The sequence below is a fragment of the Microcoleus sp. Pol12B5 genome, from assembly GCF_036701335.1.
In the GTDB taxonomy this organism is placed as follows: domain Bacteria; phylum Cyanobacteriota; class Cyanobacteriia; order Cyanobacteriales; family Microcoleaceae; genus Microcoleus.
Genome location: NZ_JAUBQQ010000038.1, coordinates 5,478 through 52,048, shown reverse-complemented (window position 1 = coordinate 52,048; position 46,571 = coordinate 5,478). Strand labels below are relative to the sequence as shown.

Here is a 46,571-nt window from a genome sequence, read left to right as displayed (position 1 = left end):
ACGAAAAGTGTCATCGGAAGGGATGCCATAAGGTAATGCCAAAAACTCTTCTAACCACTTTACTTTTTTTTACTAATGCCATAATTCTCGATGTCTTCCCACCCTTGCGCTCCGGCGATGATAGCGAAAATTGCGATTGCTAGGATATCGGTGAGTTGATGTTTCTTAGTTCGCTCGACTCTGGGGTCTTTAATATCTGCAAAATGTGCTAATAAGCTCTGTTGAATATCTTGAATCTCTGCTACTTCCGGGAGCGGTGGTTGAGGAAGAGAGCTTTTTTTGCCAGAGGTAGATTTAATTTCAAAACCCTGAGACATAAAATGTATTCCTAAATATTTTATTGGGTAGCATTGTTGTCATCTCACTTATTTGACTCATTGTCAAGTACAATTTATACCAAATTAGATGAGCTTACCCTGCAATCCTTGTGCTGGTAAAGCCAATCCTTGCGCGGGTAAAAACAACACAACAACCTTTCATCCTCAATTCTACACCGAAAAAGGTGTGGCTCTTGATGGTCAGGATGTTGTATCCTATTTCACCCAAAGCAAATTAGTTATGGGAGTTAGCCAATTTAAACATAATTGGGGTGGAACAACTTGGATGTTTGCTAGTGCAGCAAACCGTGATATGTTTGCCAACAATCCTGAAAACTATGCTCCTCAATACGGTGGATATTGCGCCCAGGGTACCAGTGAAGGAAATCTTGTTGTCACCCAGCCTGACGCCTGGAAAATCGTTAATGGGAAGCTTTATCTCAACTACGATAAAACAGTACAAGCACAATGGATGGGGGATATTCGTGGTCACATTGCTTCAGGAAACAAAAATTGGCCGGCTATTCTGAATAACAAAGAACTGTTGCGCTAAGCTCAAAGTGATCCAGGCAATTAGTCGCCGCTAACTGCCACTTAGATTATCACCAGCAGTTTTAATTTCCCTGAGAACAAGGTAATTGTAATTGCGTAATTGCGTAATTGAGAAAGCTGTACCTCACCCAATTGACAATTGCTATATTTTCTGATTTATCAACATTTCCGGTGAGTTACCCTTCATAAAGCATATTTGTAGTCAGGACTTCAGTTATCTCTAGGCACATGAACAATTACTATGAGTCCTGACTACAAACTTACTTTGGTTAGATGGCCGGATATGATATTATGTATGGCAAAAACCGGGTTGATGAAGCCAACCCTCCTCAACAAAAAGGTTATTTATGGAATCTAAAGATTTTCTGGCTTTGCTGCATCCTATTTTAGCTGTAGCGATTGTTTTTCCTATGCTTGGTGTTGTTCTCAATATGGCGTGGCAAACTATGCAGCGTCGCAAGCAAATTGCGATCGACACCAAGAGCAAAATTCCACCTGTAGTCGGTCCAGAACACGTCAAAGCAGGTCGAATTCTGTCAGGTTCTGTGGTAGGAGTGACCTTGTTGGGTTTAGCCTACCCGATTTTTGAGCATATTTTGAGCAAGAATGTTTGGAGCAAAAACTCGTTTCAGGTCATTTTCATTGTGCTGATGTTTGTTGCAACGATCGCCTCTTTGGTGATGCTTTATCGAGCTACACCCGCTTTATGGCGTGGCATATTTGCAACCCTAACAGGTACTGGTTTGGTGATTCTTGGCACTCAAGATGGCGTTTATCGGCGAACCAATGAATGGTATTGGTCTCACTACTACATTGGCATCACCGCTGCGCTAATTATGGTTTTTTCCCTTGCCATCATTGAAGACATTTACAAAGACCGCTCAAATCGCTGGCGCACTATCCATGTCATATTGAACTTGATCGCTGTGCTGCTCTTTCTGGGACAGGGAATGACCGGAACCAGGGATTTATTAGAAATTCCTTTGAACTGGCAGAAACCCTATATTTATACCTGTGATTTCGCCAATAAGACCTGCCCAAAGCCGTGAGCGATGGCCTTATCGATATTCAAGTCTAAAATTAGTAGAAATTAGAGCCGGCGGGACACCCCACAAGGAATTTCATGTATTGTGGAACAGGCATCTTGCCTGTTCTTGAGATGAGAATGTTGCAATATCTGGATCACTACCAATCTCTCACCAATATTAATCATTGCGAGTCAAACCCTGAAGGCTAACTTGCAAAATCGACAAACCCAAAATCAGCAAAAATAAAACCAGCCCGATCGTACAAGCATAGCCAATTTCCAAATCCTTAAAAGCCCGTTCGTAAAGATAATAAACAACAGTCTTAGAACTATTTCGCGGCCCGCCTTGAGTCATAATATACACTTCTTCAAAAACCTTAGTAGCAGAAATCGCCGAAATCACGGCTACCAAAACTAAATAAGGCTTTATCAGCGGCACAGTAATATCCCAGTGCTTTGCCAAACCATCAGAACCATCAATAGCAGCCGCCTCATAAAGTTCTGCCGGAATAGCTTGCAGCCCTGCCAAATAAATCACCATGTAATAACCCAATCCTTTCCAGATAGTAACCGCCATGACGCTAAAGATTGCTAACTTCGGATTAGCCAGCCAAGAAACAGGAGGCAAACCCAACAATTCCCCCAACTGATTCAGCAATCCAGTCTCAGCAAACAGCCACTTCCAAGCAATCCCAGCGACAACCATTGAAATCACCGCCGGCGTATAGTATGCTGCACGAAACCAGTTCATCCCCTTAAGTTTTTGGTTGCACAAAATCGCCATTCCCAACGGTAGAACAACCAATACAGGCACAACGCAGGTGAGATACAGCAGCGTATTCGTCAAGGTTTGCCAGAATGTGCGATCGCCCCACAACCTGTTAAAATTCTTTAAACCCACCCACTGTGGCATTTGAGTTAAATCATATTCGTAATTAGTAAAACTCAAATAAAAAGCTTGCACCGCCGGCCACAAAACAGTCAAACTCAAAATAAATAAAGCCGGAAGTAAAAACAAATAAGGCGTCAAATAGCGTCGGGAAAAAGTCACAGACATAGTAATTGGTAATTGGTAACTTTACTCGTTAACAGGCTCTGCCTGGTAACGCATATCTGGAGGCTCGGCCTCCAATTTTCCTACTAACAAGCGAGGCAGAGCCTCTGGACATTGATTCCCAGGTATAGCCTGGGAACCAGTTAGAAAACTCGCATTTCTAGGGTACTATTCGGCGCACCAGCGCTGAGTCCTTGAAACGATTTCTTGTCCTCCCCTTACTAAGGGGGGTTAGGGGGTATCTAGACTTTAACCATACAAATAATAATTATTTAACTCCCGAAAACAAACCCTGCCAGTCTCCGGGAGAACTGCCATTTTCCCCCTCTTTCACCTCAAAAGTAACGTTGCAAGCTTGCGGTTGTTCCAAAGCCTGCACACACAATTCTGCAATATCTTCCCGACTAACTTTGCCCCTAATATTGTCTCCTTGCTCAAATATTAAAGCTTTGCCTCCCGGTTCTTCAGTCAAAGCGCAGGGTCTGACAATAGTATAAGGTATGCCGCTCGATCGCACACAATCTTCCCCTTTCAACTTCCAAGTCAAAATCCCCCCCAACATATCATTCATCCTGACAGCAGGCGGTTCTTCTTCCAACTTAATTCCAGGGCGGCCCGGGCGGGTAACTCCTGCCGAACTCACCATCACAAATCGCGGCAAAGTCTGTCCCCCATCAGCTTTAATAGATTCTAACTCCAGTTGAAAAATACCCGGTGTAAATTTCGGGTTGAGCGCGCCATCATATTCAAACTTGCTCAACATTAGCTGAAAAGAAAAAATAGTGCTGGCATCAAATTTAGAGCCATCTTTGACAGTTTTGGCGCGGAATACTGGAATTAACTCATCAAAAGAAACGGTGACAGTAATCCAGATATTGTAAACAGTATCAAACGAATAGCAATAGCCAATTCCATCCCATTTAGCTTCGCTGCGAACAATCAATTTGTAGCGCTTGCCGTCCCCTTTGACACGTAGTTGGATGCCGCTAAATCCTGTGAGATTAAGCGGAGGATCAAAGTTGCGGGTACGCACCGAAGCAAAGCCACCCGAGTTGGCGGTAGAAACATTGCCTGTGAATATAGCTGTATTGTCTGTAAGTACGATCGAACTTTCGCTGGTGCCACCCATCACGATATCGTCTAGCGCACCCCAAGTTTCTTTTAAATCTTGGCTGGGTTTTGTGAAGTCGAAAATTATTTTTTCGCCTGCTTGAATTAGCTGGCGGCGAACAGCTTGCACTAAATGATTGAGGCCTTTGTATTCGACTATTTCGGGAACATCCACAACTTCCGGCATATAAAATTTGATGCCTTGATAGTATTTTTCCCTGGTTGGGGTGTCTCCTTCTATCGGTTGAACTTTAGTACCCGTACAGCAGATAACTGCTTCCACGCCCTCGGTTACTAACGGTGTTAGCGTCTCTGGCAGAGTAATATCTCCTTCGACTAATTCGACATTATTGCCGAGAATTTCTGTTGCTCTTTTAGCATCTCTGACGAGGCAGCGTACTTTATATCCCCGCTGTTGCAGCCTCTTGACAACTCGCTTCCCGACGCCGCCGGTAGCACCGGCTACCAGTATCAATTTGGGTTGGTCTTTTTTAGTTTTGCTGCTGCTTCCAAAAAGTTGTTGCAGCCAGCTAATGCTGCCAATGAAGGGAATGACGCCGAAATAAGCCAAGGTTTTGAGAAACCGGCCGGCATCCCATTGGGCGGTTTTTTTTTCAGTCATACTAGCTTCCTCTGAATTGGCTCAAATCTACTTAGCTGCTTTTGTATTTTAATCGAATTTTCGGTTTTTGAATTGGGGCGATTTCCTAGCCTTGGGGATAGCTTCGCTAGCGCGGACTTTTTTTCACTTGACAATGGGTGTCGGATGAGTTTGGCTCAAGGGAATCTCAATAATCAACTCGGTTCCCTCTCCGGGGGCTGAAAAGCAAGTCAATTTGCCACCGTGTTGTTCTACCGCAATTTCGTGGCTAATCGCCAAACCTATCCCTGCACCTTTGCCCACCTGTTTTGTGGTAAAAAAAGGCTCAAAAATTTTCTGGCGAACTTTTTCTTCCATGCCCCAACCGTTGTCCTTGATCCGAACTGCTACGGCTTTTTCTCCCGGACAAAATTCAGTCACAATCCGAATTTGTCCGTACTTAACTGGCTGTTCTTCGCTGCCCCAGTGCGACGATAAATTATTGTTGACAAAGGCATCTTCGAGAGCATCAATTGCATTTGTCAGTACATTCATAAATACTTGGTTGATTTGAACTGCGTAACACTCAACCAAAGGTAGAGAGCCATATTCTTTGATGAGATGAATTGCAGGGCGATCGGGCTTCGGTTTGAGTCGGTTGCTCAAAATCAGCAAAGCGCTGTCCAATCCGTCGTGAATGTCAACGGGTTTAATCTCTGCTTCGTCAATTCTAGAAAAGTTTCGCAGCGACTGAACTATCTCGCGGATGCGGTTAGCTCCTACTTTCATTGAACCCAGCAACTTGGGTAAGTCTTCAACTATGAACTCTAATTCTACTGCTTCTATTTGTGCTTGAACTTCTGGCGAAGGCGACGGATAGTGCTGCTCGTAAAGCTGCAATAAATTGATCATTTTTTGACTGTATTCATTAGCATAGCTAAGATTGCCGTAGATGAAGTTAATCGGGTTAGTGACTTCATAAGCTACCGCCGCCACCAACTGTCCCAAACTTGACATTCTTTCACTTTGCACCAATTGAGTTTGCGCCCGCTTAAGCTCGGACATCGCTGTTTTTAAATTAGCAGTTTTTTCCCGTTCTCTGGCGACTGATGCTTCTAGTGCTGTATTTAATTTTTCGAGTTTATCGACTTGACACAGCACTATATTAATCATTGCTTTTTTCAGTTCCAATGCAGCGTCTATTTCGCATTGTTTCCAAGGCAACGATTTGTACCTCACATTTTCTTTCCACAGCTCGAAGGATTTCCGAGGAGACAGTCGAGGGTTGCCATCTTCATCGGTTTCAACTGGTTTGTTGGGGTTGCCCGCCCAATTTACGGTCTTAATTACTTCCGGGCGAAACCACAAAACGTATATTTTCTGAGTTGGCGATATTGCTATCGCCAAACACCCGCTGGCTGTGTCTTTAAATTCCTCAGCTTCTGGATAGCATTTGGTGAGCGAGTCTGTATAAAAAATTTCTTTATTTAAATGCTCTTGCACCCAATTAGTTAAGTATTTGAGCGCTTCTCCTTGAGGTGTTTGCCCTACTTGATAGCAATTGTCTCCAAATACTATTGCGGCTCCCTGGGCGTTGACTGCTTCTAGCAAATTATGCTGACATTTAACTAACACTTCTGACAGGTTTTCGGACGTGGATATGTCTTCAAAAATCTTGGTTTGAATGGATTTTAAGTGTAGTTTATAGTCGTAGTCTTCGTTTCCTTCTTTTGATTGCAGTTCTAAGGACATTACTTGCCCGATAAATTCGCAGGCTGCGCGCAATTCATAGTTGAGGTGTTTTGGGGTATAGTTGTGGCAAGCAACCAATCCCCACAGTTTTTTGTCTTTGATTAATGAGATTGACATCGAAGCTGCAACGCCCATATTTTGCAGGTATTCTATGTGAATGGGAGAAACGCTTCTCAATACGCTGAAACTGAGGTTGAGGGGCTGGGTCGTGACAGCATTATTTCCTGAAACAAGGGGGACTGGTTGATAATTAATATCTGGAATTAACCTCAGCCAATTTAACGCATACAGTTGTCTGGCTTGTTTGGGAATATCTGAACTTGGGTAGTTTAATCCTAAGAAAGGGCTCAGCATTTCTGCTTTGTCTTCAGCGATTACAGCGCCGTTGCCTTCATGGTCAAATTGATAGACCATGACTCTATCAAAACCGGATATTTTTCTAACTTCTTCTACGGTTATTTGAGATAATTCCTTGAGATTTTGGGCGCTTTGAATTTTGCTGATAGTGGCTCTCACTGAATGATAAAAGCTAAAAACAGAAAGATTTTCTGGGTTGGTGGCTAATTCCAACTCGACCATCAATACTTCTTCTACTCGGTGGAGGATGCAGTCAAATTCTAAATATTTACCTTTGTTTGTGACAGAAAGTTTAATGGGATTAACGGTTTTTAAGTTTTCATTACACAAACAAAGCTTGAGTTTTTTTAGTTGAACTCGATTGAAGAATAAGCTCAAATTTCTACCGATCGCACTTTCCGGCTCTACTCCTAACAAATCTTGCGTATTTTCGCTGACTTGCAGTATTTCTAGTTCAGGTTCTCGTACAACAAGTAGCACTCCGTGTGGCTGAATGAGCCCCGATATGTGAATCGGTTCTCTGTCGCAGTTTGTCAAGTCAACTTCTTCGAGGGCGGGGATTGTGATTTGTAGATCCATTTTCTTTGTCTTCCGCTGTAAAATTTCGAGAGGGTTCTAATGATTTGAGATTTGAGAGCAAATTGGCTTTTACATAATAATCTCATATTGTTCGATCGCATAACGGCTCGATTCCTAGACGGACACTGAGAATCAATCATCCGAGAGTCAGCGCATCAAAATGATTGAGTCGAAAATCAGCCTACCCTATGTGTTGCTGTTCAAGCCGCCTCAGCCTTCTATAAATTTTACCCACTTGGCTCTTCTATATTATCGCTTCCCGATATTAATTATCATAGCAATTGTTGCCATTCTTCAAGTGTGTTTAATAATTCCCCCAAAACTTTAATATTTGTGGTAAAATTTTGCCTGCCGGAACAGGGGGAGAGAAATGCGTCTCCAGAGCGGCCTACTTACTGAAATCTTAAGTTAAGGTAAGGGTGACAAGATCTGAAAGTCAAGTCACGCTAAGCTCTTTAAGTATACCCAACAGGCCGGACAATTAGACTGATGCTCGACTTCAATACAATTACTGAATTTTCTCATACCTACTGCATAGCTATCTGTGCCTTTTTAGTTCCGGCAAACTTGCTGACTACTTTACAGACAGTGATTTTGACAGCACTAAACCGACCTCGAATACAAATTTGGGCGTCTGTGGTTGTCGCCAGCCTTTGGGCTACAGCAATGATATTTCACGTTTTTACCTGGTTCGCGATCGGGGTAGTAATGCCTCCGACATACATCTTGCTAGTTATGGCAATCACTTGTCTGACAATCAATGTCTGGGCGATCGCTCATCCTGCAAGCATGATGCAATTAATTCGAGTTGCCGTATCAATTCTTAGGGGAGGTTTCAGAAGGAAGAAGGATTTAGTTGTCTAAGAGAGAAAGATCTAGTTATCTAGGAACTTAAAAAGAATTTGGCAGAGGGTAATGTGAAAAAAATTAGGGAAAATATTGGTTTCAGAAGAGTTTTTCGGGTGGCAAATCGTGCTTGCGAGGGCTGAGTTCTCAGCGGTTATTCCGGTTCGCGATCGCGACAATCTTCTGCTTCCGGGCCGCGGGGATGGATCGTGCAGTTGAGCAGGTAGCCGCCGTCGCTTCTGCCGTAATAGTAGCGGCATCCGATGCAAATTGCGGGAGGTTCGATCGCACTTTGGTAAACCGGATAATCCGCAGTCGCCAGCAGCGAAAAGTCTCGCTGCGTCTGAACATTCCCGATAATAGCGCCGGATACTTCGACAGCTTGGCGGATGTTTTCGATCCTGGTGTAAGGCGGCAGGTAAATGTCAATACAAAGGCGTAGGCCCTGGCTATCCTGATCGTGGCGCGTAATAGTGCCTCCGAGCAAACCGACGCGCGAAGCAATAGCCGAGGAAAATTCGCTCAGGGAGGTGCAGTAACCGGAGAAAACGTGAATATGTTCGTCCGTAGTAGCTCTCACAGTCAGGCGAGTGGGAATTCGCAATCTCAGGTAAGCGTCGAGTTCGTCAAAAACCGGTTCGGCGAGGGAGAGCATTTGGCTTGCGTCTTCGTGGTTGAGCCCAAAACCCTTAGAAACCTTGGACACAAGGGCTGCTAAAATATCAAAAACTTCGGTTAAGAGGGATTGTAGCCTGCTATCAATAGCGATCGGACATTCTCTGAGCAGCTTTAAATAATCCTCCAACCGATGAGCAATGCGTTGAATGCTGCTAAATCCGAGCATAGCTGCTCCCCCTTTAATCGAGTGCGAAGCTCGGATGAGCTGGTGTATTCTTTGGGGAGCTGGCACGGTGTTTTGCAGATCTTGCAAGCCTTGTTCGATAATTTGGATCTGTTCTGTGGCTTCTTCGATAAAGTAGCCGATGATCCGCTGTAGTTGTTCTGGCAGCATAATTTTATTCTCCTAAAGGCAGCCGAGTATTATTAGTCATTAGTCATTAGTCATTAGTCATTAGTCATTAGTCAGACATTTGAGAGTTTGGAACCAATATTTAAGCGACGAGTTATTTTTGTTTTTAAGCCCTAATTTGTTTTATTCTGACTCACGGCAAGTGTAGTGGCAATGTCGAAAACAGTTAATTCTTAACTGTTGACAGTAATTTTTTTTGCTCCGACGGTAGCGGTTGCTACCCCGAACAGCAGCACCGCAGCACCTGCGAGTACCGCCGGCGCGGGCACTTCCCCAAACAGCAAATAACCCAACCAACTCGCCCCAACCGGTTCAAACAAGATGGCAAGAGTTACCAGAGTTGGGGAAATCTGCATTACGGCCCAGTTCAAAATGGTGTGGCCGACTAACTGAGGCAAAGCGGCCGTTAGCAAAATATAAAAATATACAATGTGGGGGTAATTGGTATAAGTAGTGCCGAAGGCGAAGGGGAGAGGCAGCAGGACGATCGCAGCAACAGTATAGGCGATCGCGATATAGCCACCAATTCCCAATCCCCGCCGCTGAGCTTCCCGGCCCAGCAGCAAATACAAGCTGACAGCCCAGGAACCAGCCAGAGCAAGGAAATCGCCCAGCAGTTGGCTGCTGCCAGCATCGGCTGCGCCCGCACTTCCGAGAGCGATCGCCATTCCGCCAGCCAGGGCTATAGTAATGCCAGCGATCGACATTTTGCTGAGTTTTTCGCCGAACCAGAAGCGCGACAACAGCGCTACCCAGACAGGATTAGTGGTGACTAAGGCAGTCGAGGCGGCGATCGAAGTATAAGAAAGTGAGGTAATCCAGAGCGCAAAGTGCAGGGCGAGACACAAACCCGCAGCAGCAGCATAGCGCCGAGCTCCCGGTTGCAGGGCGTTCCACTGAATTTTCCGCCAAGCCGGAAGCAGAATTAAAGCAGATAAAGTCAGACGAGAGGCCGCGAGTACCAGACTGAAACCCAAACCGCTGGCCCCTGCTGAAAAGTTAGCGAGACGAATTAAAATGGAGGAAGTTGAGACGGCTAAAACGCCAATAATTAACACTAGGGCGATCGACCAATTAGGTGCTTGTTTCGGAAGATTCATTTTTTAGGCATTGGGCATGGGGCATTGGGCATTGGGCATTGGGCATCGGGCATTGGGCATTGGGAAAATTTATATAGCAATTTTCACATAATGCTGAACACTTTCTGAAGACTTTCTCTTCCCTTCTCTTCTCCTCTCTTCCTTCGCGTCTTCGTTGTTCGTAAAAAAAAACGATCGCCATTCTTAAAAAATTCCCATATCCAAGAAATATTAATGTATAGTAGGGGCAGGGCGGGTTTATGAAATTGTATATTACGGGCAATTATTGTTTCCGAACCCGCCTACAAAATTCAACATCAAACAAGTCCGAATCATCTCGTTTCCGGTTGCATCGGTATTATTCAAACAGTTAACAGTCAACAGTCAACAGTTAACAGTCAACAGTCAACAGTCAACAGTCAACACTAATTCCGGTTCAGCCGGAATTGATATTACAATTTATAACTATCTATGGCTCCTACAGTTTTGATTACAGGCGCTTCTCAAGGAAGCGGCAAAGCAACAGCAATTTTATTTGCCAGTAAAGGTTACGATGTAGTTATGGTAGCTCGCCAGCCAGAGAGATTGGCAGCAGCAGCGGCTCAAGTGCAGCGAGAAGGCACTTCCGCTGTAGCTATTCCGGGGGATGTTGGCGACATTCACCAAGTGCGGGCGATCGTCCAAAAAGCCCTAGATGCCTGCGGCCAAATCGATGTTTTAGTTAACAATGCTGGCATTTGTCTCACGGGGGCGATCGAGCACACTACCTCCGAAGACTGGCAGCAATTAATGAATACCAATTTTTGGGGATGCGTTAACACAATTCAAGAAATTGTGCCACATTTTTTGCAACGAAAAACAGGGACAATAGTCAATGTGGGTTCCATTGGTGGCAAAATGCCTTTGCCTCAAATGACTGCTTATTGTGCCAGCAAATATGCAGTAACCGGTTTAACAGAAACTTTGCGATTGGAATTAGCGCCTCAAGGTATTCACGTTTGCGCCGTGCATCCGGGCTTGATTAACAGCGATTTTTTAGAAAGAGCTCAATTTCGCGATCGAGACGAACCCGCAGTCGAATTGCGCCGCCAGCAAATGAGCAAAATGCTGAAATCTGAGTGGGCAACTCAGCCAGAAGATATTGCTAAAGCTATCTGGGATGCTGTGAAAAATCAGCGTGCAGAAGTTACCGTCGGCCCTGCTTTTTTGGCATCGGAAGCTTATCGGTTGTTCCCCGGTTTGATGCAGTGGGCAATGGAAAAGGGCAACTGAAGAATAGGCAAGATGACTGTTCCACAAAAACTCAGTTTTTTTTGTGGAACGGGCATCTTGCCCGTTCTTGAGATATAATTAATCAATTAGCTGCTTCAAAGCAAAGAATTAGCATTAATAAAACGGCCGTTTAAATCGGCTGGGGTCACATTCAACACAGTACCCAACAAAGCATTAGTAACACCGAATCTAATATTAGTAGCTTCCACACGGCCGTTGCCATCGGGATCGAGACTTTGCTGCGAGATGCCACCCTTGGTTAACAAACTCGTTCCCCCCGCTATAGTTGCAGGATTGATCAGCAGCAGTCTCGGATCGTTCAAGCTATAAGTTACCTGTTCCAAAGAGATATTGCTGCTGGTAAATGCCACACTAATTCCAATCGAATCGCTAGACTTATCAAAATCCACAATTACCGCGTCAGGAACTTCAATTCCAACTACTCGGATTCCCGCTTGATCGACTCTCAAAACAAATACATCATTCCCTGCACCACCTTGGTAAATATCCACCTCTCTGTCGCCAATTAAAGTATCATTACCGTCACCGCCCACTAACAAATCAACACCTTGTCCTCCGCGCAGGAAATCATTTCCCGCACCCCCATCAAGGAAATCGCTATTTCTATCTCCTGTCAAGAAATCGTCGCCAGTTTCTCCCAAAACATCGTCATCATCTTTGCCGGCGTAAATAGAATCATTGCCGACACCGCCTAACAGACTGTCTTTACCATCGTTGCCGAAAATCCGTTCTGCATCTGACGAGCCCCTGACAGTATCATTGCCGCCCACCATCCAAAGTCCCCCAGGAAAACTAGCAAGTTGTCCTGGTGCAAGTGTAATATTTTCAGGAGAATTGTCTCCTACCAAACGAGAGATGCCTGAATTATCTGGGGTGAGTACCATAGTTGTAAACTTGATGCGATGTGAGCATGGATATTGTGCAATATTCTACAGTTTAGTAGGGCGTGCCAGAACACAGTTACTTTCTCACTCGCGATCGAGCAATCGTTGGCGCACCCTACTAGACAGGTCGATCGCTCCATCTTGGCACAAGCCTGATGGAAATACCCTAGATTAAAATAAAAGTTAAAATTTGAGCCGATGCCAATTATCTTAGTTGAAGACTTGAGCAAAGTTTATCCGGTAGCGATTAAAGAACCGGGGCTTAAAGGAACAGTGCGACACTTTTTTAGTCGCAGTTACCGCAATATCAAAGCAGTTGAGGGCGTTTCTTTCAGTATTGAACCGGGGGAAGTCGTGGGGTTTCTCGGTGCTAACGGTGCGGGCAAAACTACTACGCTGAAAATGCTGACTGGTTTGATTTATCCGTCTGCGGGTACGGTGAGTGTGTGCGATCGTACTCCTTTCCGTCGGGAAGCAGATTTTCTGCAAAAAATCACTTTAGTGATGGGGCAGAAACAGCAATTAATTTGGGATTTACCCGTGCTTGACTCTCTGCGAATCAATGCCGCAGTCTACGGCATTCCCGATACAGATTATCGACGGCGAGTCGGAGAATTAACAGAGATGCTATCACTAGAAGGCAAGTTGAATCAGCCGGTACGAAAGCTTTCTTTAGGCGAACGGATGAAATCTGAATTGATGGCGGCTCTGCTGCACCAGCCGGAGGTATTATTTTTAGATGAACCGACTTTAGGTTTGGATATAAACGCACAGTTTAGCGTCAGGCAATTTCTGCGAGAATATAACGAGCGCTATCAAGCAACGGTGCTGTTGACCAGTCATTACATGGCTGACATTACTGCTTTATGCAAGCGCGTTTTATTGATTCATGAAGGGCAATTAGTTTATGATGGCAGTTTAGACGGATTACTCGATAGGTTTGCGCCTTATCGGGAAGTTCAGGTAAAATTAGCTAAACCGCTGGCAAAAGATAGTGCTTTTGCTTACGGGGAGGTAGAATCTATTGAGGGACAATCGGTGCGGTTTTTGGTAAAAAGGGAAGAGCTGACGGTGAGCGTGGCGAAAATTTTAGCGGACTTGGACGTGATAGATTTGACTGTTACCGATCCGCCAATTGAAGAGGTAATTGGTCGAGTTTTTCGCACGGGAAAAGTGTAATGTTTATGGCTGTGTTCATTCTCCATAACAGGCAAGATATCTGTTCCACTAGAGTTTCAGTGTTTTGTGCAACGGGCAAGATGCCCGTTGCCAACCCAAAAAATGAAATCTACAATTGATATGACAAAATTCATCAAAATTGCTAAAACTTTGCTAGTTACCTATTACGCTTATATGCTCGAATACCGGGCGGAATTGTTTTTGTGGGCGCTGTCGGGAGCTTTGCCGTTTATCTTGATGGGTGTCTGGATGCAGGCGGCAGAAACTGGTCAATTTGGGCTGAATGCGATCGACTTTTCCCGTTATTTTTTAGCGGCTTTCATTGTCAGGCAAACAAATGTAGTTTGGGTGATTTGGGAGTTTGAAAAGGAAGTAGTGCAAGGCAGGCTATCTAATAGATTGTTGCAGCCTCTCGATCCCGTATGGCACCACTTCGCATCTCACGTTTCCGAAAGGTTTGCGAGGCTGCCCTTTGTATGCGGATTAGTGCTGCTGTTTTTTGCACTTTACCCGCAGGCTTTTTGGCTGCCGAGTTTGGGCAGGTTTTTGCTGTTTTTGTTGGTTATCGTCTTGGCTTTTTGCTTGCGGTTCTTGATACAGTATACCTTTGCGCTGTTTGCTTTTTGGCTGGAGAGGGCAAGTGCGATCGAACAATTCTGGTTTTTAATTTACCTGTTTTTATCGGGACTTATCGCGCCGCTGGAAGTTTTCCCCGCACCCGTGCGCGAAGTAGTTTTGTGGACGCCTTTTCCTTATTTGATTCATTTTCCCGCTTCAATCTTGATAGGATTGCCCGTAGATTTAGGCCGCGGTTTGTTGGTAATGTTGGTTTGGAGTGCGGTGTTTTTTGTGTGGAATCGCTGGCTTTGGCGACAGGGCTTGAAGCAGTATTCGGGTATGGGAGCTTAAATAATAATTAAAAATTATAAAACAGTAAGCTGCGTCACAGTAAAATGTTAATCCTTTTGTCAAAAAGACTTACTTGACGCATCCTACTTAACTGTGGAGTAAATCTAAAATCTAAAATCTAAAATCGACTGACCCACCCGAATTAACTGTAGAGTAAATCTAAAATCTAAAATCTAAAATCTAAAATCGCACACATCATGCAAAAATGCAATCGGGAGTATTCGACAATTGCATAAACATCCATTTTTTGTATATATAAGTACAAAAATTTACAATAAAGTCTTATATTAATAAACCCAACGACTGATAAACGGGATAAAAGAGATTCTAATGACAGCCAAAAAAAACCTCATTGTAATCGGCAATGGCATGGTAGGTCACAAGTTCCTAGAGTTAATGGTCAGCTCGGATGCTGCCAAACACTGGAATTTAATTACTTTTTGTGAAGAACCGCGGGTTGCTTACGATCGCGTAAACCTCAGCGGATTTTTCTCTGGCAAAACAGCGGGAGATTTATCTTTAGTTGCACCTGGATTTTATCAAACAAATGACATAAAGCTTTACATCGGCGACAAAGCAGTCGGCATTAATCGGGAACAAAAAATAGTCTCTTCAGCCAACGGTTTAGAAGTTCCCTACGACAAAATTGTTCTGGCCACCGGTTCCTATCCATTTGTGCCATCAATTAAAGGCAAAGACGCTACAGGAACTTTTGTTTACCGGACAATTGACGACCTAGAAGCGATGTCCGATTACGCTAAAAACTGCAAAACTGGTGTAGTAATTGGCGGTGGTTTGTTAGGTCTAGAGTGTGCTAATGCTCTGCAAAATATGGGTCTAAAAACTCACGTTGTTGAGTTTGCATCGCGGCTGATGCCCGTGCAAGTTGACGAGATGGGCGGGGCAATTCTCCGCAGTAAAATAGAAGATTTGGGGGTTTCGGTTCATACCAGCAAATCTACCACAGAAATTGTCAGTGAAGATGGCAAAGTTACTAAAATGCTGTTTGCTGACGGTTCGGAATTGGCAACAGATATGATTGTGTTTTCTGCTGGCATTCGCCCCCGCGACGAAATTGCCAGAAGTTGCGGTATAGAAGTAGGAGAACGCGGTGGCATTTTGATTAATGATGGCTGCCAAACCTCCGATCCTGACATTTATGCGATCGGAGAATGCGCCCTGTATCAAAACCGCATCTACGGCTTAGTTGCGCCTGGGTATACAATGGCAAGCGTAGCAGCAGATATTTTGAGCCGTGTAGCGGATGACGGGCAAGATGCCCGTCCCACAAGCACTTTTACAGGTGCGGATATGTCCACTAAACTCAAATTATTGGGGGTGGATGTCGCTAGTTTTGGAGATCCTTTTCCCAAGTCTGCCGATACTAAAGAAATTGTTGTTGCTGACACCTTCCAAGGCATTTACAAAAAATTAGTTTTAAATCAAGACGGCAGCAGAATTTTAGGCGGAATTCTCGTGGGAGATGCTTCGGCTTACGGCACTTTGCTGCAATTCATGCAAAATGAAATTGCTTTGCCGCCGCATCCCGAAGATTTGTTAATGCCACCGCGAGAAGGCGGATCATTGGCAGGTTTTGGAGTAGACAGTTTACCGGATTCTGCTCAAATTTGTTCTTGCAATAATGTTACCAAAGGGCAGATTTGTGAAGCGATTCGCGATCGCAATTTAACCGATGTTGCCAGCGTCAAGAAATGCACTCAAGCTGGGACGGGCTGCGGCGGCTGCGTGCCTTTGGTGACGGATATCTTCAAGTCGGAGATGAAGAAAGCTGGGTTTGCAGTCAAAAATAATCTCTGCGAACACTTTGAATATTCTCGTCAAGAATTGTACCATTTAGTCCGTTCTCAAGAGATTAAAACCTTTGAGGAGTTGATTGAAAGACACGGCAAAGGTAAGGGTTGCGAAATTTGCAAGCCTGCTGTTAGTTCGATGCTGGCTTCTACTTGGAATGACCATATTTTAGAGAAGTCTCACGTCGGTTTGCAAGATACCAACGATTACTTTTTGGCAAACATTCAGCGCGACGGTACTTATTCGGTGGTGCCGCGAATACCGGGGGGAGAAATCACGCCGGATAAGTTGATTGTTTTGGGTGAAGTTGCCAGGGATTTTGGGCTTTATACTAAGATTACTGGCGGGCAACGGATTGATTTGTTTGGAGCTCGTGTGGATCAATTGCCACATATTTGGCGTCGGTTGATTGATGCGGGATTTGAGTCGGGACACGCTTACGGTAAGGCTCTGCGTACTGTAAAATCTTGTGTGGGTAGCACTTGGTGCCGCTTTGGGGTGCAGGATTCAACGAGTTTGGCGATCGAAGTTGAATTGCGGTATCGTGGTTTGCGATCGCCCCACAAGCTCAAATCTGCTGTCTCTGGCTGCACTCGCGAATGCGCGGAAGCTCAAAGCAAGGATTTTGGGATCATTGCTACGGAAAACGGCTGGAATTTGTACGTGTGCGGCAATGGCGGAATTAAGCCGCAGCACGCGGTTTTGCTGGCGACGGATATCGATAAGGAAACCCTGATTAAGTATATCGATCGATTCTTGGTTTTCTACATCCGCACGGCCGACAGATTGGAACGAACTGCTACTTGGTTGAACAAACTTGAGGGCGGGATTGAATACTTGAAACAGGTAATAATTGAGGATTCTCTGGGCATTTGTGCTGAATTAGAAGCGCAGATGGAACATTTAGTTAATACTTATCAATGTGAGTGGAAAACCACGATTGAAAACCCACAAAAGGTGCAGCGGTTCCAGCATTTTGTGAATTCAGATCTGCCTGATCCGAGTATTGTTCGTGTTGCGGAACGGGGACAAACGCGGCCGGCTAACGAACATGAAAAGGCTCTGGCTGGAGTTTCGGAATAACCCCTCCCCAGCCCTCCCCTTGAATCAGGGGAGGGAGCAAGAATCTCGTTCCCAGGCTCTGCCTGGGAATGAATTCCGGGAGGCTATGCCTCCTTCCGCGAGGCGAGGCAGAGCCTCGAAACCTAAGTTCCCAGCCGGAGACTGGGAATGAGATTGAAGTAAAATAACAGGAAAAGAAGATGGTTCAATCATTACAAGTTTCGGATACAGTAACAACTTGGGTTGATGTGTGTTCTCTGGATGCGATCGCCCCTTATACTGGAGTTTGTGCTTTAGTTAAAGGCGAACAAGTGGCGATTTTCCGAGTGGGAAACGGGGATGAAGTTTATGCGCTTAGCAATTACGACCCGTTTAGCAAAGCTTTTGTTTTGTCGCGGGGAATTGTGGGCGATCGCAACGGCACTCTCAAAGTTGCTTCTCCCATTTACAAGCAAAACTTTAGTCTCACTACCGGGCAATGTCTGGATGATGAAACGGTAAAGATTCCTACTTTTGCGGTTCGGGTTGTAGCCGATCGCGTCCAAGTAGCTGTTAGTTAAATTCAGCGGCTTAATTGTTCGATCGCCATCCGCCACCACCTAACATTCCTGTGGGTGCTGGCGGATTTTACATTGGGGCCCTGCCGACTCAGTATTTTTCGTCTAAAATAGAGTCGATTGGCTCCATACTCCAGGCTCGCTCAAAAAAATCTCAACTAATATCCGAGCTGATGGGAGGATTGTCAATGCAAACAAACTTCAGCGAGCAGGGTATCGGTATGTTGTTAAAAAAACTTGTTTCCGAAAATAATCCCCAGACGGTAGCAGAGTTAATCCATGCCCAACTCAAAATCGGTCAACTGACTTGGGGCGAACTCAACATACAAGTTTTCGGCCAGCACTGGCGGGACGAATCTTTGCACGAAGTCCTCAGAGAAATTGCAGCTAAGCTCGACAAAGAAACAGCGAGCCAAATTATAGAATATCTCACGGATCAAAACGGTCAACAAGCAAAATTTATTAATTTGTTTTTAGCAGCGCAATGCCTGTTAAAAGTTAAAAATGATGTTAATAAAAAAACCGCCAAAAAACTGTTAAGCGCTTTAAAAAAGTTATCGCAATACGGTACAGGTTTCCTGATTCTTTATCAAAGCGCTCAAGAGTTGCAGGAAACTTATCAAATTCGCAATCGATCGATCGCGGCGATCGCCCAAACTTGGAAAAACGACCCGCAAACCCTTCCCTGGCTGAAAATACTCGCTCACTCCACAGACTGTGGCGAAGTCCGGGCCACAGCAGTCGAAGCAATAGCCCGTGGTTGGCCAGACCAGCCAGAAATTTATCTGATGCTCAAAAATCTCGCCAAATCCGATGGAAGCTGGGCAGTGCGATCGACCTGTGTGCGAGAAATGGCTTTTGGTTGGCCAGACACGAGCGATACCTTGCCACTGTTGACTGCCTTGGCTCAGTTTGATCAAAGTCCCGCAGTTCGCACCGCAGCACTCGAACAGTTGGCCTCTAATTGGCCCGATCGCACAGATACCTTGCTGCTGCTGAGAACCGTCGCCGAATCCGACGAAAATTTGGGAGTACGAGTCTGTGCGTGGCAAGAAATAGCCAGAGGTTGGCACAGCCTTTTAGGCACCGCCTCCCTGCTAAAAAACCTTGCTCAGACAGGAAGTTCTATCCTGCGAACCGTAGCGGTGCGGGAGTTGGCAGCAGGCTGGCCCGCCACAGCCGACGTTTACCTGCTGCTGAAAACCCTAGCCGAATCTGACAGCAGTAAAGAAGTGCGGACAGCAGCCTTAGAAGAATTGGCCTCGCACTGGCCCAATGAACCAGACATTTACCCACTGCTGAAGAATAAAGCCGAGTCCGACGCGAGTTCGAGCGTCCGGCGCTCAGCAGTGCAAGCAATTGCCTCTGGCTGGCCTGGGAACCCCCAAACTCTGACTTTTTTGAAAAATATAGCATTGGGCGATCGCGACGCCGACCTGCGAGAAATAGCCCTACAACAGATAGCAGCAGGTTGGCCCGACCACCCAGAAACCCTGCCCCTGCTGCAAAAAATAGCTGATTCCGAGGATTACTGGACTGTGCGGCAAGTAGTAGTGGAGGCTGTCGCCGCAGTGGCGTCAGGCAGTCTCGAAGTCTTTGGCTGGTTGCAAAATCTCGCCGGATCAGACAGACACCTCAACGTCCGAGAAACTGCGGTGGAAGAAATCGCAAAACGCTGGTCTCACCGGGGCGAGACGCTGCCTTTCCTCAAAAGCCTGGTCGATTCAGAGCAAGATTCTCACCTGCTGAGCGTGCTAGTGCGATCGATCGTGCGGGGGTGGCCTGACGCCCCGGAAACCTTGTCTTGGCTGAAAATTCAGCTCGATTCTGGGGAAGCGCTAGTGCGGGAAGCGGCGGTGCTTGAACTTGCTTACAACTGGCCAGACAATCCTGAAATTTGGATGCTGCTGGAGGCTAAAGCAGAGGGCGATGAGAGTCCCGCTGTCAGGCAAATCGCTTTGCAAAACTTAGCGCGCGGGTGGACCAATCAATCTCAAACTTTCGAGTGGCTCAAAAGTAGAGCTCAAAAAGATGAAGATTCGCAGGTGCGGGCGATCGCCCTGGTAGAGTTAATGCGGGGATGGAAAGACGAGCCGGGAATGTTTGAGTTTTTGCGCGATCGAACTTTGAGCGATCCTGAAAATCAAAACGGTTCTTTTCCTTACAATCCTAGATTTACAGCACTCGAAGCGATTATCGAACATTATCCCGAAAATCCGGGAGTTGTGCCTTTGTTGCGATCGCTTGCAGTTTCCGACGCAGAAGAGCAAGTGCGGGCCTTAGCGAGTCGCCGGCTACGCAGCCAAGACTGGTAAGTAGAAACAATCCTTTAGACACCTCGGAAAATTAATCATGCCTGCTCTTATTTCTGGAGTTTGAGGAAGCTCCAACTTTAGATGTTTAGGCATAACTTGTCTTCATTGCACTCTTAACATTCTTTCAGTATCTCATTCCGGCGCAGCCGGAAGTGATATTAACAGTTAACACTGGGACTAACTCAAACGAGTGACACTCAAATGAGTGACACTCGAAAAAGTTACTGTGCATCCACAAATTCCACCAGTTATACCTGAAATATCAAAGACCAAAACTTAAATCTTGAGAGGAACCACATTATGTACACCGAAGAAAGAAGCTTGAACAATGAAACTATGGCTCTCGTCGCTGAAACTACTTCTCAATCAACTCTGGGATTTGCTGAAACAACGGGAGTAAACAAACCCACTTTACAAAGGGGTTCAACAGGTCAAGCTGTCAAGGAACTACAACAGCTTCTATATCATTGGGGTTATTATTCCGGGGCGATTGACGGTATTTTCGGCATCCAAGTTCACAACGCCGTCAAAGGCTATCAACACCGTGTCTTTTTACAAGAAGATGGGATTGTCGGCCCTATCACTTGGCAAGCACTATACTCTGGTGCACCTGTGAATATGCCGGTAGTCATGAAGGGCAGTTCTGGTAATGCTGTTAAAATTGTTCAGAATGTCTTGAAAATCAATGGATACTATTTCGGTTCCATTGACGGATTCTTCGGGGCGATGACAGATGTAGCAGTGCGACAATTGCAACTCAGCAAGGCTTTACCGCAAGATGGAATTGTCGGCTACAAAACTTGGCACGCTCTCAGCAAGTTACGGCACTAATAACGGGTGGGATTCATATAAATTCCGGTTGCACGAGCGAAATAATTGTTGAGTGTTGACTGTTAACTCTGGGTCGAAAAACAGAATGGTTGACTGTTAACTGTTGACTCGATTTGATTATTCCGATGCAACCGGAAACCATATGATGAGCTTGGCTGTTGGTATTTTGATGCTGTAGGAGTTTGTTTCATTTCTGTTGATAATTTAAGCAATATCTAAAGGAGTACGTGTTATGGGTACTAAATTCAAGAGAAGAATTCTCTCAATTGATGGTGGTGGTATTCGGGGTATTATTCCTGCGATCGTTCTCAACTACATTGAAGAGCGCACAGGAAAACGCATAGCAACAATGTTTGATTTTATTGCAGGCACTTCAACCGGAGGAATTTTAGCACTGGGTTTAACTAGAAAAAACTCAGATTCTAGCATCAATAGTGAGCCAGAGTATACCGCTGCCGAACTTGTAAATTTCTATCGCAAATATGGACAAAAGATTTTTAATGAGTATATTATAGGGGATATTGATGATTTGTTACAACCCAAGCACAACCCAAAAGGTAGGCAACAAGTTTTAAAGGATCTTTTAGGTGAAGCTAAGGTTGAAGAGGCATTACGAGAAATTTTCATCCCCAGCTATGATATCGAACTCAGAGCACCAATTTTTTTTACAAGCAATCGGGACGCAGAGGAAATCAAGAGTTTTGATAGCCGGAAAGTATGTACGGGATTCAAAATGTGGGAAGCAGCAATGGCAACTTCTGCTGCACCGACATTCTTTCCACCCTACCAACTCGAAACGGGACATCATACCGATGAAGGATATTACGCTTTGGTAGACGGCGGAATTTTTGCAAATAATCCTTCCTCACTTGCAATGATGGAGGCGATGATTTCTTACAAGAAAAAAACGGGTGAAGAACTACAACGTACTGAGACCCTTGTTGTTTCTTTGGGTACGGGTTCACTAACTAAGAAATATAAGTATAAAGAAGCCAAAAATTGGGGTCAAATAAAATGGGCTATTCCCTTACTTAACGTTGTTCTAGATGGTCAAAGTGAATCGGTTGCCTATGAACTTGCTCAGCTAATGGTGACTAAAAGAGATCAAGAAAATAACCGAAACTACTATCGTTTTCAACTTCAATTGAGTAGCGATAATGGTCACGATCAAATCGACAACGCAAGTCCCACTAATATTGAGTACCTAGAGAACAGAGGTGAAAAACTCATTGAACATAGTAAGAAAGATTTGGATGAGTTGTGTAAGCTTTTGAAGGAGGAAACTGAACTATATCCTAATTAACCGCACCGTTAAATCGAGATCCGGTTGGAGGATTTTTAATGGGGGTAAGATTTTGTGTGTATTCATTCCCACAACAGGGCATCCCAAACCGCACCGCTTCCCCCATTACCTAACACCGATCGCGATCCGAAGCCGTTTTCTCCCACCTGAGCAAATCTTCCCGAAAATTCGGGTCTTGCTTGGCATACTGCACGAGGCTTCTAGTTTCCGACCCAGAAGAGCAAGTGCGGGCCTTAGCGGGCTGCCCGCTTCAAGTGTTAACAATTAACTGTTAATAATCGCTCAAAAGTCCGATCGAATACCGCACCGCTTCCCCCATCATCGAACCACGAACGCGATCGGACGCCGTTTTCTCCCACGTGAGCAACTGTTCCCGAAACACCGGGTCTTGCTTCGCCCGCTGCACGATCGCCTGACTGATGACTTTCTTTTGAATCTGCTCTGTCGGGATACCTTGCTGCTTCAAATAATCCAAAAGCCGCTGCACGCTTTCGGAGAATTTATCCGGCGTCTGAGACATCAAAATAAACGAAATTTGGCGCACCATTCGCTGGTAGATTTCCTGTCTCCTGAGCAATATTTCCTTGTGACTCGGTTCCACCGGCTCCGCATTGTTACTAGGAACAGCCAAGTCCAGCAAACTCAAAATCTCAGCGTCCTTGGCTAAAACCTTTTCCAACATATCTGGATAAAGCTCCAAAATGCGATCGCCCAAAATCTTGCCGTTCACCAAACGGTTCGCGCTCAGCCGCAGTAAATTTTGTTCTCCGGCAGACTCAAAAAATTGAACATTCAATTTGAGTTCGCGGCTTTCCAACTCCACACGACGCAGCGTAAAAACCAAAGCCTCCCAATTAGGAGCTTCCTCAAAAAACACCTTCACAATAGAACTGTCCTCTTGATGCTGCCGCCCCAATTCCCCCGACTCAAAATCGCGATTTACCGGAAAGCGATTTGCCGCCACTTTCGCCGCATAATCAAACTCAGTAAAAACATAGCTGCAGTCAACTCTCGACAGATCGACATCTTGAACTTGCCAATTTTGAATGCAGCAACCCGTAAGCTGCGCCCCCTCCAAATTCGTCCGAATCAAACGGCACTCAATCAAACAAGCTTCTCTTAAATCCGCCTCACCCAACATCGCATCCATCAAATAAGCGCCGCTCAAATCAGCTTTCCGCAAATCAGCACTTCGCAAATTAGCTTCGCTCAAATCCGCCCGCAGCAAATACACTCCTTGCAGGTTAGCTCGCAGCAAAAGGGCCTTCTTGAAACTCGCTTTCAATAAATAAGAACCTGCCAGATTAGCTCGACTCAAATCAGCGTTATCCAGCACCGCCTCAGTCAAATCCGCCCCCGCCAGCACAGCTCGGTGCAAGTCAGCGCCCGTCAGATTTGTCGATCGCATTTGAGCGCCATTCAAGTCAGATTCGATCAAATTTACACCGATTAAAATTGCCGATCGCAAATTCGCTTCCACCAAATGTGCTTCCCGCAAATTAGCACCCGTTAAATTAGCACCAACAAGACTGGCGCGGTTGAGATTCGCCTCCATCAATTCCGCCGCCATCAACTTCGCGCCGTCGAGTTTAGCCCCGGCAAAATTAATTTGGTCAGATTTAACTCCTTGAAGATTAGCACCGCCCAAATCCGCTTCCGGGAACGCAGCCCAATTGAGTTCTGCTGCTTCCAAACAAGCAAGGCGCAAATCCGCTTTAGCAAGATTTGCCCCGCTCAAATTTGCCCCGCTCAGATTCGCCCCAGCTAGCCCCGCACTGCGGAGATCCGCGCGGCGCAAACAAGCCCCTATCAACTTGGCATTGCTCAAAAAAGACCAGCTCAAATTAGCACCGGTCAAGTTAGCACCAGTGAAGTCTATTTCTCGCAGGTTAACACCGCTTAAACTAGCGCCGCTGAGGTCAATGTGACCAAAGTTACGCTCTCCCTGTTGATAGCGCTGTAAAAATTCTTGTGTTTGCATTCCGCAGATTGGGGGGCTGGCAATTTAGCTGTTTTAGGACGCGCGGTTCATAACTTTAACTCTAAGGTACGCACGGAACACGAGCGGGTTAGGCACTGGGACACTACTCCTACTACTTACTGCAAGAACTCATGTCCTCCGGGTGATCCGTGGGTACTGTACCTCTATAGATGACACTTCAAAGGATTTGTTGCGTAAGTTCTATTTCTACTACCAGTTTTACAGACTTTTGTAACTTAAAGCAGCAGAGTTCACATCTTATACGCTGCCCCGCCGGAGAGTGTTTTCACCTAAAGCGCTGCAATTCTTGCTGCAAGTGTTTTCCCCATTTAGTCGCTAGAGGAATTTCTGTAAAAGGAACCTGCACCGCAGGAGCATCTTTCAACAAAAATTCGAGGGCGATTGGACTCCCAGAATTCGGTGGCGAATCTAAATCAACTGCCTGAGATTTGACTAACAACCGCAGCGATTGCACGTCTTTTAAAGAAAAAGTTTGCAAATTTACCGGCCCGCTGCGAGTAGGTTTTCCCCAAGTTAAACTGTCTTCTTGCTGACCGAGTACAGCATAAATATCGTACTTGGCTTTAGCGAATTGTTCTGCCCAGACGCGATACGCTTCCAGCTTTTGATACTCGTTCCATCCTGCCCAAGCTAGCCCAATAAAAATTGCCAGCAGCGGCAGCCACATTAAACCTCTTTCCATGCAATACCCTTTTTGAAAATAATCGCTTGTTCAGTTTCTCATCTTCTCTAATGATACAATTAATTGAACTCCTCAAACTTGCTCTGCAATTTAAACTAGAAATTAGAGCAATTTTTGAGCGAGCAACAGCCACTGCCGAAAACTACCAAACGCTCGCGTGGGAGATATCCACAAGTCGCAGCAAGGAAAACTGGCGCTGGCGGTGAAAATTGGGTTATTGTGGTGAACACGCCTTCCCTAAACGGACGATCGGCAATGAAAAAGTTTTTCCTTCTGTGCTTATTTTTAATCGGGCTTGGCTGGGCGATTTCTAATTTCCCAGGACTTGCTACTCAAGGCACTTACGACTCGATTGTGCTGGATTTCCGCGAAGATTTGGGTGCTGCTGAGATTGCGAAAGAAGTAAATGCGATCGCCCAACAGTACCAAGTCGCACCGCAACTCAACAGCGAATTCTCAGCGGGCGACAATGTATATGTAGTTAAGGGCGATCGCACTTTGCTAAACGCCCTGAGAAAATCAAATTTGGCTAAAGATACCGAATACATTGAACCTAACTACGTCTACAGCGCTTTCGAGATTCCCAACGACCCCATGTATACCAAGCAGTGGAATCTCCGCAGTATCAACGTAGAATCTGCTTGGAACGAAACCAAAGGCAGCGGCACAACAGTAGCGATAATTGACACGGGTATTACTCCAGTCGCTGACTTAAAAGAAACCAAATTTGTACCGGGCTACGACTTTGTAAACGATCGCGCCGAAGCCTACGACGACAACGGCCACGGTACTCACGTCGCAGGTACAGTCGCCCAATCAACTAACAACAATTACGGCGTTGCGGGCATCGCCTACGAAGCAGCTTTAATGCCGCTAAAAGTGTTAGGCGGCAGCGGTGGTGGCACGGTTTCCGACATCGCCGAAGCGATCAAATTTGCTGCTGACAACGGCGCAGATGTCATCAACATGAGTTTAGGTGGCGGTGGCGAAAGTCAGTTAATGGAAGAGGCGATCGACTACGCCCACTCTAAAGGCGTTGTCATCATCGCAGCCGCCGGCAACTCCGGCGATAGTTCCGCTTCCTATCCCGCCCGCTATCCCCACGTCATCGGCGTTTCCGCCCTCGGCCCCGACGACGAAAAAGCCTCTTACTCCAATTTCGGCGCAGGGGTTGACATTGCAGCCCCCGGCGGTTCAGAAATGGGCAAAATCCTGCAAAGTACGATCGACCCGGAAACCGGCGCCGAAGTCTTTGAAGGCTACCAAGGCACTAGCATGGCTTCTCCCCACGTTGCAGCCGTTGCAGCCCTTGTCAAGGCTTCCGGCATCACAGAACCAGACGCAATTCGCAGCGTACTCTTGCAGTCCTCGCGAACTGTTACTGAAGATCCGTTAAACCATTTTGGTTCGGGACACCTAGACGCAGCCGCAGCAGTTCATCTAGCCCAGCGCGGACAAATCAACTTCCGCGATTTCTTCCGCTGGCTGCGCGATAACGGCTATCTCAACCCCCGCTTTTGGATTGACGGCGGTGCAGTCGCCCTGTTGCCTAAAATTGCAATGGTGCTCGGTTCTTACCTGCTGGCTTTCTTTATGCGGAATTATTTTCCGTTCCAGTGGACTTGGGGCTTTTCCGGTGGCTTGATGGCTGGTAGTTCTGGGTTCTTTTTCCTGCGGAACTTGTTTGTATTTGACTTGCCGCAGTGGCCGCTGCGGGTGATGGGCAGTTCTATTCCCGAACTCGGCGGCGCAATTAATGGCAGCAGTATGCTGAATCCCTTTTTTGCTAGCGTTTTGATTCCGGGGATTTTGATTGCTTTGCTGTTGGGACATCAACAGTGGAAGTGGATCGCGATCGCAATTTCGATCGGTTTTGCCAGCAGTTTAGCGGTGAATGCTTTTGTGTCTCCCGCAGTTTGGGGATTGGGCACAGGTTTAGTATCACAAACATTTTTGATTGTCAATGCTTTTCTGTGTTTCGGACTGGCGCGTTTAGCAATTAAAACAGAGGTGCGATCGGCATGAGTATTACTGTCAAAGGTGAAATTGAACACAAAGGATTAGGCCCGGGTACTTGGGCATTGGTTGGCCAAGATGGGGAAACTTACGAACTTAAGGATGCTCCTTCTGACTTGAAAAAAGCTGGTTTGAAAGTCAGTGTTAAAGGTGAAGTCCGCAAGGATGTGATGACGTTTGCTATGATCGGCCCGGTGCTTGAGGTGCAGTCTTTTGAAGTGTTGTAGGTCGATCGACTAATCCAGCTTTCGAGCAAAAAAAACCCCGGCCAAAATTGGCTGGGGTTTATTAATCAGGGTGCATCTTTATTTACTTTCCAGTGGCTAGCACGATGTTCGGGAGAAATTTGATTTTTAACCGCAGATGCACTCAGATTAACGCGGATAATTTTTGATTTATTGAAATTTTGCTGTTTTGGCTGCAATACGAAAAAAAAACCCGGCCAAAATTGGTCGGGAGTTAATTAATCAGGGTGCATCTACTAATTTAGTCTCCGGTTCGAGGTTCACCTGTTCCGGACTGTTTGGGAAAATTTGGGAAAATTTGTGGTTTTGGCTGCAATACGAAAAAAAACCCGGCCAAAATTGGTCGGGAGTTAATTAATCAGGGTGCATCTACTAATTTAGTCTCCGGTTCGAGGTTCACCTGTTCCGGACTGTTTGGGAAAATTTGGGAAAATTCGTGGTTTGGGGTGCGATCGCCAAAAAAAACCCGGCCAAAATTGGTCGGGAGTTAATTAATCAGGGTGCATCTACTAATTTAGTCTCCGGTTCGAGGTGCACCTGTTCCGGACTGTTTGGGAAAATTTGGGGAAATTCGTGGTTTGGGGTGCGATCGCCAAAAAAAAACCCGGCCAAAATTGGTCGGGAGTTAATTAATCAGGGTGCATCTACCAATTAAGCTTCCTGAGAATTCCAGCGCCATCCGGACAACTTCAAACTTTATTCAGCATCACCGTCGATACCGAAAAAAAAACCCAAACCAGAATTGGTCGGGAGTTAATTAATCAGGGTGCATCTACCAATTAAGCTTCCTGAAAATTCCAGCCCCATCCGGACAACCTCAAATTTTATTCAGCATCACCGTCGATACCGCAAAAAAAACCCCAAACCAAAATTGGTCGGGAGTTAATTAATCAGGGTGCATCTACTAATTTAATCTCCCGCCTCACAGCACCTCTTTCAGGACAGTTTGGCAGAATTTGGAAGAATTTCTGGCGAGGGCGGGCGATCGCAAAAAAAAACCCGGCCAAAATTGGTCGGGAGTTAATTAATCAGGGTGCATCTACTAATTTAGTCTCCGGTAAGGCAGCGCCTGTTTCAGGACAGTTTGGCAGAATTTTGGAGAATGTGTGGCTAAGGGTGCGATCGCAAAAAAAACCCGGCCAAAATTGGTCGGGAGTTAATTAATCAGGGTGCATCTACCAATTAAGCTTCCTGAGAATTCCAGCCCCATCCGGACACTTACCACTAAAACTCACAACTCTTTTCGGTGAACCAGAGTTGCACTCGCTTGGTCTGTCGGAACTAGCAAGATTTCGCTAATATTGACGTGGGGCGATCGCGTCGCGCAAAAATACACGACATCGGCTACATCGTCAGCAGTCAGCGGTGTCAATCCTTGATAGACATTTTTGGCTTTTTCTGCATCGCCGTGAAACCGGACATTGCTAAATTCTGTTTCCACCAAACCGGGCTCTATTTCCGTCACGCGCACTGGTGTTCCCAAAAGGTCTTGTTTCAACCCTTCAGAAATAGCTCTCACTGCTGCTTTGGAAGCGCAATAAACATTACCTTTCGGATAAGCTTGGCGGCCTGCTATTGAGCCGATATTCACTACGTGGCCGCGGCCTCGGCTTACCATTCCCGGCACGATCGCGCGAGTCATGTAAAGCAAGCCTTTAACATTGGTATCAATCATTTCTTCCCAATCTTGGAAGTTGCCTTCGTGCAGTTTGTCTAAACCACGGCTCAATCCCGCATTGTTAATCAGAATATCGATGCTTTTCCAGGCATCGGGAAGCGCAGTTATCGCCGATTCGACTTGCGGGCGATCGCGCACGTCCAATTCTAGCAAATAAATCTCGTTCGCCGATGCAATCGATTTTGTTTCTACAAGTTCGTTTGCCAGTAGATCGAGCTTTTCAAGACGGCGGGCTGCTAAAATTAGTTTGGCTCCACCTTTGGCGAATATCTTGGCACAGGCAGCTCCGATACCGCTACTCGCACCTGTAATGAAAACAATTTGGTTTTGGATAGAAATCATTTTTTGTCAGTTGTTAGTTGACTGTTGACTGTCATTGGTTATTTGTTAGTTTTGTTATTTGTTAGTTGTTATTTGCTATAGCCTTTCTCGCTATAGTGAGGTATAGCCTTTCTCAGTAACATGAGGTACCCGACGTGCATAGGGCCTATGCCTCCGTGGACATACCTCACCACGCTTGAGAACCGCTATATGTTTAATTTCTTGAATGAGATTTTTTTATCTTCAAATATGTACCTCGTGTGACTAATAACCGCTATACCATTTATCACTTACTAATCACCAATCATCAATCACCCATTACCCATGCCCCATGCCCCATGCCCATAACACCTATTTTATTATTTGACAACCCGCAATCGCACACTAACTGTTGCAATTCCACCTTGTCGCATCAAAACTGCTGAAACCCACCGATTTTGGGGCGTAGCCGGAGCTTTACCTACTTTAAAAATTCCCCCGGAATTTAGCAACTCCAGCTCAACTTCTGAGGGATTAAAAAAGGTTTTTTCGGTAATGGGTTCCTCCAAAACAGTCCCTATTAAAATATCATCGCCGATCGGCTCTCGCACAATGGCATCAAAATGGTACTCTTCGCCCACCTTAACTTGCTCCGGCAAATTCACTTGAATTGTGGGAGGACTTTGGCCAGAAGTAAGCTGAGTTTGTTCTGCTAAAATCTCTTGACTAACTATTTTTTCACCTTCAAAGCGCTGCTGGGAACGGATGGTAGCTTTAAGAGTTAATTCTCTGCCATCCTTTTTTTGAGTGCCGGCAATTGTAGTTATGGTTTCTGCGATAATCGCGCTACCTTCGGTTTTCCAAGATTTGATCTCGGTGCGGTAATTTAAACTCGGATATCGCTCCCAGAGTTGGGTGAGGGCTTTCGCCATGCTTTGGCTGTTTAAGCCGTCAGAATGAGTGAAATTCGGGCTGTAAAATGCCATGACTGCTTTGACATCGCGCCGGTTGGCCGCTGCGTCAATTTCTGTTAGCACTTTTGTGAGTGGCGCAGGCGCATTTGCAGGGGTTTGGGCGATCGTTTGGGGAGTCGCCGCGATCGTACCGATCGCTCTTGCCGCACTAGGATGCAGCACGCCAGCACTTGCCACTGTTAAACATAACAACATTGGAGCGATCGACTGCCCGCAGTTAAAGCCAAAAACGATCGCGCGTTGGCGCAGCCCTCGAAGAGGATCGGCTTTTTCGTTCCGACGGCTGGAAAAATACTGAGATACACTTGGCACTAAATTCAAAAAATTACGCATTAGGTGATAATTTGGTTATTTGTCAGGAGTCGTGGCGCGGGCAACTGTTCGCCTGCAACGAAAACTGACAACGGAAGGACGGACACGGCACAATCTACAATCTAATTTTAGATTGCTGATTGAAAATTGGCTGAAACTGCCGGAATAATAAGCATAATAATCTAAAACCTCAAATATAAAATCGATTGACCTGTGGAACTTGTACTTGTAAAAGAAACAAAAACCTTGACAAAATCCCCCCTCCGTTTGTTAGTTGCAGCTAGCGGCACTGGTGGACATTTATTTCCCGCGATTGCCACCGCTAGTCAGTTGAACGACTGTCAGATCGAATGGCTAGGAGTCCCAGACCGCATGGAAACCGAGTTAGTTTCATCCCTTTACCCCCTCCACACGATCGCTGTTGAAGGCTTTCAGCAGCGATTGGGACTCGGTACACTGCGGATTTTGGGCGGACTCGCCGGCTCGATCCTTCAAGTGCGGAAGTTGCTCAAAGCGGGCAATTTTCAGGGAGTGTTTACTACCGGCGGTTACATCGCGGCACCGGCAATTCTGGCGGCCCGTTCTTTGGGTTTGCCGGTGATTCTCCACGAATCTAATGCCATTCCGGGGAAGGTGACGCGCTGGTTTAGTCCTTTGTGCACTGCTGTGGCGATCGGATTTGAAGCAGCAGCCCAGCATTTACCCCGCGCCAAAACCGTTGTTGCTGGTACACCGGTGCGATCGCAATTCCTCGCCCCCCAACCTCTAAATTTGCCAATTCCTGACAACGTACCTGTAATTTTAGTCATGGGCGGCTCTCAAGGTGCTGTCGCCGTCAATAAGTTAGTGCGGGAGTGTGCTCCGGCTTGGTTTGATGCCGGTGCTTGGGTGGTGCACCTCACCGGAAATAATGACCCGGATGCTGAGAGTGTGAAACACGAGCAATATTTGTCGATGCCATTTTACGACAATGTGGCGAGTTTGTTGCAGCGAGCAAATTTAGCAATTAGTCGATCGGGCGCGAGTGCTCTGACAGAATTAGCAGTGACGGGCGTACCTTCTATTTTAATTCCTTTTCCTCACGCCGCTGACGACCACCAAAGATTTAATGCGGAAGTATTTGCTAAAGCCGGCGCCGCCGTGGTATTCCGTCAAAGCGAACTGACAGCAGATATGTTGCAAAGCAAAGTGTTGTATTTGTTAAGAGATTCCGAATATTTGGAAAAAATGTCTCAAGCAGCTTCTGAATTAGCAGTGAGAGACAGTACAGAACGTTTGGCTAATTTGGTAAAACAATTGGTAGTGAGGTGAGATTTTTTAGGAGTTTTAACCGCAGATGAACGCAGATGAAGACTGATGTTTTACGCGATATGGGAGTGGATGAATTTAACTACAGATTCTAATCCTTCTTTGGTCTTCAGGTTAGTAAAAACAAAAGGTTTGTCGCAGCGCATTTTTTTCGCGTCCCTCTCCATCACGCCTAAATCTGCTCCTACATAAGGGGCGAGGTCTATTTTATTAATTACCAACATATCAGATTTAGTAATGCCGGGCCCGCCTTTGCGCGGAATTTTATCGCCTGCAGCGACATCGATTACGTAAATTGTTAAATCTACTAACTCCGGGCTAAATGTTGCCGCCAAATTATCGCCACCGCTTTCGACAAAAACTAAATCTAAATCAGTGAATTTTTGTTCTAACTCTTCTATAGCTACTAAGTTAATGGAAGCATCTTCGCGGATGGCTGTGTGGGGACAGCCTCCCGTTTCGACGCCCAAAATTCGATCGCTCTCTAAAGCTTGACTGCGAACCAAAAACTGGGCATCTTCCTGAGTATAGATATCATTGGTAACTACAGCAATCTGGTATTGCTGCCGCAGCGCTTTGCACAAAGCATCCAGTAAAGCAGTTTTCCCCGAACCAACCGGCCCAGCAATTCCTACACGAAAAGCACTCATAATTATTTTGGTAATTGGGCATCGGGCATCGGGCATCGGTCATTGGTTGGGCATAGTTTTTTCATTCTTCATTCTTCATTCTTTCTTATTTCTTCTTTCTTCTTCCTATTTTTAACTGCGAAACAACCGAGTGTACTGAGTTTCGTGCGCCATGCTAGCCAGTCCTAATCCCCAACTGCAACTCCCAAGCTCATCATCTTCTAATTTTAAAACTTCTTTCGCCGTACAGCTAATTTGAAACTGCAAATCTAACAGTAACTGTTGACCGGCTGTTTGACCGAGGGGAATCAGTTTCACGCCCGCACTCGCCAAATTGGCAGCCCAACTGTACAAATATCCTAACACGGCCGCTTCCTCTTCAATCTGCCAGTTGGCGGCGGCAATGCCAAAGCCGATCGCAAAATTGCACGGATTGCCGCCAAATTCCACCAAATCTTTTACACTTGTTGTTAACCCAGAAGCAACGGGCGATTCCCTGCAGGATAGCTTCGCTTCACGCAAATCCAGCAGCAACCTGACCAAAGTCCGTCCCATTTGCCAACTTTGCAAGCGCAACTCTTCAGTTTCCTTAGCAGCAGTCGCCCAAGCATTCCAGTAACTCAAAGCGGTCAAATCCCCAATCTGGGCCGCCCTCAAAGCCCGTACCACCACAGCGGCTTCTACTCGCACAGCCCCGAATTGCAGCGAATTTTCTAACCAATTCCTCAAAGTAATCTCGCTGTCGATCGCGCCGGTTTCTACCAGACTTTCGATTCCCTCAGAATAACTATAAGCTCCCACAGGCGCAAAAGCTAACTGCAACAAAGATAAAAGTTGATTGTTCACTGTTCACTGTTCACTGTTGACTTCTTGCTTCTTGAATAGCCGAAAGCAATTTAGTCATAAGCCCTCGGATTCATCGGTGGGAGTAAATCTAAAATCTAACATCTAAAATCTAATGGCTGTGCCCGTAAGCGCCCATTTCCGGCTGAAACGGCACAATTTCCTCTGTTACTTCCAAACCCATTTTTTCTAGCATTCCCTGCAACACAGAGTCGGGAGAAAGTCTTAAATAATTATCGGCAATTTCTAAAGCTACGTGGCGGTTTCCTAAATGATAAGCAGCTCGCATCAGTAGCAGCGGACTCGATGCCCGCGCTGTCAGCACCCGTTCGGGTTTTGCACTTACCACTACCAAACAGCTACCATCTTCCGACTGCAATAAATCTCGATCGCGCAATACTGTACCTCTGGGCAAACTCAGGTGCAGCTTTTCCCCCGTATTAGTCTCGAATCGGTGGCGGCTGCGAGTGCGATCGTCCGCTGTCATTGGTAAAGTAAAGCTGACAATAGCATCGGGATTTGAAGGTAAATGTTTAGTGAAAGTTAGCATTTTTTTATTCTGTTCCTCAGAGCAATTCACTTGACATTTAGTTTTTGAGGAATATCTTTTTTATAGCCGAAGTAATAAGGAAGACAGAAGTTCCAATCTTCAGCTTATGTTTCAGAAATTAAAAACGTCTTAATCATGTTCCCACTGGCTATATCTCAGTCCGATTTACACCCTGTTGAAAAATATTCATCTCTCTGACCGCTCCCGTTCTGACCTTGTTACCAAACTTATGTTATTTTGTCAAGTACTTAATCACAGACGATCGCTTTTTTTTAAAATTTTGCCTACCGTCTAGGAACTCGAACAATTTAAATCTCCAATATTATTGTTGGGGGGAGGTAGCGCTTAGGCATCCTGCCTGCCCTGAACAAGCTTTTATGGAGAAGTCTAATAGAACGGGAGAGGAAGAAAGACTCAAATCCTCAAGCTTATTGATTGCCCGCTTGTTGAAGTCGCAGCAGCTCGGCTTGAATTCGCTGTTTGACTGCCGGATCAGCTTGCTGGAGCAAAGTGAGCTGGTTGAAGCGACTAACTGTCAAACCATAGGTTTCGATAGCTTTTTTAGCTTGTTGGCAATAATTCACTGCAATGCCACGAAAATTTCCAGACAGCCTATTAATTTCCTGAGTTTCGTTGCACACTACTCTGGGAACCGAACCCCCAGCCATTTTTTTAATTTCGTTATAAGCTTCCACCCGTCTGGGTTCTATTGCCAACACAGCACGAGCGTAGCTAGTAATTTCCTCGCTAGTAATATCTTGAGCTTGGGCTGCTGATCCGAAAACAAGGTTTGGAGATTGTCGATACAAACCAGGCGCCCATCCGCTAGCTAAAGCTGCTGCTGACAAGATGCCAAGCAACAGCGATTGTCGCAGCATCCGGTTTATGCCAAATTTAGAGGTGTTTATTGAGGTGTTCATGGTCGTCGGTGATTGATTGCGTGTAGATAAAAATGACACAGCGCTTGGAGGCTCAATCTTTTTGAATAATGTGGTGGGTAAAAAGTTCCTGCCGTTGGTGACTATTTTCAATTCCAGCAGGATGGTTGGGGATTTGCTAGGACGATCGACTTTTTAGCAAATTCAATAATTTCATTCATTATAACATCGGTCGGAAGTTGACAAAATTCAAACTTTAGATAGTAATTTTAATTACAGAGCATTCCCGAATTGCCTCTCCCAATAATTCTCAAAGCGCAAATATTAAATAATTATAAAAATTATTGACAAATTACTTGCCTTAATTAGTCTCATCAAGGTAGGCGGTAGCAAAGCTATCTGTTTCCCCGCAAGGGTTCCCGTTCCTCATAGGGGTTCCCGTAGGGTAGGGTAGGGAAGCGCCTGGAAGGCTAGGTCAAATTTAGCAGCAATCGCACTCATCAATTGCGGCGAAGATTCATTTAATGTTAAGCGGTGGTGCATTTGTCGATCAAGAAAATCCCCCGCTGGTTTGGCTGCTGACAACGCTAAAGCCGGAACAAAAATCATGTTTCACTACCCGAAGATAGAGACAGCAGCAGGGAACTAGACATTAAAATCTTGTTATCAAAATGCGTGCTATCTGTTTTTGGCAGTCAACGTCCAGGCCTTCGATTTCAGTTCTCGCTTCCTCCAGTTTGGTGCTGTGAAAACTTGTCTGGGATTTACCCAGAAACCTGGGTTTTCTACGAAATAAAATCGTTACAGCCACCACCAAGAGCAGACAAACCCGGAAAGCTGGAATTTTTGGACCTCAGCTTTATTGTCATCTCGATCGCAGATCGCAAATTTTTGCAAGCATTATCACAGCAATTTAACAATTATTAATTACCCATTGCCCATGAAAAGTCAAAAAGAAATTTGGCGAGTTATTCTCGCAGTAGCTATCAGTATTGTAGGTGTGCTGCACTTTGCAGTACCCGCACCTTTTATCAAAATTGTGCCGCCCCAGCTTCCTTACCCGGAAGCCTTGGTTTATATCAGCGGTTTTTTCGAGATTTTGGGCGGAATTGGGCTATTAGTTCCTCCTGTGAGCAGGGCGGCGGCGTGGGGATTAATTGCCTTGTTTATTGCCGTGTTTCCAGCTAATATCAATCAAGCCGTCAACAACATTCCGATAGAAGGGATTCCCCACAATCAATTACTGTACTGGTTGAGGCTGCCTTTTCAAGCTGTCTTCATTGCTTGGGCCTGGGTTTATACCCAACCAGACGAAGGTAAACATCGGGCTTCTATAGTTCCAGATAAAACAGAAAATGCCCGATGAAGCAGTTCGACTACCATACGGATTTTAAGAACATCGACTTTCGACAGCACCCGGAACTTTATCGGGTAGGGAAAGGAGAACAGGGAGTGCTGTTGGTGGAACCCTACAAAGGAGAAATTCTGCCTTTCTGGAGATTTAAGACTCCTGAAATTGCCAGGGAGTCCAGCAGCAAAATTTACTCCATATTTTTAGAGTATCTCGATCGCGAAGATTTTGTGGGAGCCGACATGGCCCGCAAGTTCTTGCAGATGGGGTATACTCGATCGCGCCGCTACGCCAACCACAAAAGCGGTCGAAAATACCAGCAAAACCCTCAAAAGCTGAAGTCTGTTGCAGAGCAAACCGCAGCTAGAAAAGATATTTTGCCACTAGAAGCAGATCCGGTCAAAGCAGAATCCGCGGCCATTTTTCAAGAGAAATGGATGCTGGCCAAAATCAACGAGAAATATCTCGAGCTTTTAGCCAGACACCGGCAGATGTACGAATCTTAGTTAGTCAACACTGAGGATTGACATACAGTTACATAAAACTCAGGACTTACACTTTAGCCCTGTCGGCAGCAGTGTAGGTGTGCTTGCCTATCGGGACCACATCTATTTGCTTGGCCCTACTATTTACTCATCCTCTTCTTCCGCCTGCCACTGTCGCCAAATTTCAAAGGCATTAAAGCCCCTGTATTGCAGGTAATTCAAGACTTTGCCCTTGGTTTTCGGATCGGCTTTACCCCAAGTATCGATCTTGTATTTCCGCATGACTTTGGCTTTTAATTCGGCCAGTTTTTCTGCTTCGGAGTCCTGATTTTCGGCAATTTCTTCTTCCCAGACTTGCTCGAACAAATCGTTGGTAATTCCTTTTTGCAGGCACTTGCGCTTGATGGCCGACTTCCCGTATTTGCCTGCACCAGAGGCGATCGAGTTTGCCACCAAGCGAGTGTCGGACTGATAGCCGCGGTCTTGAATTTGCGCGATCGCCTCCAATATTTCCTCATTGCCAAAACCTTTCTCTTGCCCCTTTTTGCGAAGTTCAGAGGCACTGTAGTCTTTGCGAGACAAGAGAAAATATAAATAGTCAAGACAGCTCATCAGTTCAATCGAAGGGTGGCGCGCAAATACTCATATAGCGAATGCCTAATCCAGTCGCCTTGCTATCGGCTGACTGCATCGCGTGAAGCGAAGCTATCCCGCAGGGAATCGCCTCTATTCTTCTGTATCCTCCTCTTCATCATCCAATTCCACATCCGGTCTGTCCACATCGATCTGAATCAAGCGAATGTGCTTGTATCCGAGCTTAATTTCAAACTCGTCTCCCGGCTTTAATCCCATTTCTTGGGTATAATTTGCTCCGATCACGATCGAACCATTCTTGTGAACGCTAGCTCGATAACTCGCTTCTCGCCCGCGTCCGTCTGCTTTAGACTTCTCTAGCTCAATGCCCTTAGCAGCTAACACTGCATCGTAAAACTCAGCCAGATTAATCCGGGTTTCTCCACTTTTGCTGACTGTGAAGTAGCCGCAAAGCTTCGCAAGTTCTCTGCGCGGCAAATCACTGCCTTTGATTTTTTGAAGCAGACCTTTTCCTGTTAAGGGTGCTGTAGCTGTTTCTGCCATTGACCGTACCTCGCTTATTGGACTTTACTTATATCAATTACAACACATTAGATTAACTTTGTTTCACTGTCAATACTAAGAATTCTGAATATTAAGATTCTGGAGAAATTTCTGCGGCCTCAAGACCGGGGGTGCAAGTAAGGATGCTCGAAGGGCGATCAATTTGCTCCTCGCGGCCCAAATCCTTCTGTAAGCCTCTCTTGCGATCGCGCGAGGAATTATTGTCGCAAATTAAATGTTTTACTTTTTTACAGTAAAGTCTGTTCCCTGCATTCACCAATCCCCGATTGTGTCTGCGGTCAAGGTCAAAATAAGACAGCCATGAATCGAAATACCTAGAACGCAGCCACTGCAAATCTGCCGAAAGCATTTACCGGCGCGGGATTAACTTTTACCTCAACAAGACGAGGTAGCACTTGTTCTCGATGTCACTGCCAGCTACTTGTAAATTCTATTTTTCGGGCTGGAAATCTCCTCAAAACCCCAAATACCAACGGGCAATCTTCTATTAAGGTTTTGGGCATATAACTTGCACAGAACGTAGTCTGGGGAAGGCAATCCGGTAAAAATTCCAGGAAATTTCACCTCTTTTTTGAACGGGTTTAAGCTAAAACCCGATTCAATGGGCGCGGCGGCAGAAACATCGGGCAGCCACTAAGAGGGGAATAGTTTTGATCGGGCGAGATTGCTTCGCGACTCTTAACACTTCGCCAGGAATCAGTATATTTCTAGGGGGAACTGGCGAAAATCTTCCTCCTCCGGCCCCAAGCCAGAGAATTTGAGGTTATTTCCACAGGGGAATTGAAAAAGACCGAGTTAAATGCACAACAGCTTAAATGTTTGATGCACTACAAATTAGCAGCGGTTCCCGACCTGGAGTTTCGATGGAAATGTATGGGTTTCCACTCGTGGCCTGTAAACTGCCATACTCTCAAAATTTATGCACCAACTGAAGGGGCGTGTCAAACTCACAGCCGCTTCCATAATTAATTATTGTGAAATATAGCAATCGCACTGACGGTGAGGACGTTCTTTATTGTTGTAACTCTCGCTTTTATTGTCTTGTGCCGAATGAGGAATGCTCCTGCTGCCGAATCAGCCCGCTCAAAAACGCATACAAGCCACCGACTCGTGCCGTGGAGAGATCAAAATTTTAGACTCTTGTTCAAGCTTCCAGATTCATCTGGGGAGTAAATCTAAAATCTCAAATCGTTCGGCTCAGGGCTCAAGCCAAAGTCTAAAATCTACAATCGACTAAGGAATTTCATATCAAGCAGTCCCGGACTTACTCTCTCGACGATAAACCCAGTTTCTTCCTCGATGCTTGGTTGGGCTGCTGCTGATTTTCGGTAAAAACCGGCTTGATGAACGTAAGTCGGAGATTCGATCCAGCAGTATACTTTTGATCACTTTTCCAGAGGCAGCCGATCGCGAATAGCCAGCAAAAACCCCACCCAGTTTGCAGCCAGGCCAAGAGGGTCTAAATTAAGCATTGCAGTGGGCGATCGGTTTTAGTGACGTTGTTGCAGGTAATTTTGCGACAGGGGAGTCCGTACCGCCGGCAGTAACTCTTCTGGTTTCGTGCCTCGCTGGTTCGAGTACCGCCACCCAAAAAAGCCAGCACTCAAAGCTACGGATAACAAGCAAAGCATTAGGGTGACAAATTTTTTCGATCCCGGTTTTGTTAACGGTTTCTGAGTCGGTGCTGCGGCGCGAGTTGCTTGGATCACCGAACACTCAGAATTAGGAATAGAGGACGGCGAAGCCGTCGGTGAGTTCGGTGAATTAGTAGCATCGGCTCGATCGTTCTGGTGAACCCAATCCCTGCGATCTTTTAATTGGTCGGGAAAGTATTCCCAGACTTCGCCGTCAGAATTGTCTGACTCATGGGATCGATTGGCTGGGATTGGGGGGTATTGGGCGATCGCCGAAACCGAAGATGGGGCCTTCCATTCAGTACCCGCGAGTACCGGTTGCGTTCCCGGCGCGATTATGTGCACCATAGAACCTGATGTCGCACTGTGGGCTGGGGCGCCGGTCAAATAGCCGTCAAAGTCCGGGTGCTGGTAGAGAATCGGCAAAGCCCAGTATAGCTGGTGAGAACCGTAGGCAGAAATTAGCCCAGCTCTGGCCCGGCTCAGGCTGAGATCGACTGGATAACCTTGATTAAGGTTGCGGTAAAACAGTCGCGTTAGAGTTAGGGCTACATCGTCGGGGATGCTTTCTGCCATTGCTAGCACTGCCGGAATGCCCCGCTTCACTAGAGCTTCGGTTAAGTTCCGTTCCGGGCTGTCGTCCGCGAGGTCTGAGGGGTCGCCGTAAGCGCCGCGGCAGGAGTTGAACACGGCCATCTGAATACCGTTGTTAACGAGCAATCCAGCTAAGTCGTCGCCACTCAAGGTTTCGGTTAAGCCGGTGCGGCTGCTGACTAGGTAGAGTTCGCCACCTCTGGAACCTAAGTTGCTATGGCCTGCGTAGTGCAGGACTTGGTAGTGTCCTTGTTCTAGGGCTTGGGTAAGTTGTTCTCGATCGGGCTGTTCGAGAATAGTCAGTTGAATTTCCGGGCAATGGGGGCTGTTTTTGAGAGGATGACCGGTGCGATTTTGGAGTTCTTGCTGCAAATGGAGCACTTCTCGCTTGAGCTGCAAGCTGTCTCGATCGCTCGGAGATGCGATCGCCATTAAAATTTTTAGTGGCCCGCCACTAGGCAGTATCCGGGTTTGTTTGAACAAACTTGTACCTGGTTGGTAGCGAGAAAACACGACATCTGTGCCGGTTGCCAAAGGGCGATCGCCGGCGTGCAGAACTTCCCACGGCAGTCGTGGCAAGCGCCGGCCTTTGAGTCCGAGTCGCAGTTGCAGCACTTCTCGGCGGTGCTGGGCGATGCCTTGAGCGCAAGTCCAGCTATCGCGCAAGTTTCCTTGAAACAGCCCGCTGTATAATTGTTGCCCCAGGGCTACTAAATTCGGCGCTGAGTTGTTTCCCGAACGGGAGAAGCCGCGACCCGCAAAACTGCTTCCCTGTACTGCTTTTCCTTGGAGCAACCCCACCAGCGGGTCGTTCATCAGTTGAGAAGACAGTGCAAGCCATTCATTGATCGGCCAGCGGACTTGTTGTTCGGCTAAGGGTACACCGGGTGCAACCCTTTCTGTCCGCACTAGATATTCGTCGTCCCCAACGGGAGTGACTGAGAGTTGAAATTCCTGGCTCACGGATTTAGCGCCCTCCCGCCTTAATTCTGAATTTGCCTGCGTTTTTGCGGCTAGCAATACCGAACGGCAAAATAATTTTTACTCTTTGAATCAAAGTTTCTGAATGCGCTTCCCCCGATCGGGCGATCGCTGGGGTCATATATATTTGTTCAAACACTTTGAGGATATAAAAGTTGTACTTTAATAACAGTTTATTAGTTTTGATTGCCCTGTGCCTCGGTGAAAGCCGAATTTTCTCCAATCTTGCTATCTTTAACATTTTGCACCTCTACCACAGACCCCTTTAGATTCGTCGTGAACTTGAGTTTCTCATTGCTGAGTAAAGTTAAATTGGAGGCACTTTACCAGGCGGATCTCTAGTTCTTATTAAAATTACTTCGGCTCTCGCCAACCGATTTCAGGGCAATATCGCAGGGAAAGTTGAGTATTTTTTTTTTTTTGGCGATCGGTTGATCGGTCTTTACCGCTTATCCTCTACCACCAACCCCCGATGTGCAATCTTGATTTTGTGTCAATTAATTAATTGGTCAGCCCTGGGTTCTCATCCGTAAGCCCTCCGCCCTCATCCTTAAGACCTCAGTGGCGATCGGTAATTGATAGTTGACTATCGATAATTGCTCATAACTTATTGCTAATTTACCGCTTTTATGATATAGAAAACTTTTAATTTAACTCTCTTAATCTAGTTACAGTTAAGGAGCAAAAATAAACATCAGCAGCCAAGAACTCTCAACAATACAATGGCAATCAAATTATTCCGGTACTCTCAAGCAACCATCATTTTTGGCATCTAGAGGATTACCCCTCATCAGGCCGGTTTCTCGGAAAATTATTGGATTTGGTAGCGAAGCCTACAAAACAACTGGGTTTCGCAGCCTCGCCGTGGGTCATTCTCGCTCAAAATGCCGATCGAGCTTGCAACTGTCACCAAAAACGAATTCTGTGCTTATATTACTTTTTTGTAAATTTCGCAATCTGTCTTGAGATAGATATATTTTGGCAGAACTCTTAGTATTGAGCCGAAAAAAAAACTTTTTCTCAGTTCGCGAGGTTTCCTCGAATCGAGAGAAAATTCTGCAACTAAAAATTAGAACAAATATTTGTCCGGGCGAATTATCTAAATTTCTAATTAATCATCGGGAACTAAAATTAGGAGGGTGCTGTCGTTTAGTGAAGAGATTCAAATCCTAAGTCAGGGAAGGATTTGTCAAAACTGGGAGTGTTACCAAAGTTCAATACACCCAGCCTAGAACGGAAAAAAAGCAAGGGTCAAATTTGGGGGATACAGGTTTTGGGGAGTTATTTAGGAGTTGTCAGTCGCGAGTTTAAATTCAGCTAATTCACTGTAGAAATTACGTAGAAAATCTACAATCAGGAGCCATTCGGCGCAGCTTACTGTAGAAAATACCGAGAACATCTCAAATGCTCGGAGCTTCGGCGCAATAATTACAGTGTAGGTTGCGGATCAATTAATTTTGGTACGCAATTGCAGAATATAAAACTCGTAACACAGTGAAAAAAACCTTGCCGTTTAAGTGGCATCTATAATAGTAAAGATGAGGAAACCAGCTCCTCTAGCAGGCGAAAGCATGAAGTTAAAAAAAATCTTCTGCAGCCTCCTGTTTGCTGATAAATTGATTCAAAGAAGCTTACCATTTTTTGGGAAATATCAACGATGGACGACCTAATTTCGTTGGAAGAAGGACAGGGAACACTTTCTCCAGTTAAAAAAGATGAAACAGAAAATCCTGTCGAGGGTTTAGGCAACAACAGCCCTAAACTTTCCGATCAGGAGTTAGCCGATTTAATTAACCAAGCACTCGCCGAAAACACCGACGGCGTTACCACATTTCTGAATCAGTCTAACGGCGCATCCACAACAGGTGTGGGCGATGACGATGGCTTAGATGATGATGACGATGACGATGACTTAGATGACTTAGATGACTTAGATGACTTAGATGATGACAACGATTTCCAGACCATCGGAGGTAATGATGACGATGACGATGACGATGACGATGACTTAGAAAATGACAACGGCATCGATCGCCGCCGAACCGTCGTCGGTAGCGATGACGATGACCTCATTGTCGCCACCGGCGAGCAGCAAGAGATATACGGCAAACAAGGCGAGGACAAAATCAAAGGAAACCGTGGCAAAAAAAATAATATCTACGGCGGCAAAAATGACGATGATTGCGAGGGCGGCGATGACGACGATGAAGTAAGAGGCGATCTCGGCAGTGATACCGTCATGGGCGGCAAAGGCAAGGACACCCTTAACGGCGGTAAAGATAACGATACCGTGATGGGTGGCAGCGACGACGACCTCTGCGAAGGCGATGACGGCGATGACTTAATGCACGGCAACCAAGGAGATGATGACGTTGACGGCGGCGCCGGCAGCGATACCGTCTATGGCGGCAAAGGCGACGACGATTGTGAGGGCGGCGAAGGCAATGATGCCGTCAGGGGCGACACAGGCAAGGACAACGTTAGCGGCGGCACAGGCAACGATACGCTTAACGGCGGAAAAGATAACGATACCGTTAGCGGCGGTGTAGGCAGCGACGTTTGCAGTGGCGACGACGGCGACGACAACGTTAGCGGCGGCGACGGCAACGATACCGTTAGCGGCGGTGTAGGCAGCGACGTTTGCAGTGGCGACGACGGCGACGACAGCGTTAGCGGTGGCACCGGTAACGATACCGTGAGTGGCGGTGGCGACAGCGACGTTTGCAGTGGCGACGACGGCGACGACAGCGTTAGCGGTGGCATCGGCGACGATAGCGTGATGGGCGGTGCCGGCAACGACGTTTGCAGTGGCGACGACGGCGACGACAGCGTTAGCGGCGGCGACGGCGACGACAGCGTGATGGGCGGTGCTGGCAACGATACCCTCGTGACTGGCAACGGCAATGACATGGCAGACGGCGGCGACGGCGACGACAGCGTTAGCGGCGGCGGCGACGGCGACGATACGCTGATGGGCGGCGAAGGCAACGATACGCTGATGGGCGGTACTGGCAACCATACCTGTGTCGGTGGCGCTGGAGATGACCTTTATGTCATGGGTGACAGTAACTCTGATGCAAGTGCAGTCATCACTGACTTCGAGGACGACAGCGACAAGTTTCTGCTGTTTGGCGACTTGAACTTTAGCAGCTTGACCTTTATACAAATCGGTGTCAATACCGAAATTCGGGTCAATAACTTCGCCTTGGCGCTATTGTTGAATGTCAACGCAACGCTTATCACTGCGGCCGACTTTTTGGGAGTTGATCCTCAAACTCCAACTCCAACTCAACCTCAAACTCCAACTCCAAATCAACCTCTCACTCCGATTTTTAACCCTCCGCAACTGGAAGTTAGTGAGACCCTGATTGCTGGTTCCAGCGGCCAGGAGCAAACTATTACTCCTAATTTGTTGCGTGTTTCCGATACCGGGCAAGGTCCTGCCGGCATAACTTTCACGCTAACCGAGCTGCCCCCTGCTACAACCGGGCAACTATTTGTTAATGGAGTCGCCGTAACACAAACGGGCGTTACCTTCACTCAAGAAGACGTTAACGCAGGCAGGGTAACTTTCAGAGCGGCAGTAGGTTTTGTCGGTGCGGCTACTTTTGGTTTTCAAGCTACCAACGGCCAAAGAGCTCTCACCGGCAAAACTTTTAGCTTGAAAATCGAGCAAGATTCCTTTAATTTTGCTGGCAATCCACAAGGTCAAGCTATTGCCGGTTCTGCGACACTCCCTAACAACATCGTAGGCAGCGAGGGTGGCGATAACATTACAGCAGGTCAAGGCAAAGACACAATCATCGGCGGCAAAGGCAAGGACACAATTAAAGGCGGCGATGGCGATGACAATATCGACAGCGGCGACGACGATGATTATATCGAAGTTAGCCTAGGCAAAAACACACTAAAAGGAGGCTTGGGCAACGACACAATTAAAGGCGGCAATGACGCTGACGATATCGACGGCGGCGATGAGGATGACAATATCGAAGCTGGCGGCGGCAATGACACCGTAATAGGCGGTGCTGGGAATGACACATTAACTGGAAATGAGGGCAATGACACGATCGAAGGTGGTCTAGGAACCAATAATCTGAGTGGGGGTAATGGGAAGGATACCTTTATTTACCTCACTTCCCGCCAAGAGATTCAAACAGTTGTAGAAGCTGACTTTATTACTGACTTTAATGTCGATGACGATGTTTTACAGCTTTCTACGGCAGCTTTTGGTAATCTCAGCGTTTCTAGCTTGACCCGACTGGAGATTACTGCTACTTCTACTGTGGGGTCGATCGGCAGCGCTAATTTGCTCGACTTTAGTGCTGATATCACCGTTAACAGCATCACCAGTTTGCAAGCGCGGTTTGTAGCTTTGGGCGGCACAGACGCGCCTACTTTCTGTCAGTTTACAGATGCCGATACCGGCCGTTCCGTGCTGGTATTTAGTGTTGCGGGACGCTTTGAAATTTTGACCAGTTTCTCAGTCAACATTCGCCTGCAAGTCAGTAACTTTGTCTTCACCGGCGAGCCACTAAATGTTCCTGTAGGTACTGCTGGTGCTGACAATGTGAATTTCGGCACTTATCCCGCTGCAGTTAATTTCGATGGTTTAGCAGGCGATGACAACATTGTCGGCAGCAATTTTAACGATACAATCAAGGGCGGCGACGGCAACGATACCATCACCGGCGGCCTCGGTTTGGATTTCATAAGCGGTGGCAGTGGTGCGGATCTGTTTGTTTACAGGGCAACTAAAGAGGGCGGCGATAAAATTTCCGACTTTACTGTTGGGGTAGACAAATTCGAGTTTAGCGCGAGCGCTTTCGGCAATTTGACTACGACTAACTTTGACGGTGTTAGCGGTTCAACTCCTGACATTACTGGCAAAGAGTTCGTGATTTTCACAGGCGGCAGTTATGCCTCTTTGGAAGCTGCACAAGCTACAGCCCTGGGCAATTCTACAACTGCTGGTTTCTTCGCCTTTACTAATGCGTCGAACGAGACTGTGTTGTATTTCGACTCGAACGGTACCGTAGCCGGTGGTTCGACGCTTATTGCTTCCTTGGGTACGGCTGCTAGCAATCTGGGAACGGCGGACTTTGTATTTACAGGTACGATCGCTTCTCCTGCTGGTACTACTACCAACTCAGGCAGCATTGTCGATTTAACTGCGGCTGGGAATACTTTCCCAACCGGAGTTAACAATTTCGGTTCTGGTGCAGGCGGTTACAACTTCACTACTCCTGTCTTGTTTACCGGAGATGCGAGTGCTAACAGCGTTACTGGTACTGAGTTTGCTGACATCTTCAGCGGCGGTTCTGGTGCAGATGTTATCACTGGCGGTGCTGGTGCGGATCTGTTTGTTTACAAAGCAGTAGGCGAAGGCGGTGATACGATTACTGACTTTACTGCTGGAACTGACAAATTCCAGTTTGTCAGCGGTGCTTTCGGCAATTTGACTACGACTAACTTTGACGGTGTTAGCGGTTCAACTCCTGACATTACTGGCAAAGAGTTCGT

38 protein-coding genes and 1 pseudogene are annotated in these 46,571 nt (G+C 46.3%); 18 read left to right on the top strand and 21 right to left on the bottom strand.

Annotated elements, in window-relative coordinates; genetic code table 11:
• Positions 1-236, bottom strand: a pseudogene (locus QUA24_RS16910) (transposase family protein); the annotation flags it as partial.
• A 169-nt stretch (positions 237-405) separates the two neighbouring features.
• On the opposite strand from QUA24_RS16910, the gene QUA24_RS16905 reads away from it, so the two are divergent.
• Both QUA24_RS16905 and QUA24_RS16900 read left to right on the top strand, forming a co-directional pair.
• Positions 406-870 carry a YHS domain-containing (seleno)protein gene (locus QUA24_RS16905; RefSeq protein ID WP_333230853.1) on the top strand — a complete coding sequence of 155 codons (465 nt, stop codon included), beginning with the start codon at positions 406-408 and terminating at the stop codon, positions 868-870.
• A gap of 346 nt (positions 871-1,216) precedes the next feature.
• Complete coding sequence (locus QUA24_RS16900) at positions 1,217-1,918, top strand: DUF4079 domain-containing protein (RefSeq protein ID WP_333230852.1); 702 nt, start codon at positions 1,217-1,219, stop codon at positions 1,916-1,918.
• 156 nt (positions 1,919-2,074) lie between these two features.
• Here the strand turns inward: QUA24_RS16900 and QUA24_RS16895 are convergent, their stop codons facing one another.
• The 3 genes from QUA24_RS16895 to QUA24_RS16885 all read right to left on the bottom strand — a co-directional run bounded on the left by QUA24_RS16895 (position 2,075) and on the right by QUA24_RS16885 (position 7,328).
• The gene (locus QUA24_RS16895; RefSeq protein WP_333230851.1) at positions 2,075-2,953 is read right to left on the bottom strand and encodes a sugar ABC transporter permease; all 879 of its coding nucleotides are present in this window, start codon (positions 2,951-2,953) and stop codon (positions 2,075-2,077) included.
• Between the two features lie 265 nt (positions 2,954-3,218).
• Positions 3,219-4,682 (bottom strand): CIA30 family protein, encoded by a 1,464-nt coding sequence (locus QUA24_RS16890; RefSeq protein WP_333230850.1) that lies wholly within the window; start codon positions 4,680-4,682, stop codon positions 3,219-3,221.
• Positions 4,683-4,805: 123 nt separating this feature from the next.
• Entirely contained in the window at positions 4,806-7,328 is a 2,523-nt protein-coding gene (locus tag QUA24_RS16885; RefSeq protein ID WP_333230849.1) for an ATP-binding protein, read from the bottom strand.
• Between the two features lie 489 nt (positions 7,329-7,817).
• On the opposite strand from QUA24_RS16885, the gene QUA24_RS16880 reads away from it, so the two are divergent.
• Positions 7,818-8,192: a hypothetical protein gene (locus tag QUA24_RS16880; RefSeq protein ID WP_333230848.1), complete on the top strand. Its 375-nt coding sequence runs from the start codon at positions 7,818-7,820 to the stop codon at positions 8,190-8,192.
• Between the two features lie 136 nt (positions 8,193-8,328).
• Here the strand turns inward: QUA24_RS16880 and QUA24_RS16875 are convergent, their stop codons facing one another.
• Both QUA24_RS16875 and QUA24_RS16870 read right to left on the bottom strand, forming a co-directional pair.
• A complete protein-coding gene (locus QUA24_RS16875) occupies positions 8,329-9,186 on the bottom strand; it encodes an Hpt domain-containing protein (protein WP_333230847.1) in 858 nt (285 codons plus the stop codon).
• A 191-nt stretch (positions 9,187-9,377) separates the two neighbouring features.
• On the bottom strand, positions 9,378-10,304 hold the full coding sequence (locus tag QUA24_RS16870) for a DMT family transporter (protein ID WP_333230846.1): 927 nt from the start codon (positions 10,302-10,304) through the stop codon (positions 9,378-9,380).
• Between the two features lie 450 nt (positions 10,305-10,754).
• Between QUA24_RS16870 and QUA24_RS16865 the strand changes: the two genes are divergently transcribed.
• Entirely contained in the window at positions 10,755-11,555 is an 801-nt protein-coding gene (locus tag QUA24_RS16865) for an SDR family oxidoreductase (RefSeq protein WP_333230845.1), read from the top strand.
• A gap of 95 nt (positions 11,556-11,650) precedes the next feature.
• Here QUA24_RS16865 and QUA24_RS16860 read toward each other — a convergent pair whose 3' ends face one another.
• Positions 11,651-12,460, bottom strand: a complete 810-nt coding sequence (locus QUA24_RS16860) for a calcium-binding protein (protein ID WP_333230844.1) — start codon at positions 12,458-12,460, stop codon at positions 11,651-11,653.
• A 198-nt stretch (positions 12,461-12,658) separates the two neighbouring features.
• Between QUA24_RS16860 and QUA24_RS16855 the strand changes: the two genes are divergently transcribed.
• From QUA24_RS16855 to QUA24_RS16825, 7 genes are all read left to right on the top strand, one after another.
• Complete coding sequence (locus QUA24_RS16855) at positions 12,659-13,639, top strand: ATP-binding cassette domain-containing protein (RefSeq protein ID WP_333230843.1); 981 nt, start codon at positions 12,659-12,661, stop codon at positions 13,637-13,639.
• 120 nt (positions 13,640-13,759) lie between these two features.
• Positions 13,760-14,548: an ABC-2 family transporter protein gene (locus QUA24_RS16850; protein WP_333230856.1), complete on the top strand. Its 789-nt coding sequence runs from the start codon at positions 13,760-13,762 to the stop codon at positions 14,546-14,548.
• 330 nt (positions 14,549-14,878) lie between these two features.
• Entirely contained in the window at positions 14,879-17,443 is a 2,565-nt protein-coding gene (nirB, locus tag QUA24_RS16845) for a nitrite reductase large subunit NirB (RefSeq protein WP_333230842.1), read from the top strand.
• A 179-nt stretch (positions 17,444-17,622) separates the two neighbouring features.
• A complete protein-coding gene (nirD, locus tag QUA24_RS16840; protein ID WP_333057424.1) occupies positions 17,623-17,982 on the top strand; it encodes a nitrite reductase small subunit NirD in 360 nt (119 codons plus the stop codon).
• A 185-nt stretch (positions 17,983-18,167) separates the two neighbouring features.
• Entirely contained in the window at positions 18,168-20,294 is a 2,127-nt protein-coding gene (locus tag QUA24_RS16835; protein WP_333230841.1) for a HEAT repeat domain-containing protein, read from the top strand.
• Between the two features lie 300 nt (positions 20,295-20,594).
• On the top strand, positions 20,595-21,125 hold the full coding sequence (locus QUA24_RS16830) for a peptidoglycan-binding protein (protein ID WP_333230840.1): 531 nt from the start codon (positions 20,595-20,597) through the stop codon (positions 21,123-21,125).
• A 232-nt stretch (positions 21,126-21,357) separates the two neighbouring features.
• Positions 21,358-22,428, top strand: coding sequence for a patatin-like phospholipase family protein (locus QUA24_RS16825; protein ID WP_333230839.1), 1,071 nt, complete (start codon positions 21,358-21,360; stop codon positions 22,426-22,428).
• 271 nt (positions 22,429-22,699) lie between these two features.
• Here the strand turns inward: QUA24_RS16825 and QUA24_RS16820 are convergent, their stop codons facing one another.
• Together QUA24_RS16820 and QUA24_RS16815 are read right to left on the bottom strand one after the other, a co-directional pair.
• The gene (locus QUA24_RS16820; protein WP_333230838.1) at positions 22,700-24,409 is read right to left on the bottom strand and encodes a pentapeptide repeat-containing protein; all 1,710 of its coding nucleotides are present in this window, start codon (positions 24,407-24,409) and stop codon (positions 22,700-22,702) included.
• Positions 24,410-24,695: 286 nt separating this feature from the next.
• Complete coding sequence (locus QUA24_RS16815) at positions 24,696-25,112, bottom strand: hypothetical protein (RefSeq protein WP_333214361.1); 417 nt, start codon at positions 25,110-25,112, stop codon at positions 24,696-24,698.
• A 255-nt stretch (positions 25,113-25,367) separates the two neighbouring features.
• Here QUA24_RS16815 and QUA24_RS16810 point away from each other — a divergent pair, with 255 nt between their 5' ends.
• The 3 genes from QUA24_RS16810 (at position 25,368) to QUA24_RS16800 (ending at position 28,028) form a co-directional block, all read left to right on the top strand.
• Complete coding sequence (locus QUA24_RS16810) at positions 25,368-27,137, top strand: S8 family peptidase (RefSeq protein ID WP_333230855.1); 1,770 nt, start codon at positions 25,368-25,370, stop codon at positions 27,135-27,137.
• Positions 27,134-27,355: a hypothetical protein gene (locus QUA24_RS16805; RefSeq protein ID WP_333230837.1), complete on the top strand. Its 222-nt coding sequence runs from the start codon at positions 27,134-27,136 to the stop codon at positions 27,353-27,355. The genes QUA24_RS16810 and QUA24_RS16805 overlap by 4 nt, the downstream gene beginning before the upstream one ends.
• A gap of 442 nt (positions 27,356-27,797) precedes the next feature.
• Positions 27,798-28,028, top strand: a complete 231-nt coding sequence (locus QUA24_RS16800; RefSeq protein ID WP_333230836.1) for a hypothetical protein — start codon at positions 27,798-27,800, stop codon at positions 28,026-28,028.
• A gap of 576 nt (positions 28,029-28,604) precedes the next feature.
• Here the strand turns inward: QUA24_RS16800 and QUA24_RS16795 are convergent.
• Both QUA24_RS16795 and QUA24_RS16790 read right to left on the bottom strand, forming a co-directional pair.
• A complete protein-coding gene (locus QUA24_RS16795; protein ID WP_333230835.1) occupies positions 28,605-29,393 on the bottom strand; it encodes an SDR family oxidoreductase in 789 nt (262 codons plus the stop codon).
• 338 nt (positions 29,394-29,731) lie between these two features.
• Entirely contained in the window at positions 29,732-30,658 is a 927-nt protein-coding gene (locus tag QUA24_RS16790) for a nuclear transport factor 2 family protein (RefSeq protein WP_333230834.1), read from the bottom strand.
• A 225-nt stretch (positions 30,659-30,883) separates the two neighbouring features.
• Between QUA24_RS16790 and murG the strand changes: the two genes are divergently transcribed.
• Positions 30,884-31,948, top strand: a complete 1,065-nt coding sequence (gene murG / locus QUA24_RS16785) for an undecaprenyldiphospho-muramoylpentapeptide beta-N-acetylglucosaminyltransferase (protein WP_333230833.1) — start codon at positions 30,884-30,886, stop codon at positions 31,946-31,948.
• A gap of 50 nt (positions 31,949-31,998) precedes the next feature.
• Here the strand turns inward: murG and ureG are convergent, their stop codons facing one another.
• The 5 genes from ureG to QUA24_RS16760 form a co-directional block, all read right to left on the bottom strand.
• Positions 31,999-32,595, bottom strand: a complete 597-nt coding sequence (gene ureG, locus QUA24_RS16780) for an urease accessory protein UreG (protein ID WP_333230832.1) — start codon at positions 32,593-32,595, stop codon at positions 31,999-32,001.
• Between the two features lie 111 nt (positions 32,596-32,706).
• Positions 32,707-33,420, bottom strand: coding sequence for an urease accessory protein UreF (locus QUA24_RS16775; protein ID WP_333230831.1), 714 nt, complete (start codon positions 33,418-33,420; stop codon positions 32,707-32,709).
• A gap of 109 nt (positions 33,421-33,529) precedes the next feature.
• On the bottom strand, positions 33,530-33,967 hold the full coding sequence (gene ureE, locus QUA24_RS16770) for an urease accessory protein UreE (RefSeq protein ID WP_333230830.1): 438 nt from the start codon (positions 33,965-33,967) through the stop codon (positions 33,530-33,532).
• Between the two features lie 428 nt (positions 33,968-34,395).
• Positions 34,396-34,887, bottom strand: coding sequence for a DUF4168 domain-containing protein (locus QUA24_RS16765; RefSeq protein ID WP_333230829.1), 492 nt, complete (start codon positions 34,885-34,887; stop codon positions 34,396-34,398).
• Positions 34,888-35,271: 384 nt separating this feature from the next.
• Complete coding sequence (locus tag QUA24_RS16760; protein WP_333230828.1) at positions 35,272-35,454, bottom strand: hypothetical protein; 183 nt, start codon at positions 35,452-35,454, stop codon at positions 35,272-35,274.
• A gap of 331 nt (positions 35,455-35,785) precedes the next feature.
• On the opposite strand from QUA24_RS16760, the gene QUA24_RS16755 reads away from it, so the two are divergent.
• On the top strand, positions 35,786-36,211 hold the full coding sequence (locus tag QUA24_RS16755; protein WP_333230827.1) for a DoxX family protein: 426 nt from the start codon (positions 35,786-35,788) through the stop codon (positions 36,209-36,211).
• On the top strand, positions 36,208-36,702 hold the full coding sequence (locus QUA24_RS16750; protein ID WP_333230826.1) for a DUF4385 domain-containing protein: 495 nt from the start codon (positions 36,208-36,210) through the stop codon (positions 36,700-36,702). The genes QUA24_RS16755 and QUA24_RS16750 overlap by 4 nt, the downstream gene beginning before the upstream one ends.
• A gap of 123 nt (positions 36,703-36,825) precedes the next feature.
• Here the strand turns inward: QUA24_RS16750 and QUA24_RS16745 are convergent, their stop codons facing one another.
• The 5 genes from QUA24_RS16745 to QUA24_RS16725 all read right to left on the bottom strand — a co-directional run bounded on the left by QUA24_RS16745 (position 36,826) and on the right by QUA24_RS16725 (position 41,289).
• Complete coding sequence (locus QUA24_RS16745) at positions 36,826-37,293, bottom strand: regulatory protein RecX (RefSeq protein ID WP_333230825.1); 468 nt, start codon at positions 37,291-37,293, stop codon at positions 36,826-36,828.
• A gap of 114 nt (positions 37,294-37,407) precedes the next feature.
• A complete protein-coding gene (locus QUA24_RS16740) occupies positions 37,408-37,818 on the bottom strand; it encodes an AbrB family transcriptional regulator (protein WP_015177612.1) in 411 nt (136 codons plus the stop codon).
• A 91-nt stretch (positions 37,819-37,909) separates the two neighbouring features.
• A complete protein-coding gene (locus QUA24_RS16735) occupies positions 37,910-38,188 on the bottom strand; it encodes a hypothetical protein (RefSeq protein WP_333230824.1) in 279 nt (92 codons plus the stop codon).
• Positions 38,189-39,329: 1,141 nt separating this feature from the next.
• Positions 39,330-41,030: a CHAT domain-containing protein gene (locus QUA24_RS16730; protein ID WP_333230823.1), complete on the bottom strand. Its 1,701-nt coding sequence runs from the start codon at positions 41,028-41,030 to the stop codon at positions 39,330-39,332.
• A 4-nt stretch (positions 41,031-41,034) separates the two neighbouring features.
• Positions 41,035-41,289, bottom strand: coding sequence for a hypothetical protein (locus QUA24_RS16725; protein ID WP_333230822.1), 255 nt, complete (start codon positions 41,287-41,289; stop codon positions 41,035-41,037).
• A 1,416-nt stretch (positions 41,290-42,705) separates the two neighbouring features.
• On the opposite strand from QUA24_RS16725, the gene QUA24_RS16720 reads away from it, so the two are divergent.
• Positions 42,706-46,571: cadherin-like domain-containing protein (locus QUA24_RS16720; protein WP_333230854.1), on the top strand; the 3,866-nt coding region annotated here is incomplete at its 3' end.

Excerpts from the sequence above, each read along its gene's own strand:
- QUA24_RS16905 (WP_333230853.1), top strand. The coding sequence starts at position 406 with ATGAGCTTACCCTGCAATCCTTGTGCTGGTAAAGCCAATCCTTGCGCG.
- QUA24_RS16900 (WP_333230852.1), top strand. The coding sequence starts at position 1,217 with ATGGAATCTAAAGATTTTCTGGCTTTGCTGCATCCTATTTTAGCTGTA.
- QUA24_RS16895 (WP_333230851.1), bottom strand. The coding sequence starts at position 2,953 with ATGTCTGTGACTTTTTCCCGACGCTATTTGACGCCTTATTTGTTTTTA.
- QUA24_RS16890 (WP_333230850.1), bottom strand. The coding sequence starts at position 4,682 with ATGACTGAAAAAAAAACCGCCCAATGGGATGCCGGCCGGTTTCTCAAA.
- QUA24_RS16885 (WP_333230849.1), bottom strand. The coding sequence starts at position 7,328 with ATGGATCTACAAATCACAATCCCCGCCCTCGAAGAAGTTGACTTGACA.
- QUA24_RS16880 (WP_333230848.1), top strand. The coding sequence starts at position 7,818 with ATGCTCGACTTCAATACAATTACTGAATTTTCTCATACCTACTGCATA.
- QUA24_RS16875 (WP_333230847.1), bottom strand. The coding sequence starts at position 9,186 with ATGCTGCCAGAACAACTACAGCGGATCATCGGCTACTTTATCGAAGAA.
- QUA24_RS16870 (WP_333230846.1), bottom strand. The coding sequence starts at position 10,304 with ATGAATCTTCCGAAACAAGCACCTAATTGGTCGATCGCCCTAGTGTTA.
- QUA24_RS16865 (WP_333230845.1), top strand. The coding sequence starts at position 10,755 with ATGGCTCCTACAGTTTTGATTACAGGCGCTTCTCAAGGAAGCGGCAAA.
- QUA24_RS16860 (WP_333230844.1), bottom strand. The coding sequence starts at position 12,460 with ATGGTACTCACCCCAGATAATTCAGGCATCTCTCGTTTGGTAGGAGAC.
- QUA24_RS16855 (WP_333230843.1), top strand. The coding sequence starts at position 12,659 with ATGCCAATTATCTTAGTTGAAGACTTGAGCAAAGTTTATCCGGTAGCG.
- QUA24_RS16850 (WP_333230856.1), top strand. The coding sequence starts at position 13,760 with ATGACAAAATTCATCAAAATTGCTAAAACTTTGCTAGTTACCTATTAC.
- nirB (WP_333230842.1), top strand. The coding sequence starts at position 14,879 with ATGACAGCCAAAAAAAACCTCATTGTAATCGGCAATGGCATGGTAGGT.
- nirD (WP_333057424.1), top strand. The coding sequence starts at position 17,623 with ATGGTTCAATCATTACAAGTTTCGGATACAGTAACAACTTGGGTTGAT.
- QUA24_RS16835 (WP_333230841.1), top strand. The coding sequence starts at position 18,168 with ATGCAAACAAACTTCAGCGAGCAGGGTATCGGTATGTTGTTAAAAAAA.
- QUA24_RS16830 (WP_333230840.1), top strand. The coding sequence starts at position 20,595 with ATGTACACCGAAGAAAGAAGCTTGAACAATGAAACTATGGCTCTCGTC.
- QUA24_RS16825 (WP_333230839.1), top strand. The coding sequence starts at position 21,358 with ATGGGTACTAAATTCAAGAGAAGAATTCTCTCAATTGATGGTGGTGGT.
- QUA24_RS16820 (WP_333230838.1), bottom strand. The coding sequence starts at position 24,409 with ATGCAAACACAAGAATTTTTACAGCGCTATCAACAGGGAGAGCGTAAC.
- QUA24_RS16815 (WP_333214361.1), bottom strand. The coding sequence starts at position 25,112 with ATGGAAAGAGGTTTAATGTGGCTGCCGCTGCTGGCAATTTTTATTGGG.
- QUA24_RS16810 (WP_333230855.1), top strand. The coding sequence starts at position 25,368 with ATGAAAAAGTTTTTCCTTCTGTGCTTATTTTTAATCGGGCTTGGCTGG.
- QUA24_RS16805 (WP_333230837.1), top strand. The coding sequence starts at position 27,134 with ATGAGTATTACTGTCAAAGGTGAAATTGAACACAAAGGATTAGGCCCG.
- QUA24_RS16795 (WP_333230835.1), bottom strand. The coding sequence starts at position 29,393 with ATGATTTCTATCCAAAACCAAATTGTTTTCATTACAGGTGCGAGTAGC.
- QUA24_RS16790 (WP_333230834.1), bottom strand. The coding sequence starts at position 30,658 with ATGCGTAATTTTTTGAATTTAGTGCCAAGTGTATCTCAGTATTTTTCC.
- ureG (WP_333230832.1), bottom strand. The coding sequence starts at position 32,595 with ATGAGTGCTTTTCGTGTAGGAATTGCTGGGCCGGTTGGTTCGGGGAAA.
- ureE (WP_333230830.1), bottom strand. The coding sequence starts at position 33,967 with ATGCTAACTTTCACTAAACATTTACCTTCAAATCCCGATGCTATTGTC.
- QUA24_RS16765 (WP_333230829.1), bottom strand. The coding sequence starts at position 34,887 with ATGAACACCTCAATAAACACCTCTAAATTTGGCATAAACCGGATGCTG.
- QUA24_RS16760 (WP_333230828.1), bottom strand. The coding sequence starts at position 35,454 with ATGATTTTTGTTCCGGCTTTAGCGTTGTCAGCAGCCAAACCAGCGGGG.
- QUA24_RS16755 (WP_333230827.1), top strand. The coding sequence starts at position 35,786 with ATGAAAAGTCAAAAAGAAATTTGGCGAGTTATTCTCGCAGTAGCTATC.
- QUA24_RS16750 (WP_333230826.1), top strand. The coding sequence starts at position 36,208 with ATGAAGCAGTTCGACTACCATACGGATTTTAAGAACATCGACTTTCGA.
- QUA24_RS16745 (WP_333230825.1), bottom strand. The coding sequence starts at position 37,293 with ATGAGCTGTCTTGACTATTTATATTTTCTCTTGTCTCGCAAAGACTAC.
- QUA24_RS16740 (WP_015177612.1), bottom strand. The coding sequence starts at position 37,818 with ATGGCAGAAACAGCTACAGCACCCTTAACAGGAAAAGGTCTGCTTCAA.
- QUA24_RS16735 (WP_333230824.1), bottom strand. The coding sequence starts at position 38,188 with ATGCTTTCGGCAGATTTGCAGTGGCTGCGTTCTAGGTATTTCGATTCA.
- QUA24_RS16725 (WP_333230822.1), bottom strand. The coding sequence starts at position 41,289 with ATGTTAAAGATAGCAAGATTGGAGAAAATTCGGCTTTCACCGAGGCAC.